Origin of the sequence: Enterobacter cloacae complex sp. I2, from assembly GCF_014896205.1 — a bacterium.
GTDB lineage: Bacteria > Pseudomonadota > Gammaproteobacteria > Enterobacterales > Enterobacteriaceae > Enterobacter > Enterobacter quasihormaechei.
Window position 1 is genome coordinate 1 of the sequence record NZ_JADBRA010000013.1, and the last position, 57,671, is coordinate 57,671.

Sequence of the window (57,671 nt, forward strand, 5' to 3'; positions counted from 1 at the left end):
TTTTTCTTGTTTGCAACACCACGTTAACATTGCGGGTGTGGTTGCACATATCACATTTTGTTATGCTGCAAATCAATTAATTTTTAAGTAAATTCTTAAAATAAAATAGACGTAGTACGGCTCTCATCTCAAATGAAATGGGTATGGGGAACTATTACCTGAATTTATCAAACAGGAGTGGGGGAATATTTGAAAAAATATTTATACCTCTTCATGGGTAATTATTTAGCCATTACCTGGAGTCGGAGGAGATAATGAAGATGAAATGCAATAACAGGTTGCTTAAATTATCTGCTTCACTGACCTTCATTTCGCTGGTGGTGACTGCGGCGCATGCAAATAACGGCCCGGTGGGAATATCGCCCGTTGCGGCAATGACAATGAAAGAAAGTATTCTTTTCGCACTGGACCGCGATCCGTCGGTGAGCCAGCAGGCGGCACAGCTGGGGATCGGCCAGGCGCAAATAGATGAAGCGCGCAGTGCCTGGATGCCACAAATTGCCCTGAACGGGAGCACCGGTCACAGCCAGACCACCGATTCGAGCGGCTCGTTGCGAAATTCCGCTGCCTGGGGCCTGAGCCTGACGCAGCTGGTGTACGATTTTGGCAAGACCAACAACAGCATCAGCCAGTCTTCAGCGCAGCGTGACAGCTATCGCTATCAGCTGATGGGCACGATATCTGCCGTCGCGGAAAAAACGGCCCTCAGCTATGTGGAGGTCAAGCGCTACAGCGATCTGTTGCAGGCGGCAACAGAGAACGTGCAGGCGCTTAAAAACGTTGAGCAACTGGCAAAACTCCGCGCCGATGCTGGCGTAAGCTCCACCTCTGACGAGCTTCAGACCCGTACCCGTATCGCCGGTATGCAGGCCACGGTAGAGCAGTACAATGCGTCCCTGAATAGCGCCCGCGCGCGGCTGGCGGTATTAACCGGCATACAGGCTGAACGCTATTCACCGGTACCTGGAAGTCTGGCCGTGGAGCCGGGTTCTCTCAATCGTATTGATTATTCACTGATTCCTGCGGTGATGGCTGCACAGAACATGGAGCGTTCCGCTCAGTATGGGGTCGAAACCGCGAAGTCTCAGCACTGGCCGACCTTGAGCCTGAAAGGGGGCCGTACCCGGTATGAGTCGGATAATCGCGCCTACTGGGATGACCAGATCCAGCTCAATATTGACGCACCGCTTTATCAGGGCGGCGCGGTCTCGGCGCGCGTGCGTCAGGCTGAAGGGGCAAGGGCGATGGCATCGACTCAGGTCGATCAGGCCCGTTTTGATGTCCTGCAAAAAGCCTCCGTCGCGCAGGCCGACTGGACCGGAGCGCGAGGACGAATGGAGGCCGGGAAACGACAGCTGGAAAATGCGCTGCGCGCCCGCGACGTCTACAAAAATGAATATACCCTGAGCAAGCGCAGCATTAACGATCTGCTCAGCGTGGAACAGGATGTCTGGGCTGCTACCTCAGCAAAAATAATGGCTGAATACGATGGCTGGAGTGCGGCGATTAATTACGCATCCGCAGTGGATAATCTCATGCCGCTTATCGGAATCGAGAAAAACGCTGCCGCGAAGCTACCTGATTTGAGTTAAAAAAAGGCGCGCCTTTCTGCGCGAAATAAGTAAGACAATAATGGGTGATTTTTCCCAGGGATAGCTACATCCATCTGGTGGACATATCCACAGGAATACGCGCACCTGCAAGGAGAAGAATATGAGTAACGCAAAAGTTGTTGATGTCATCATTCGAAAAACGGCAGAAAAAACAAAATTAACCGGTGAAGGAAATCTGTCTGTCTCTATTTCATCGCCGAGCGTAATTGAAATTCAGGGCTCTGCTCAGGACGTGGTGCGGTATGTCCGCCAGGGGAATGACCTCCTCATTTATATGAAAGATGGCAGCGTGATTCGCTGCAATAATTATTTTGTGGAAGATCCTGAGACGCAAAACCACTCAGAGCTGGTCTTCAACGATAATCAGGAACTGACGCACATTTCTTTCGCCGATGCCGGTGAAGCATCGGGCGTTGCCGCCACGGAATTAACCGCGCAGGCGACACCTATCAGCAGCATTGAGCCTTTCCTGGAGCAGGGAGGCATCTTAAGCGATGCGCCGTGGGGCTGGATTGCCGGGGCGGCGTTAGGGGGCGGGGCCATCGGTGCGCTGCTTTCTCACGGCGGTGACGGCGAAACCAAAACAAAAGTTATTGATAATACAAAAGAAGTAGAGAGCGCGACGCCAACATTTTTGCTGACGGATAAAGCGGGTGACAAGCAGGGTGTGCTGAGTGCAAAAGAGGTCACGGACGATAACACCCCAACCTTCAGCGGTACCGGGCAGCCTGGCGCGACCATTCAGATTAAGGACGGTAGCGGCAGCACCATCGCCAGCACCATGGTCGCGAAAGACGGCACCTGGACCGTAAAACTCCCGACCCAGGCGGACGGCGAGCATACCTGGTCTGTCGTGCAGATCGACGGCAGTAAAACGACCTCTGCGGGCAGCATCACCGTTACCGTATCCACGGCAGATGCCACCGTTATGCTTGCCACGACGGCGGGCGATAACGTGATCAACGCCAGCGAACAGTCTGCGGGCTTTACGCTCTCGGGTGCCAGCAAAAATCTGGCGCAGGGCACCGAACTGACCGTCACGCTGAACGGCAAATCCTATACGGCTGAAGTGGGCGCAAACGGCGCTTGGAGCGTGAAGGTGCCTGCCGCAGATGCGCAGGCGCTGGGCGATGGCACCTGGACGGTGAACGTCAGCGGTAAGGATGCGGCGGGGAATACCGTGAGCGGCAGCCAGACCATTGGCGTTGATACCGCTGCGCCAGCGATCACTGTCGACACGATCGCGCAGGATAACGTCATCAATGCGGCTGAACACAATCAGCCCCTGACGCTGACCGGTAAAACGGATGCCGAAGCGGGGCAGATTGTCACCGTGACCCTGAACGGCAAAAATCATACCGCGACGGTGGGCAGCGACGGCTCATGGTCCGTCACGCTGCCGGCCAGCGAGGTACAGGCGCTGGCAAATGGCGAGCATACCCTGACGGTTAACGTCAGCGACAAAGCCGGAAACGGTTCATCCGCGACTGCCGATTTCACCGTGGATACCGCCGCGCCGGTTGTGACTATCAATACCGTTGCGGGCGACGATATTCTGAACACCAGCGAGCAGGGGCAGGCGCAGATTGTTTCCGGCCATGCGAACGGCGCGGCAGCGGGTGATGTCGTCACCGTGACCCTCGGCGGCCAGACCTTTACCGGTGTTGTCCAGGCGGACGGCAGCTGGAGCGTAGGGGTGCCTGCCTCTGTTATCGGTACGTTGGGTGAGGGGAGCCATACTGTTTCTGTCTCCGTCACCGATGCGGCGGGCAATACCGGCAGCGCGACGCACGGTATTACGCTCAGCGGCAACCCGCCAGAATTCACGATTGACGCCATCAGCCAGGATAACGTCCTGAATGCGCAGGAGGCTATGCAGCCCCTGAGCCTCAGCGGAACCAGCAATCTGCCGAACGGCAGCGCCGTCACCGTGACCCTGAATAACGTGAGCTATCAGGCCACCGTTGAGAACGGCACCTGGTCCGTTCAGGTGCCGGTTTCCGACGTGCTGGGCCTGGCGAATACCCTTTACACCGTCAGCGTCAGCGGCACCGACAGCGTGGGTAACAGCGGCTCCGCCGAGGCGAATCTGCTTGTCGATACCGTGCTGCCGAAGGTGATCATCAACACCTTTGCGGGGGATAACCTGGTCAATAACGCCGAAGCGGCGGTGGACCAGACCCTTAGCGGACGCGTGACCGGCGCGGCGGCGGGCGATACCGTCGCAATCAGCGTGGGTGGCAAAAGCTACACCGCGACGGTTGGCGGCGATCTGACCTGGAGCGTGACGATCCCATCCGCAGACATTCAGGCGTTTGGCGACGGCGGGCTAACCTTCAGTGCCTCCGTCACCAATGCGCACGGCAATACCGGCACCGGCGAGCGGGATATCAACATCAACACCGGACTTCCGGGCCTGCGCGTCAATATCATCTCTGGCGATGACGTGATCAACGCCATCGAACAGCAGCAGGATCTGACCGTGACCGGCTCCAGTACCCATCTGGCCGCCGGCACGCCGATCGTCGTCACCATCAATAATATTGAGTACGCCGCCGTGATTACCGCCAGCGGCAGCTGGCAGATTGGCGTGCCCGCGGCTGACCTTAAGGCATGGACCGCGGGCGGCATGACCGTTAGCGTCAGCGCTGAAGATGCCTGGGGCAACAGCGTTGTGGCTGAACACCCGATTGAGCTTGATCTGAACGCCGTGGCCGTCACCATCAATACGGTGACCGCTGACGATATGCTCAACGCTGCGGAAAAAGGAGCGGATTTAACGCTTTCCGGCCAGACGCAGGGCGTAGAGGCGGGCCAGACCGTGGTGGTGAAATTCGCGGATCGGACCTTTACCGCGCAGGTGCAGCAGGACGGCTCATGGAGCCTGACCGTCCCGGCGAACGCCATGGAAACGCTGATCGACGGGCGGGCGCAGGTGAGCGTTAGCGTGACCAACGTCAGCGGCAACAGCGCGGACGCCTCACGCGTGGTGACCGTCGATACGCAGCCGCCGGCCATTACGCTCGATAACCTGACCGACGATAACATCATCAATGCGGCAGAAGCGCAGCAGGATTTGGTGCTCAGCGGCAGTACCACCGCTGAAGCGGGTCAGACGGTCACCGTGACGCTGAACGGCAAAAACTATCAAACCACCGTACAGGCTGACGGCACCTGGACACTGAACGTGCCTGCCGCCGACGTTGGCGCGCTAACCGATGGCCCGATCACCGTTACGGCTACCGTCAGCGACGTGGCGGGTAACAGCAGCAGCGCGGATCGCGTTGGGCTGGTGGGTGCCACCGTGCCGCAGGTGACCATTAATGACTTTGTCACCGACACCAACACCGTTAACCAGCTGGCCCATTCTCAGGCGCAGATCCTGAGCGGCTCCGTCACCGGCGCGGCGGCGGGCGATTTGGTCACCATCACCATCAATAACGTGGACTACACCACTGCGGTGGACGCGGCGGGCAACTGGAGCCTCGGCCTGCCTGCATCCGTCGTTCAGGGGCTGACGGACGGCACCTGGACCATTAACGTCTCCGTGACCGATCGGTCCGGCAACACCGGCAGCAATTCTCTGGATGTGGTGGTGAATACCGTAACGCCTGTTATCGGTATTAACACGCTGGCCGTAGATGACGTGATCAATGCGGCTGAGAAGGGCGAAGATCTGCGGCTTTCCGGTACCAGCAATCAGCCGGAAGGGACCACCATCACCGTAAACCTGAACGGTATTAACTACACCGCCACCACTAACGCCAGCGGCGGCTGGAGCGTCACCGTGCCCGCCTCTGCGGTGAGCGCGCTGGGCGAAGCCAGTTACACCGTGACGGCGAGCGTGACCGACAATGTGGGCAACAGCGCCTCAACCTCGCATGATGTGCTGGTAGACAGCTCGCTGCCGGTAGTCACTATCAACACTTTCGCAACCGACAATATCGTCAACGCGGCGGAAGTGGCCGCAGGGCAAACCCTGACCGGGAAGGTCTCTAACGCCGCATCGGGCGATACCGTCACGATTATCCTTGGCGGGCAGACATACACGGCAACCGTGCAGGACGATCTCACCTGGAGCCTGCCGCTAACCCAGAGCCAGTTAACCGCGCTTGGCAACGGCGATCTGACCGTATCGGCCAGCGTCACCAACGCGCACGGCAATACCGGTTCGTCTTCTCTGAACGTCACCATCGACGCCCAGCTGCCCGGCCTGCGCATTGATATCGTCGCCGGTGACGACGTGATTAACGTCATCGAACACGCGCAGAACCTGGTTATCTCCGGCACCAGCACCGACCTGGCGGCGGGCAGCACCGTAACCGTGACCATTAACGGCAAGGATTATTCTGCTTCGGTACTGGCGGACGGTACCTGGCAGGCAGCGGTTCCGGCGGCAGACGTCTCCCAATGGGCGGACGGTTTGCTCACCATTAGCGCCAGCGCGCAGGATGTCTCCGGTAACCCGGTGAACATCGGCACCGTTGTGGATGTCGATCTCGCCCCGGTAGCAATTAGCATCAACAGCGTGACGGACGACAACGTGCTCAACGCGGCGGAAAAAGGCCAGGATCTGGTGCTTTCCGGCTCTTCCTCAAACGTTGAAGCGGGCCAGACCGTTACCGTCAGCGTCGCGGATAAAACGTATACCACGACGGTCGATGCCAACGGCGACTGGCGCTACACCGTTCCGGCTGCCGATCTGAACGGCCTGAAGGACGGCGATGCCAGCGTGCAGGTCAGCGTGACCAACGTGAACGGCAACGCGGCCTCCTCTTCGCAGGTCTTCAGCGTCGACACCGCCGCGCCAGCGGTGACCATCAATACCATCAGCGGCGACAACATGCTGAATGCGGCTGAGGCAGCGCAGGATCTGACCCTGAGCGGGACGTCCACTGCCGAAGCAGGCCAGACGGTTACCGTAACTTTCAACGGCAACCAGTACACCGCGCAGGTGCAGGCTGACGGCAGCTGGACGCTCGACGTGCCGGCTGCGGATCTGGCGGGCATCACCGACGGTAACGCCACGGTCACGGCTTCCGTATCCGATAAAGCGGGCAACCCGACCAGCGCGGATGCTGCTGTGCTGGTGGATACCACCGTGCCGCAGATTAGCTTCAACCTCGTCGCGGGCGACGACATTGTGAATATTGCCGAGCACGGCCAGGCGCTGATTGTTTCCGGCAAGGTGACGGGCGCGCAGGCGGGCGACGTCATTACCGTAACCCTGAACGGCAAAGACTACACCGCGATGCTGGACGGTGCCGGAAGCTGGAGCGTGGGCGTTCCGGCGGCAGACGTGGGCGCGCTGGCTGGCGGGCATCAGACAATCTCCGCCACCCTCACCGATAAGGCGGGTAACAGCACCACGGCCACCCATGCTCTTGACGTCTCCCTGACGGCACCGACGATTGCCATTGATACCCTGGCGGTTGACGACGTCATCAATGCCACCGAGAAAGGCCAGGATCTGCTGCTTTCCGGAACCAGCAACCAGCCGGAAGGCACAGCGATTACCGTGAACCTCAACGGCATCAGCTACGCCGCGACCACCAACGCCAGCGGCGGCTGGAGCGTGACCGTTCCGGCGGCGAACGTCTCTGCGCTGGGTGAAGCGACCTATACCGTCACGGCAAGCGTGACCGATAGCGCAGGCAACGGCGCGAACGCCAGCCACAGCGTGCTGGTCGACAGCGCGCTGCCGCAGGTCACCATCAACGCAATCGCCACCGATGACGTGATTAACGCGGCGGAAGTCGCTTCCGGACAAACCCTGAGCGGGAAAGTGAGCGGTGCCGCTAGCGGTGACGCTGTCACAATTTCGGTGGGTGGCAATACCTACACGACAACCGTGCAGGACGATTTAAGCTGGTCGGTTAACGTCGCATCTGACGTGTTAACCGCCATCGGCAACGGCGACCTGACCGTATCCGCCAGCGTGACTAACGGCCACGGTAATACCGGATCCGGCGAGCGCGACATCACGATTGATGCCAACCTGCCTGGCCTGCGGGTCGATAAGGTGGCGGGTGACGACGTGATCAACAGCATCGAACACGGTCAAAACCTGATTATCACCGGCTCCAGCGACGGTCTGGCAGCGGGTTCAGCATTGACGGTGAACGTTAACGGTAAAACTTACGCGGCCACCGTACTGGCAGACGGGACCTGGACGGCCGCCGTTCCGGCAGCAGACGTCGGCGCGCTGAGCGCAGGCACCGTCACCGTGACCGTTGAAGGCCAGAGCGCAGCGGGCAACCCGGTTTCTATCAGCCACGACGTGAAGGTCGACCTGGCGACGGTTGCTATCAGCATTGACGCTATCGCTACCGACGACGTGATCAATGCGGCAGAAAAAGGCGCAGATCTGGTGCTGTCGGGTGCCACCAGCAACGTGGAAGAGAACCAGACGGTTTACATCACGTTCGGCGGCAAGTCCTACACGGCGAAAGTGGATGCCAGCGGCAACTGGACGGCGACCGTGCCGTCGGCGGATCTGGCTGGTCTGAAGGATGGCGACGCCAGCGTGCAGGTGAGCGTAACCAACGTGAACGGCAACAGCGCCTCGGCGGGACGCGAGTACGGCGTGGACGCCACCGCGCCGACGGTATCTATCGAGATCGTCAGCGACAACAACATCATCAATGCCGCCGAAGCGCAGCAGGATCTGGTCGTCAACGGTACCTCTAACGCCGAAGCGGGCCAGACCGTGACCGTGAAGCTGAACGACGTGGATTACACCACCACCGTGCAGGCAAACGGCAGCTGGAGCGTGACCGTGCCTTCTGCGGATGTCGGCGCGATTAACGACGGCAACTACACGATCACGGCAGCGGTATCCGATAAGGCCGGCAACCCGGCTTCGGCGGGTCGCGACGTGCTGGTCGATACCACCGTGCCACAGCTGACCATTGACGCCGTTTCCAATGACGACGTGATCAACAGCGCTGAGCACGGGCAGGCTCTGATCGTCACCGGCTCAGTGACCGGCGCGGCGGCGGGCGACGTAGTGACCGTTACCATCAATAACAAAGATTACACGGCGACGCTGGATGCTTCCGGCAACTGGAGCGTGGGCGTGCCTGCGGCGGACGTCGGTGCCCTGACCGCCGGGGATTACACTATCACTGCGGCGCTTACCGACAAAGCCGGAAACAGCAACAGCGCGACGCGCGAGGTGGAAGTCAACCTGAGCGCGCCGGTGCTGACCATCGACACCGTCTCCGATGACGATGTGATTAACAGCAGCGAGAAAACGCAGGATCTGACCATCACCGGTACGGCTTCCGGACTGGCGACGGGCGCGGTGGTGACCGTGATGCTCAACGGCAAAGCCTACAGCGCCACGGTTGAGGCCAACGGCCAATGGTCCACGACCGTTCCGGCGAGCGAGGTAGGTCAACTGGGTGAGGCGCTTTACACCGTCACTGCCTCGGCAACGGACAGCGTTGGCAACAGCACCAGCACCTCGCACACCGTGAACGTGGAGTCCGTACTGCCTGGCGTCACGATCAACACCGTGGCAGGCGACGACGTCATCAACGCGGCAGAAGTGGCCGCAGGCCAGACCATCAGCGGCACCGTGGTGAATGCCGAAGCGGGCAATACCGTGACCGTGAAGATTGGCGGCAACAGCTACACCGCAACGGTGCAGAGCGATCTGACCTGGTCCGTCGCTGTACCGGAATCGGTCCTGACGGCGCTGGGCAACGGCGATCTGACTGTAACCGCCAGCGTCACGAACGGCGTGGGCAACAGCGGCAGCGGCGAGCGTGAGATCACCATCGACGCCAGCCTGCCGGGCCTGCGCGTGGACATCGTGGCCGGCGATGACGTGATCAACAGCATCGAACACGGACAGAATCTGATTATTACCGGTTCCAGCAATGGCCTGAGCGCAGGCACGGCGCTGACCGTTACCGTCAACGGCAAAACTTATCCCGCGACGGTACTGGCGGACGGTACATGGAGCGCGGCTCTCCCTTCTGCGGACGTAAGTGCCCTGGCAGCGGGCACCGTCACCGTGACCGTTGAGGGCCAGAGCAGCGCGGGCAATCCGGTTTCCATCAGCCACAATGTGACGGTGGATCTGGCGAACGTCGCTATCAGCATCGACGCCATTGCCACCGACGACGTGGTTAACGCGGCCGAGAAGGGTGCGGATCTGGTGCTTTCCGGCACCACCTCAAACGTGGAGGAAAATCAGACCGTCACCATCACCTTTGGCGGCAAGCACTACACCGCCACGGTGGACGCGGCGGGTAAGTGGACCGCCACGGTGCCGGCTGCGGATCTGGCGGGCCTCAAGGACGGCGACGCCAGCGTGCAGGTGAGCGTCACCAACGTCAACGGCAACAGCGCTTCGGCTGGCCGCGAGTACAGCGTGGATACCACCGCGCCGTCCGTCACCATCAACACGATTGCGACTGACGACATCCTGAACGCCACGGAAGCGCAGTCTGACCTGGCGATTTCCGGCACCAGCACCGCTGAGGCGGGCCAGACGGTCACCGTGTCGCTGAACGGCAAGGACTACACCACAACCGTCGGTACGAACGGCAGCTGGACGCTGAACGTTCCGGCAGCGGATCTGGCGGCGCTCAGCGACGGCAGCGTCACCGTAACCGCGAGCGTGAGTGACAAGGCGGGCAACCCGGCGTCGGTAAACCATAACCTGACGGTGGATATGACCGTCCCTGCGGTTACCATCCACGCTATTGCAGATGACGACGTGATTAACGTCGCCGAGCACGGTCAGGCGCAGATTATCAGCGGCACCGCCACCGGCGCGGCAGCGGGCGATAAGGTCACCGTGACTATCGGCGGCCAGACGTACACCACCGTGCTGGACGCGGCGGGCAACTGGAGCGTGGGCGTCCCGGCGAGCGTGATTTCAGGCCTGAGCGACGGCACCGTGACCGTCACTGCGTCTGTTACCGACGCGGCGGGCAACACCGGCAGCGGCACCCATAACGTGACCGTCGATACCGGTCTGCCATCGGTCAGCTTCAACGCCATCAGCGGTGACAACGTTCTGAATGCGGCGGAGAAAGGTCAGGCTCTGAGCGTGAGCGGCACCAGCGCCAACCTGGCGGAAGGCACCGTGGTGACCGTGACCCTGAACGGTAAAAACTACACCGCAACGACGGCGGCGGACGGCACCTGGAGCCTGACGGTTCCGGCTGCGGATCTGGCCGGTCTCGGTCAGGCCAGTTACACCCTCAATGCGACCGCCACCAACGGGGTGGGCAACAGCGTGAGCAGTGCTGCGAACCTGCTGGTCGACACCGCGCTGCCGACCGTCACCATCAATACCGTGGCGGGCGATAACGTCATCAACGCGGCGGAAGTGGCGGCAGGCCAGACCCTGAGCGGTACCGTGGCAAATGCTGAAGCGGGCAACACCGTAACCGTGACCATTGGCGGCAACAGCTATACCGCGACGGTGCAGAACGATCTGAGCTGGTCCGTGAACGTGCCGTCTGATGTGCTGACCGCCCTCGGCAACGGCAGCCTGAGCGTGACGGCGACCGTCACCAACGGCCACGGCAACACCGGCACCGGGGAGCGCGACATTACTATCGACGCTAACCTGCCGGGCCTGCGCGTGAATATCGTGGCGGGCGACGACGTGGTTAACAGCATCGAGCATGCGCAGAACCTGATCGTCACCGGCTCCAGCGACGGGCTGGCGCCGGGCACGGCGCTGACCGTTTCCGTGAACGGCAAAGACTATGCGGCGACGGTGCTGGCGGACGGCACCTGGAGCGCGGCGGTTCCGTCTGCGGACGTGAGCGCGTGGCCGGAAGGCACCGTGAAAATCAGCGTTACCGGCGACAGCGCGGCGGGTAACCCGATTACCATCAGCCACGACGTGACCGTCGATCTCGCCTCTGTTGCCATCAGCATCAACGCCATTGCCACCGACGACGTGATCAACGCGGCGGAGAAAGGGGCGGATCTGGTGCTGTCCGGCGCGACCACCAACGTGGAAGCCGGGCAGACCGTCACCCTGAGCCTGAACGGTAAAATCTACACCACTACCGTAGAAGCAGACGGCAACTGGACCTATACCGTGCCGGCTGCGGATCTTGCGGGCCTCAAGGACGGCGACGCCAGCGTGCAGGTGAGCGTCACCAACGTCAACGGCAACAGCGCTTCGGCTGGCCGCGAGTACAGCGTGGATGCCACCGCGCCGTCCGTCACCATCAACACGATTGCGACTGACGACATCCTGAACGCCACGGAAGCGCAGTCTGACCTGGCAGTTTCCGGCACCAGCACCGCCGAGGCGGGCCAGACGGTCACCGTGTCGCTGAACGGCAAGGACTACACCACAACCGTCGGTACGAACGGCAGCTGGACGCTGAACGTTCCGGCGGCGGATCTGGCGGCGCTCAGCGACGGCAGCGTGACCGTAACCGCGAGCGTGAGCGACAAGGCGGGCAACCCGGCGTCGGTAAACCACAACCTGACGGTGGATATGACCGTTCCGGCGGTCACCATCCACGCTATTGCAGATGACGACGTGATTAACGTCGCCGAGCACGGTCAGGCGCAGATTATCAGCGGCACCGCCACCGGCGCGGCAGCGGGCGATAAGGTCACCGTGACTATCGGCGGCCAGACGTACACCACCGTGCTGGACGCGGCGGGCAACTGGAGCGTGGGCGTCCCGGCGAGCGTGATTTCAGGCCTGAGCGACGGCACCGTGACCGTCACTGCGTCTGTTACCGACGCGGCGGGCAACACCGGCAGCGGCACCCATAACGTGACCGTCGATACCGGTCTGCCATCGGTCAGTTTCAACGCCATCAGCGGTGACAACGTCCTGAACGCGGCGGAGAAAGGTCAGGCTCTGAGCGTGAGCGGCACCAGCGCCAACCTGGCGGAAGGCACTGTGGTGACCGTGACCCTGAACGGTAAAAACTACACCGCAACGACGGCGGCGGACGGCACCTGGAGCCTGACGGTTCCGGCTGCTGATCTTGCAGGCCTGGGCGAAGCGAATTACATCCTTAACGCGACCGCCACCAACGGCGTGGGCAACAGCGTGAGCAGCGCAGCGAACCTGCTGGTCGACACCGCGCTGCCGACCGTCACCATCAACACCGTGGCGGGCGATAACGTCATCAACGCGGCGGAAGTGGCCGCGGGCCAGACCATCACCGGTAAGGTGGCGAACGCGGAAGCCGGTAACACGGTGACCGTGAACATCGGCGGCAACAGCTACACCGCGACGGTGCAGAGCGACCTCACGTGGTCCGTCAGCGTGCCGGAGTCCGTCCTGACGGCGCTGGGCAACGGCGATTTGACCGTGTCAGCAACCGTCACCAACGGCCACGGTAATACCGGCACCGGGGAGCGCGATATCACTATCGACGCCAGCCTGCCGGGCCTGCGCGTGAACATCGTGGCGGGCGACGACGTGATCAACAGCATTGAGCATGGTCAAAATCTGATCGTCACCGGCACCAGCGACGGGCTGGCGGCGGGCACGGCGCTGACCGTTTCCGTAAACGGCAAGACCTATGCCGCGTCGGTACTGGCAGACGGCTCATGGAGCGCGGCGATCCCGGCGGCGGACGTGGGCGCTCTGGCCGCAGGCACGGTGACAATCACCGTAGCCGGTCAGAGTAGCGCAGGTAACCCGGTCTCCATCAGTCACGACGTCAATGTCGATCTGGCGGCCGTGGCTATCAGCATCGATGCTATCGCCACCGACGACGTGATTAACGCGGCGGAGAAAGGGGCGGATCTGGTGCTGTCCGGCAGCACCTCCAACGTGGAAGAAAACCAGACCGTGACCATCACCTTTGGCGGCAAGTCTTACACCGCGAAAGTCGATGCCAACGGCAACTGGACGGCGACCGTGCCTTCCTCGGATCTTGCGGGCCTGAAGGACGGCGACGCCAGCGTGCAGGTGAGCGTAAGCAACGTACACGGTAACAGCGCGTCTGCGGGCCGCGAGTACAGCGTGGACACGACGGCACCAACCGTGACGATTGATACGGTAGCCGATGACAACGTGATCAACGGCAGCGAAGCGGCTGCGGGCGTGACCGTTTCCGGCACTACGACGGCTGAAGCCGGTCAGACGGTGACCGTATCCCTTGGCGGGAACAGCTACACCGCACAGGTTCAGCAGGGCGGCGTATGGAGCGTTAACGTACCGGCGTCCGATCTGTCCGCACTGGCGGACAACGGTTACACCGTGCAGGTCAGCGTGAGCGACGCCGCGGGTAATCCGGGCAGCACGGCGAAAGCGATTACGCTCGATACCACACCGCCGACCGTCAGCTTTAACGTCGTGGCGAACGATAACGTTATCAACAGCGTGGAGCATGGTCAGGCGCAGATCGTCAGCGGCACCGCAACCGGCGCCAGCGTGGGCGATAAGCTGGTCATCACCATCGGCTCGAACCAGTACACCACCACCGTTGACGCCAGCGGCAAATGGAGCGTGGGCGTGCCTGCCAGCGACATTTCTGCGCTCGCTGACGGCACCGTCACCCTCAGCGCGACCATCACCGACAGCGCGGGTAACAGCAGCACCCAGACCCACGACGTGGTGGTAAACACGGCCTCCGTGGCGCTGACCGTCAACACTATCAGCGGTGATGACGTGATCAATGCGGCAGAAGCGGGCGCTTCGCTGGTCATCAACGGATCCAGCGCGCAGTTCGCCAGCGGCACGCAGGTCACCGTAACCCTGAACGACAAAAGCTACACGGCCACCATTCAGAGCGACGGCTCATGGCAGGCCACCGTACCGGCCGCCGACGTGGGCGCGCTGGCGGATGGCGTGAGCTATCAGGTTTCCGTGTCGGCGCATGACAGCGCGGGCAACAGCGCCTCGGCGACGCACACCCTCAGCGTGGACACCACCGCGCCGGTGATTAGCGTGAACGCGCTGTCAGGCGACGACGTTCTGAACGCGGCGGAAGCTCAGCAGCCGCTGACCGTACACGGCTCCTCCAGCGCTGAGGCGGGTCAGACCGTGACCGTCACGCTGGGCGGCAAAACTTACACCACAACCGTGGCAAACGACGGGACCTGGACGCTGGACGTTCCGGCAGCAGACCTGGGCACGCTGAGCCAGGGCGCGCTGACGGTCACCGCTTCCGTTACCGACAAAGCCGGTAACGGCGGTCAGACGACGCATACCTTAACGGTGGATACCGTCGCGCCGACCGTGACCATCAGCGTCGTGGCGGATGACGATATCGTCAACAACGCCGAGCAGCTGACGGGCCAGACCATCCGCGGCACTACCACGGCGGAGCAGGGTCAGACGGTAACCGTGACCTTCAACGGTCACAGCTATCAGGCGACCGTGGCGGCGGACGGTTCGTGGTCGGTCTTCGTGCCGGGGCGTGATTTCCTCGGCCTGAGCGACGGGCAGTACACCCTCACCGCCACGGTGAGCGATAAGGCGGGCAACCCGGGCAGCGTCACGCACGACGTGACGCTGAACGGTGATGTCCCGACGATCGCCATTAACACCTTTGCGCAGGATGACATTGTTAACGCTGCCGAGCACGGCACGCCGCTGGTCGTCAGCGGCACCACCGACGCGCCTGCGGGCCAGACGGTGACCATTACGCTGAACGGTAAAACCTATGCGGCGACCGTGCAGAATGACGGCACCTGGAGCTACACGGTGGGCAGCGCAGACGTTACCGCGCTGGCAGACGGCGGTTCGTACGTGATTAACGCGCAGGTCAGCAACGCCATCGGCAACAGCGCCAGCGACAATCACACCGTCACCGTCGATCTGACCGCGCCATCGATGGGGATCAGCATTGACTCGCTGCAAAACGATACCGGCCTGAGCGCGAGTGATTTCATCACCAACGACAGCAATATCGTGATCAACGGCTCCCTGACCGCGCAGCTCGGCAACAACGAGAAGGCGCAGATCAGCCTCGACGGCGGCACCACCTGGATTGACCTGACGGTGACCGGCACCACGTGGCGCTACGCCGATGGCCGCACTTTGACCGACGGTACGTATCTGTACCAGGTCCGCGTGATTGATAACGCGGGCAACGTGGGGGCAACGGACAGCCAGAACGTGGCGATCGATCTGACGAAGCCAGCGGCAGCGACCATTACCGTGGATTCCGTCACGCAGGATACCGGCCTGTCCGACAGCGACTTCATCACCAGCGACACGCAGATCAGCCTGAAGGGCACGCTCGGCGCGGCGCTGGGCAGCGGCGACCATGCGCAGATTAGCCTTGACGGCGGCGCGACCTGGACCGACGTGAGCGTCAGCGGCCTGACCTGGACCTATGTCGATGGACGTACGCTGGTCGACGGCGACTACAACTACCAGCTGCGGGTAATTGACGACGCGGGGAATATCAGCGCCACCGCCAGCCAGGTGGTGACCATTGATACCGTCGCGCCGGACGCCAGCAAAACGATCGCTATCGACAGCATCAGCGACGATACCGGCCTGAGTAGCAGCGACTTTATCACTAACGATACGTCCCTGACGCTGCACGGCTCGCTCGGCGCGACGCTGGCCGACGGTGAATATGTCCAGATCAGTATCGACGGCGGGGTCACCTGGCAGAACGTGATTGTCACCGGCAGCAGCTGGTATTACGTGGACGGACGTACGCTGGGTAACCAGACCTATGACTATTACGTTCGCGTAGTGGACGCGGCGGGCAACGTCGGTGCCAGCGCGCATCAGCAGGTGACCGTCGACACGGTTGCACCGGATGCCGCGATTAAGGTGACCGTGGATAACATCACTGTCGATACCGGTTTTGATAGCAACGATTTCCTGACCAGTTCGACCTCGTACACGCTCAACGGGACGCTCGGCGCCGAGCTCGGCGCGGGCGAATATGTGCAGGTAAGCATGGACGGCGGCAGCACCTGGGTCTACGCCACGGTAAGCGGTACCCAGTGGCGCTATAACGACACGCGCACCCTGACCGACGGCGATTACAGCTATCAGGTGCGGGTAGTCGATCAGGCTGGCAACATCGGTGCCACCACTACGCAGACCGTGACGGTGGATACCCAGGCGCCGCAGTACGGCATCACCATCGACAGCATCAGCGATGATACCGGGCAGTCCGGGAGTGATTTCATCACCATGGACACCACTCTGACCCTCAACGGCTCGCTGGGCAGCGCGCTGGCCAGCGACGAGCGGGTGCAGATCAGCCTCGACGGCGGAAACACCTGGGTTGACGCCACGGTGACTAATCAGCGCTGGACCTACACCGATACCCGCGATCTGCCTGACGGGGATTACACCTACCAGGTGCGGATCATCGACCAGGCCGGTAACGTCGGCTCTACCTCATCGCAGGTGGTGACCGTCGATACCACGCCGCCGACCACGGTAGGTACGGTCATGAGCTATACCGACGGGGAAGGCGAGCGTCAGGGCACCTTTGGCAGCGCGGTGGCAACGGACGATAACTCGCCGCTCATCAACGGGACGCTTAACCGTGCGCCAGAAAATGGCGAGATTGTGCAGCTGTATCGTGACGGTGTGCTGCTGGGACAGGTGACGATGAACGGCGCCGCCAGCTGGTATTTCCAGGACAGCGGTCTGAACGACGGTAATCACACCTATACGCTGCGTGTGACCGATCTGGCAGGGAACTTCACCGATTCAAATGATTTCGTGCTGAAAGTGGATACGAGCATCCCGACCACGACGGTGAGCATTAACACTCAGACTACGACGGATACCACCCCGATCCTGAGTGGTCTGGTATCGGCGGGACTGACCAACGGCGAGTACGTGGTTATCACCGTGAACAATAAGACCTATACCTCAGAGTCCGGGGGTGCGGTCGTGGTCGATCCGGATAATAACACATGGTATTTGCAGCTTCCGGACGGCGATGCCCTGAGCGCAGCGAGCTACAGCGTCACGGCGCAGGTGAAGAGCAGTGCGGGGAACGGTAACACCGCCGGGTTGACCACCGGTAGCCTGGTCGTGGGCAGTGAAGAGTCGTTGACACCGGCCTGGTCATTTACCGCCGCGAACTACTCCTATTCATCCAGCTACATGCTGGATTCGGACGGGATGTGGACGATTATGGCTAACCAGCAGTTCGCATCGGCAAACGCCGATAGCCGTAATTCTTACACCGTGTCAGGTAATTTCTCTATGACGGGAAATTATACAACCGGTACCTATGCGGATATCAACCGCGACGGGCTGGCTGACGTGCTGGCGGAAGGAACAAGCTACTCGTACATGGTGCAGCTGACTAACAATGGAGATGGGACTTACACCTCCAAAACGCTGACCAATATGGGTGCTGCGGTGTGGTATGGCGCGGTGGTCGCCATTGACATTGAGGGCGATGGTTACACCGACTTTGTAATTGGCGATGCGGGCGGGCCGGATTCCAGCACCGTTATGCTCAATAACAACGGCACGCTGACGGGCAGTTCGAAGTCCGGGACGTACTCCAATTTTGTATCGGGCTCAACGGTAGGTAACTACAACAGCCTGATTGAAACGTCCGGCGTGGATTTGAACAACGACGGTAAAGTGGATATTGCCCAACATACGACCAACGGGAGCAACAACTACGCCCTGTCGACCATGTTTAACCAGGGCAATGGCACATTTACCTGGGGGCAAAACTTTACCAACACCATGTACAGCGGCTATGGCTCAGCCGCAGCGTCTAACGCCGTGAGTATGACCTGGGCCGACTTTAATGGTGATGGTTACATGGACCTGTATATGAGCATGTCACGCACCTCCAGCGGCACCAGCCAGGGCGGGGTGTTAATGCTGAACGACGGTAGCGGTAACCTGCTTACCGGCACCGCGGTTGGAACCGCGACCACGGATAAGTTTGCGGGTAACGTCAGCGTGGCGGTGGACTGGAACCTCGACGGCAAGATGGACATCATCAAGCTGGCGAACAGCGGGCAGTCTTATCTTTATACCAATGATGGACTGGCGGGTACCGCAAGCTTTACCGCCTCAAAATTCAGCACCGCTACGTCAAACCAGGTATCCGGCGCGGCCCTGGTGGATTACGACTGGGATGGCGCACAGGATCTGCTGATTTTCCGTCAAAACGGTACGGTGCAGCTGGAGCGTAATACCAATACGGTCGCGCCAGGAACGGCACTGCATTTGAAGATTGTCGACAGCGAGGGGATCAACGCCTTCTTTGGCAACACGGTCCAGCTTTACAACTCGGCAGGTCAGCTGGTCGCCAGCGAAATCATCAATGCCCAGTCCGGGATCGGCATTAACGATTCTTCGTCGCTCATCAGTTTTTACGGCCTGGATCCCAGCGAAACTTACCATGCGGTGCTGGTACGTGCCGTTAACGGTGTGTCGAGCAATGAAACCTGGGAGGGACTGACGGCAGGAGACGGTAAAGAAAGTTATGCCCTGACGGCTGAAGCGGCTACGGGCGGTCACCAGGGAACCCTGACGGGTACCGGCTACAACGATACCTTTATCGCTGAGGCAGGGACCTATACCTACAACGGTGCTGGTGGCTGGACGACAACCTCTGAACACGATACCTGGAGCAGTACAGGCGGTATGGATGTTGTGGATTACCGTAACGCCACTTCCGGCGTCACCGTGGATCTGGGGCGCTCAACGGCCCAGAGTACCGGGTTCGATACCGCGACGCTGGTGAATATAGAAGGCATTAACGGCTCGGACTTCGACGACGTGATCACCGGCAACAGCGGTGATAACCAGTTCGAAGGCCGCGGCGGAAACGACACCTTCAACATCGGCAGCGGCGGTCACGATACGCTGCTCTACAAGCTGATCAACGCCTCGGATGCCACGGGTGGCAACGGTCACGACGAGGTGAACGGCTTTACGGTCGGCACCTGGGAAGGGACGGCGGACACGGATCGTATTGACCTGCGCGATCTGCTTTCCGGCAGCGGCTATACCGGCACGGGCTCGGCGAGCTACGTGGACGGCGTGGCCACGCTGGACAGCGGCGCGGGCAACATCACCGACTACATCCGCGTGGTGCAGAACGGCAGCAATACTGAGATCCATGTTGACCTGGACGGGGCGGGCGGACAGTTCTCCTCAACCCCGCTGCTGACGCTGAACGGCGTGCAGACGGATCTGGCAACGCTGCTGGCTAATCATCAGCTGTTAATTGCGTAAAACACTGCCGCGGGGAGCGATCCTCGCGGCTTTTTGCGTTTCTTTACATCACTAGCCATAACCCTATATTTCACAAGATTATTTTGCGGGTTCGTTTAGAAAGCGTTCCGTTTTAAATCATTCCGTAAAGGTATCATTTCAGGACGAAATTACCGCCCTGAACAGGACGTAGCATTATGAAGACACATCCACAGTACGAACCCTGGTTGCAGGGCATGCTTATCATCGCGAAGTATTATCGGCTGGATTTTTCAGCAGAGCATGTTCGGGTCACGATTAACCATGAAAGTCAGTCTCCGCGCCAGCTGGTGCTGGAAGAGATGGCGCGCCAGCTTGGGCTGGGGATGCGTTGGGTGGCGGCTGAAGCCGTATCGCTCGATCCGTGGCGCTTACCGCTGCTGGCCGAGTTCACCGGCGGGCAAATCGCGGTCATCAACCGTATGGACAACGAAGGAAACGTCAGCGTGCAGTTCAGCGGCGACGGCGGCCTGGAGACGACGCTGACGCGCGACGAGCTCAGTTCGCGCTTAAATGGGCTGATGGTATTGCGTCCGCTGGAGTCCACGCCGGACGCGCGGGTAGATGATTACATCAAACCCTATGAGAAAAACTGGTTCTGGCAGCTGGCGCTGAAAGACTGGCGACGTTACGGCGACATCATGCTGGTGGCGCTGGTCGCCAACGTGCTGGCGCTTTCCGGCATGGTCTTTTCCATGCAGGTGTATGACAGGGTGGTGCCGTCCCAGTCGGAAGCCACGCTGTGGGTGCTGTTTGGCGGCGTGATGATCGCCATCGTGTTTGAATTCATCATGCGGATGCTGCGCGTGCATATTTCGGACGTGGTGGGGAAGCGCGCCGACCTGCGTATTTCCGAGCGCGTGTTTGCCCACGCGCTGCGGATCAAAAACGGCGCGCGGTCGAAATCGACCGGATCGTTTATCGCCCAGATCCGCGAGCTGGAGTCGGTGCGTGAGCTGATTACCTCCACCACCATTGCGGCCATCTCCGATCTGCCGTTCTTCCTGCTGTTTGTTTTCATTCTGTGGATGATTGGCGGCCCGCTGGTTCTGGTCGTTCTGCTGGCCGTGCCGCTGCTGCTTATTCCCGGCCTGCTGGTGCAGCGCCCGCTGGGAAAACTTTCCAGCGAAGGGATGCGAGAATCTGCCATTCGTAACGCCACGCTGGTGGAAGCGGTGCAGGGCCTTGAAGACATCAAGCTGATGCGCGCCGAGCAGCGGTTCCAGAACCAGTGGAATAACACCAATGATGTGGCCGCGAGCGTCGGCATGAAACAGCGCTGGCTGACGGGGCTGCTGCTGACCTGGACCCAGGAGGTGCAGTCTATCGTCTACGCCGTGGTGCTGCTGGTGGGCTGTTACCTGGTCATCAGCGGCGACATGACCACCGGTGCGCTGGTGGGAACCTCGATTCTGGCGTCCCGCACCATCGCGCCCCTGTCGCAGATTTCTGGTGTGCTGTCGCGCTGGCAGTCGGCAAAGGTGGCCCGAAAGGGGCTGGACGACCTGATGCAGCGCCCGATTGACGATCCCCAGCACGGGAAGAAGGTGCACAAAGCCCACCTGCGCGGGGATTACCGGCTGGAAGACGTCGGCTTCTACTATGACGAAGAAGAGAAACTCACCGTGCTGAACATCAGCAAACTGCACATTCGCGCCGGTGAGCGCGTGGCGGTGCTCGGGCGTAATGGTTCGGGGAAAAGCACCTTGCTGCATTTGCTGGCCGGCATGCAGGAGCCGCAGCAGGGCAGCATATTGCTGGACGATATTGCCCTGAATCACCTTGACCCGGCTGACGTGCGCCGCGACATGCAACTGCTCAGCCAGCAGGCGCGGCTGTTCTTCGGCTCCGTGCGTGACAATATCCTGATGGGCAATCCGCTGGCGACAGACGAGGAAATCCATCAGGCGCTGGTCAACAGCGGCGCGCTGGAGTTTGTGCGTAAGCAGAAAATGGGGCTGAACTATATCATCAACGAAGGGGGCGCTGGGCTTTCAGGCGGACAGCGTCAGGCGCTGCTGCTGGCCCGCGCGCTGATCACCTCGCCGAACATTCTGCTGCTGGATGAACCCACCGCCTGGCTGGATGAGGTCAGCGAGAAGCAGTTTATTCAGCACCTGCACCAGTGGCTGGGCAAGCGTCGGACGCTGGTGGTGGCGACGCATCGTCTGCCGATCCTGGACCTGGTTGACCGCATCATCGTCCTGGAAAACGGCAGCGTGGTGATGGACGGACCACGTGATGCCATTTTGCGCCAGCACGGAATGGCCCCGCAGCGGGCGCCGCAGCGCACCGTCAAACTGAAAACGGAGGGCGTGGCATGAATGATTTCTCCCGCTTTAACAGCCGGCTGAAGGAACCCCGCCTGCCGCGTTCGTCGCTGGTGGCATGGACGCTGTTCGCGTTGCTTGCGGTATTTATCATCTGGGCCAGCCTGTTCGAGCTGGATGAGGTCACCACGGGCAGTGGCAAGGTGATCCCGTCCTCCCACGAGCAGGTGATTCAGTCCCTGGAAGGCGGCATTATCCACAGACTGCTGGTTCGCGAAGGCGATATCGTCGAGCGCGGTCAGCAGCTTGCACAGCTCGACCGCACCAAAACCGAATCCAGCGTGCTGGAAAGTGAATCCCGGTTAAACGCCGCGCTGGCCACCGCCGCGCGCCTGAAGGCCGAAGTTAACGACACGGAGCTGACCTTCCCGGCGGAGCTGGATGATGACGTCGAACTGGTTAAGCAGGAAACGGCGCTTTATCAGTCACGCCGCGAGAGCCTGGAGAAAGGTCTGGCCGGTTTGCGTCAGGGAGCGGAGCTTGTGCAGCGCGAGCTGGCGTTGACCCGTCCGCTGGTGGTTCAGGGCGCAGCCAGCAAAGTGGAGGTGTTACGTCTTGAGCGCCAGAAGAACGAGCTTGAGAATAAAATTACCGAGATGAAAAACCAGTATTACGTCCGCGCGCGCGAAGAGCTGGCGAAGGCGAATGCGGAGATCGAAGCCCAGCGTTCCGTCATGAAAGGGCGCGAAGACTCGCTGACCCGCTTAACGTTCAATGCCCCGGTGCGCGGCATCGTAAAGGACATTGACGTCACGACGGTGGGCGGGGTGATCCCGCCGAACGGCAAGCTGATGAGCCTGGTGCCGCTTGACGATCGGATGGTCATCGAAGCGAAAATCTCTCCGCGCGACGTGGCGTTTATCCATCCTGGACAAAAAGCGCTGGTGAAAATTACCGCTTACGACTACTCGATCTACGGCGGGCTGGAAGGTCAGGTGACGATGATCTCCCCGGATACCCTTCAGGATGAGGTGAAACGGGATGTTTATTATTATCGCGTCTATATCCGTACAGACAGTAACCATCTGACGAACAAGCAGGGAAAAGCCTTTCCGGTTTTCCCGGGCATGATAGCCACGGTCGATATCAAAACCGGCAGTAAATCGGTCCTCGATTATCTGTTGAAACCGTTGAATAAGGCAAAAGAGGCGCTGCGCGAGAGATAAAAAAGGCGTTCAGTAAACCGAACGCCGGTCATATTAGAGTGAAGGCGTCATGTTAAGAGCATGGCGCCGTTCTTTCGGTACCACGTTGATGTAATGCGTGACGTACGCAAAATAGAGTCCGGTATAATTTTCGACAAGCTCGATAAAGGCCGGATAAACCGACATCCGGCCATCGCCGCGATCTTTAAGATAACCTGCCTCCTGCGCCGATTTGATAATCCGGTTAACATGAATACGCGAAACGAAAAATTCTTTTGCCAGCGTGCTGGCTGAATACGCTATCGTGGCGCCGTGTGCGGTTTTATTTTTAATGGCCTGCAAATAGAGATAAAGCATAATCATTCGGCCACCATCTTTATCGATGAATAAGCCTACCTCCGGAAGCACTTTTTTGAATGTTAATCCGCGGAAAAGATATTCTGCGGCGCGCCGGAAAAAGTTGTGCCTCAGAATGTCATTGTCTAAAAGATTAACATCAATATTAAATGCCGGATAAAGAATGCTTACAGGGGTAAACGCTCCAGACATATAGCGCTTAAGCTCATCCAGCCCTTTTTCTGTCGGGGCGATTTTTGTTTTTCGCCGATCTTCGGTACAACGCCAGGTCTTAATTCGCCCGGTGGTTTTAAGTATGGTGATGATCGCAATAACGCTGTTAGGGCTGGCAATATTATAACGAGAGCATAGCGACTTAATCTCGGAAACCGATTCAGCCTGATTACCAAAAACAAAACAACACATTGACAGTATTATGTTGAACCGTGATTCCTGAAGCATCGTTTTGTAGAATAAGGGCTGCTTTTTATAAATGGCGTCATTGATTCTGTAGTGTTCTCTTATAGCTTCACTAAATCGCGGGTTGTTTTTAATGACATCCCGTCGATGTAGCAAAGCTCTGGATGAGATGTGATTATCCATAGCATTTTCTCTTTTATGTCTTAGCCGATGAGATGAAGTATCCGGACTTCTTTTTCGGAATTTTCATTATACCTTGAGAAAGCCCTGGTTACTGTCGTTATATGCAAAGAAAGTAATATTTATGATGCATATGGATGAGCCGGTTGATTAACGCAAAGATGTTCCTGCGTATAACATTGATAACGGTTTATTAACCAAAGGGGGTGCGGTAACATTATTCAATGCGAAAAAAAGATGAGCTTTCATCACATGCGGGAATGGTGTTTACATTCTCAGGAGCAGGTTATGTCTCAAACTTTACCTTTTATGCAGGGTGCTTGCTACAAGCAACGATTTGTTATTTCAGCCTGCGGTTTCACCTTCGAGGGGTATAGCTTGCTCCTTAAGTCTTGTGGCGTAAACGTCACGCGACTTCATTTCGAAGAGGATGAAATATGTTCTGCGGACGTTGAAAAAATGATGGAAAATCAATCGCCTGAGGTTTCCGTTTTTCTGGGTCGTGACGTTGCTGCCTTTCTGGAAAGCCTGAAGCGGCTGGTGTCCGTTCTGAATGCACTGCCGGTTATTTGCAGCGTCACCCTGTATGGTGCAATACCTGAGCGATGGCTTTATGCAACGTTGAGAAGTCTCGTTAATAATACAAAAAAGCTTTCTACGATCCGGATAGCGAATATTACAGAAATAATGGGCTGTGTAAAAAATAATGCAGACGAGCGTGCCGACTCATTACGCTTGCTGCGTAACGTACCGGATAAAGAGGGTAAAGAAAATCTGCATGGTTTAACACATCGCGAGTTAACCGTATTGCTGAATTTTTATCGGGGCGTGTCGATAAAAGAGCAGTGTGAAAGGTTAGGGCTGTCAGATAAAACGATTTATACCCATCGGAAGGTGGGTTTAGGTAAACTGTATCTTATTCGGGTATGGTTTAGCGACGCGCGCGTATTCAGGAATGAAGTCTGTGCAGTAAAGAATAAATCACAGGCGTTTTCGGAAACGGAAATAGATGTATTGCAGGCGTTACATAAGCGGGAAATCTTTGCTGCTTATCAGATTATTACGGATGGTAATAAAAAAGGGGTTGGATTTGAAATCCTCTTGCGCTGGAATAAAAACGGTCAGATCCTGAAGCCCGCCCAATTTCTGGGAGGGATAAAAAACAGTGAAATATGGCTCAAGCTGACGGCGCTTGTTATCCATGCGGCTGTGTCGGGTATCAATAAATACAATGGGAAATATTATTTTTCAGTTAATATTCCTCCCCAGCTTGCTCCGGGAAATGCGCTGCCGGGGATGGCAAAAAAGGCCGTCGAAATGTTACTCAAACCGCAGTGGGCCGGGCAGCTGGTCTTTGAACTCGCTGAAACGATAGACGTAACAAAGGATAGACATATTCCCGAAACCCTCCAGCGCTTACGCGCCGAGGGTTGTCGGCTTTTTCTGGATGACTGTTTTTCAAAATATCATGCTATGTTGCCCATCAGACAGATTAATGTCGATGGACTGAAGCTTGACCGCGATATTGTTGAGCACTTTATGGCAAACGATAAAGACTATAGCATTATAAAAGCGATACAGGTTTATAGCGACATGACGGGAACCGAATGCATTGCGGAAGGCGTCGATAGCGAGGAAAAATTTCAAAAACTTGTCGCGTTAGGCGTTAAGCGATTTCAGGGATATTACCTTTCACGGGCAGTGAAAGAAGAGGAGCTGGATCGTATGGTACGGTTATTCAGTTAATCGCCTTACTATGCGGGTAGTACGACATACTTAAGTATTCGACCACCCGCAAAAAACAGGCACTCACCGTCGCAATATTGACTTCTCAGATATCATCGCGAGTAAAACCAACAACAATTTCAAGCGTGTTACGAATGACATCGCAGGCTTCAGGCTCTTCGGTAATTTCCAGGGCGTGAATCAGTTGCAGAATAATCTCTTTATTCGAGAGATTGTCACCGGTAAGCAGAATACAGCGTATTGCTGAGCCCAACACTTCAGCCTCACCATTGAGATGCCTTCCGGCGTTAAGGAAATGTTCTGCCAGTCCTTTATCGTGCAGTGCTTCAAAATTATACGTCTGCTGCGTCATCGCTTTACTCATGGTGGTCACCGTGTCGGTTAAAATTAGTGTTTCTTGTCTGGTGTCAGAAGCGTAGTGTGGCTGAAGAGAGAGCGCATGCGACCAATTTCATAGTCGCCCATCACTCTTCCACGATCGTGCGATACGCCGGTTACCCGCTGGCGCACTTCATCTTCAGCAGCAATCAATGCATTTTTACGTTCATCATTTGATTCAACGTTAGCCATTGCCCGCAGGCGATTAGCAAGAGACGCAAAGGTAATGGGTCCGTTCTCTTTTATGATGGATAAAACGGCCTCACCGATAAGGTCATCCTTAAGTCGTTCAAATTTAGTTCTATGCATAGCTTCAATCTCACTCTGCTACACGCGCCAGGCTGTAGCATGGGGTTAGTCATCGCATCCAGAGTCTCTATTCTCACTCAGCATGACTAACTTAGTAAGTTAAAAAACAGTGTTCAGGTTAACGCTCGAAGAAGAGGGCAATCAGACCGTTATAGTGCGCTTTTTCAACGTCAGACGTTGATTCTTCGATTCTGCGCAGCAGCTTTGTACAAATTGTCATTCTGCTCAATTGTACATTTTCTTTGATGATCTCACTGACGATGGCGCCAAGGGTTTCCTGCTGTGTTGGCACGTTATCCTTGTTAAAATACAGAGTAATAGCGCTTTCTGCTGTTGAAGGAGCATGGTTGCGACGCATAATTTTCCACCGTTGACAAACAATTTTGTAACATCACTGGCATCGAATTTATACCATTCAGTTAAATCTGTACACATAAATTGTACAAGTTTTTCGTAAGGATCGGGCTTTCGCCATGAGAACTATCAAAATTAGGGGGGGTAAGCGGTAAGAGAGGGGAAAAAAGAAGGCCCCGGAGGGCCTGAAATTATTTACGTCCCAGCAGAAGTCCCAGAACGATACCTACCGCACCCGCAGCGATTAAGCCCGTTAGCGGGTTGTTTCTGACGGCTTCAGTCACGTCCGAGACGGCGTCACTGGCCTGGGCAGCATATTTTTTCGCAGCACCCTTCACCTGGTGTTTAGGCGAATCAACGAATTCACCAAACTGCTGCTGTGCAGAGCCGGACAATTCATCAAGTTTGTTTTTGGCTTTATCGCCAGCGTATTGTGCATTTTTATCAGTGTCGAAATCAGACATTCTTACCTCCTTTTGTTGACAATCTAAGGATAGCCGCTGTTTGCGACAGTGAGAGGGAATTCACTAAAATCGGTATCCGATGACTCATTTTTAGGATATGTCTTTCTTACTTGACCACCATTACATACGAAGGGGGAAGTTGATGGATATTTCCCTCGCCGTCTTTTTATACGCAGCGGGACGAGGGATTATTTCTGGCGTTCGTTAGCGCGAAAGGTAACGTAATAGCCAAGGGATGCAGCCAGGCACAGCATATAGCCGAACGATTCCGAACCTTCCTCTACGGCGTTTTTCACGACACGAATATAGCCATGCTCCAGGATGGTGTGCCACAGCGCCTGCATGCCAAAGAGTCGCGAGAAGACCAGCACGGCCAGCAGGCCGCTCAACAAAATGCCATACCAGGGGGACTGGGTGTATTTTGCCAGCTGTTCCAGGGTAGCGCGAATATGCATAACGGGACGAATTAAGGCCAGCAGAGCGGTAATGAGGGCGAACCATACCCAGCTCCCGTGAGCAAGAAGATCAAAAAGCGCATCCAGTTCCCGAATTAACATCGTCAGGAAAAATCCGCCCACCAGAATATTGCAGTAACGCATGGATTCGTCCATTTTTGCCAGACGAAAATGGAGAAAGACGATGGTCGCTAATACGGTTTCCTGCATAATTTCCGTCAGTGATAATTCCGGAATATCATGACCAACAAACCGCATATCAACCCAAAGACACAGTATAATAAGTGCGCAAGCTGCCGCCGCGCCAACGAAGAATAAAAAGCTTTTTAGTACAATCATTAACACCACCATTTTGTTTGTAGCAGGTATGTTAGGTGACGAGAATGTTATTTCTGTTCACATCGTGCCATATAAGTGTGGATTTTTAACATTACGAGCTAAATAGGTTTCGCAGCGGCAAAAGTAAACCGTAAATATCATTTGCACCGTTTAGGCTGTTTGCTTATTTCAACGTTTTTTTCTTGTGGTTTACAGAGCAATAGCATACGAGGTACCATACCCCCCTATAGTATCAGGAGGGCGTATGCCGCATTCACCCGAAGATAAAAAACGTATTCTGACCCGCGTCCGCCGCATTCGAGGCCAGGTTGATGCCCTTGAGCGCGCGCTGGAGTCGGGCGATCCCTGTCTCGCCATTTTGCAGCAAATCGCCGCCGTGCGCGGTGCTGCCAATGGCCTGATGGGGGAAATGGTCGAAATTCACCTCAAAGATGAGCTGGTGACGGGGGAGACCACCCCGGATCAGCGGGCAGTACGGATGGCGGAAGTCGGCCATTTGCTGCGCTCTTATCTAAAATAAACCCACATACCTCACTACAAGGGAAAGACATTATGAAATCTCGCGCAGCCGTCGCGTTCGGCCCAGGCCAGCCGCTGAAAATCGTTGAAATTGATGTTGCTCCGCCGAAGAAAGGCGAAGTGCTGATCAAAATTACCCACACCGGCGTCTGCCATACCGACGCGTTTACCCTGTCCGGTGACGATCCGGAAGGCGTATTCCCGGCGGTGCTTGGCCACGAAGGGGGCGGTGTGGTGGTGGAAGTGGGTGAAGGCGTCACCAGCCTGAAGCCCGGCGACCACGTGATCCCGCTGTACACCGCAGAGTGCGGCGAGTGTAAGTTCTGCAAGTCCGGCAAAACCAACCTCTGTCAGGCCGTACGCGCCACGCAGGGCAAGGGACTTATGCCGGACGGCACCACCCGTTTCTCCTACAACGGTGAGCCTGTTTATCACTACATGGGTACCAGCACATTCAGCGAATACACGGTGTGCGCCGAGATCTCGCTGGCGAAAGTTAACCCGCAGGCCCCGCTGGATAAAGTCTGTCTGCTCGGCTGCGGCGTAACGACCGGTATCGGTGCGGTGCATAACACGGCGAAAGTGAAAGAGGGCGACACCGTGGCGGTGTTCGGCCTGGGCGGGATCGGCCTGGCGGTCATCCAGGGCGCGGTACAGGCAAAAGCCGGTCGTATTATTGCTGTGGATACCAACCCGGAGAAATTCACGCTCGCAGGTGAAATGGGGGCGACCGATTTCATCAATCCGAAAGACTACGATAAGCCGGTTCAGGACGTGATCGTTGAGCTGACCGACGGCGGCGTGGACTTCAGTTTCGAATGTATCGGCAACGTCAACGTGATGCGCTCAGCGCTGGAGTGCTGCCATAAGGGCTGGGGCGAAAGCATTATTATCGGTGTGGCCGGCGCGGGTCAGGAGATCAAAACCCGTCCGTTCCAGCTGGTGACGGGGCGAGTATGGCGTGGTTCGGCATTTGGCGGCGTGAAGGGCCGTACTCAGCTGCCTGGCATGGTAGAAGATGCGATGGTCGGCAAAATTCAACTCGACCCGTTCATTACGCACCGACTGCCGCTGGATCAGATCAACGAAGCCTTTGATCTGATGCACGAAGGAAAATCCATTCGTACCGTTATCCATTTCGGCGACAACTGATTATTCTGCCAGCGGTTTTTGCCGCTGGCATTTCTTCCCCAATCTTTTCTAAAGTGTGACCTGTCTGGCGCTTTTAGGCGTAATTTTATCCCCGTCCGTGCCGATGACTCTTTTACAGGCGTGTTTTTACGCATCTTACCTATAAGAGAGTCGACGGTCATGGACAACACAACATCGATGCAGACGCAGCATAAGCTTGGTTTCTTGCATCACATCCGGCTGGTTCCGCTGTTTTCCTCCATTCTCGGTGGCATTATTCTCCTGTTTGCATTGAGCTCGGGTCTGGCAGGGTATTTCCTGCTCCAGGCCGATAACGATCAGCAGGATGTCACGGCAGAAATCCAGGTGCGCACCGGGCTGTCAAACAGTTCGAACCATCTACGCACGGCCCGTATCAACATGATCCACGCGGGGGCCGCGAGCCGTATTGCCGAAATGGAGGCGATGAAGCAAAACATCGCTGAAGCCGAAACCCGCCTCAAACAGTCGCAGGATGGATTTGCTTCCTATATGAAGCGCTCCGTTCGCACCCCGGCTGATGAAGCGTTGGATGGCGATCTGAAAGCCCGCTACGACGCCTACATTGCCGGCATGCAGCCGATGCTGAAATATGCCAAAAACGGCATGTTTGAAGCCATAATCAACCACGAAAATGAGACCGCGCGTCCGCTGGACGATGCCTATAACGCGGTGCTGCTGAAGGCGATTAAAATCCGCACCGAACGCGCGAACGCGCTAACGGCACAGGCTCACACCCGCACCCGGCTGGGGCTGATATTTATGTTCGGCGCTTTCGGCCTGGCGCTGGCACTGGCCGTCATCACCTTCGTGGTGCTGCGCCGCACGGTGATTAGCCCGCTCCAGCGCGCCGCTGCGCGTATCGAAAATATCGCAAAAGGTGATTTGACCTTGCCGGACGAACCGACCGGGCGCAGCGAAATTGGCCGCCTGACGCGCGATCTGCAAACAATGCAGCACGCGCTGGTTACCACCGTGGGCACCGTGCGGCAGGGGGCGGAGGAGATCTACCGGGGAACCAGCGAGATTTCTGCGGGCAATACCGATCTCTCATCCCGTACCGAGCAGCAGGCGGCGGCCATTGAACAGACGGCGGCCAGCATGGAGCAGCTCACCGCAACGGTGAAACAGAACGCCGATAACGCGCATCATGCCAGTAAGCTGGCGGAAGATGCCTCCGGTAAGGCCAGCCGCGGGGGACAAATGGTCTCCGGCGTGGTGAAAACCATGGGTAATATTTCCACCAGCTCGAAGAAGATCTCCGAAATTACCGCCGTGATTAACAGCATCGCGTTCCAGACCAATATTCTGGCGCTCAACGCGGCGGTCGAGGCGGCGCGTGCGGGTGAACAGGGGCGGGGCTTTGCGGTAGTGGCGAGCGAAGTCCGCACGCTGGCAAGCCGCAGCGCGAACGCGGCAAAAGAGATTGAAAGCCTGATTAATGAATCGGTGTCGCTTATCGATCAGGGCTCCGGGGAAGTGGTTGCGGCGGGCAATACCATGAACGAGATCGTCGAGGCGGTGAAACGCGTCACCGATATCATGCTCGAGATTGCGGCGGCGTCAGATGAGCAGAGCCGCGGTATTGTTCAGGTGAGCCAGGCGATTTCCGAGATGGATAAAGTGACGCAGCAGAATGCCTCGCTGGTGGAAGAAGCCTCGGCGGCGGCGGCCTCGCTGGAAGAGCAGGGCGCACGCCTGACGGAAGCCGTCGGTGCGTTTCGTCTCAACGGGGCGCGCGCAGGACGGTCCACCGCGGCTGCATCCGCAGTCAAGCCCGCGCCCTTGACCCCGGCGGCGGCCGTTTCAGGTGATCACTGGGAAACGTTCTGAATAAAACAGACCCGCCCTCGCGGCGGGTCCTGCGTTTACGGTCAGAGAGGCATTGATTTACGAATGGCGCTCAGCAGCGCCTGGGCGCCTTCAGAGAGCGGGGCATCTACCCGCGTCAGGATCCCAATCGGTTCACCCGCCCCGGGCGATGTGACCGGCAGCGCCGTGAGCACGCCGCGTCGCAGATCGTCCTTCACCGCGCCGGACGGCACAAACCACACGTAGTCATAATCCACCGTCAGCTGGCGCGAAAGCGACGCAGAAAGCGTTTCAATACATCCTGACGGCAGCGTGCAGCCCTGCATTTGCAGCAATGCTTCCGCATTCTGACGCGGAACGGTTCCTTTCGGTGAGACCACCACCGGCCACTCCATTACGCGGCTCAGGGTGACGGTATCCTGCAACAGAGGATGATTCGGACGCACCACCAGCTTCAGTGATTCCAGGAACAACAGTTCGTAATTAAGACCGCTCATCAGTTCCGGATCGGACATTCGACCAATGCCCAGATCCAGCTCCCCTGACTTCAGGCCCGCCAGCAGCATGGTGTTGTTCATGGTCGCGACCTGAAGCGTGGCGTGCTTTTGCTGGCGGTGGAACTGGCCGATCGCCGCAGGCAGTATACCCAGCGCCGCCGTCGGCAGCGCGCCCACGCGCACGATATCGCTGGCCGGCTCCTCTTTACGATTTAACGCCTGACCAGCGGTATTGAGCGCATCAAGAACTTTAACGGCGTGCGTCAGGAACTGTTCACCCACCAGGGTAAGCTGAGCGCCCAGACGGCCGCGATCGAACAGGCGCGTTCCGGTAAGCTGTTCCAGTTCGTTCAGCGTTTTGGAGAGTGCAGGCTGACTGAGGTTAAGGGTTTCAGCCGCTCGCCCCAGCGTTCCCTGTTGAGCGACGGCCACAAAAGTATGCAAATGGCGCAAGCGTATGCGCTGACTGAACAGACCATTTTTTTCCATAGGCGATGTTAAAAACAGAGCGACGCGGGTGACAAGTTAAGATGTTTGAATTTGATAACCTGATAGCAAAATATTTTTAACATTTGATCTGTTTGAGTTACAACTGTTTTTCGAAAACGCCCACGCCTTGACCACTCGTCTGCCTGGATCACAATTTCTAAATTCTTCCCAACGAAAGGAACGGGCTTCTCTACACTCCACGTAGTATTCACTGGAGGCATGACATCATGGCGAACACCATCACGGCTGATGATATTCGGGAACACTTTTCGCAGGCTATGTCGGCGATGTACCAGCAGGAAGTTCCGCAGTACGGCACCTTGCTGGAACTGGTGGCGGACGTTAACCTGGCGGTTCTGGAAAATAACCCCCTTTTACACGAACAACTGGCAAACGCAGACGAACTGGCGCGCCTGAATGTTGAACGTCACGGTGCGATCCGCGTTGGCACCGCGCAGGAACTTTCCACCCTGCGCCGGATCTTCGCCATTATGGGCATGCACCCGGTCAGCTATTACGATCTCTCCCAGGCGGGCGTGCCTGTCCACTCGACGGCGTTTCGTCCCACGGACGATGCGGCGCTCTGCCGTAATCCGTTTCGCATTTTTACCTCGCTGCTGCGCCTGGAGCTGATTGAAAACGTTGCGCTGCGCGAAAAGGCGGCGGAGATCCTCTCACGACGCAATATCTTTACGCCGCGCTGCCTTGAACTGATTGACCTGCATGATGCGCAGGGACACTTTACCGGGGCGCAGGCGCGTGAATTTGTGCAGGAAGCCTTAGAAACCTTCCGCTGGCATCGCCATGCGACGGTGGATCGGGAAACCTATCTGGCGCTGAGCAACGAACATCGCCTGATCGCCGACGTGGTCTGTTTCCCGGGGTGCCATATTAACCATCTTACGCCGCGCACGCTGGATATCGACCGGGTGCAGGAGCTGATGCCGAAGTACGGCATTGAGCCTAAAATTCTGATAGAAGGCCCACCGCGTCGCGAGGTGCCGATCCTCCTGCGCCAGACCAGCTTCAAGGCGCTGGAAGAGCCGGTGCTTTTCGCGGGAGAAGACCAGGGCACCCATACCGCGCGTTTCGGTGAAATTGAGCAGCGCGGCGTGGCGCTTACGCCAAAAGGACGCGAGCTGTACGACAGCCTGCTAAACCAGGCCGGGACCGGCAAAGACAACCTGACCCACCAGCTTCATCTGCGCGAGATCTTCAGCGCCTTCCCGGATAGCGAAATGTTTCTCCGTCGTCAGGAGCTGGCCTATTTCCGCTACCGTCTGACCCCGACGGGAGAGGCGCATCGCCACGCGTTTCGTCCGGGCGACGATCCGCAGCCGCTGATCGAGCGCGGCTGGGTTGTGGCGCAGCCGATCACCTATGAAGATTTTCTGCCCGTCAGCGCGGCGGGGATATTCCAGTCAAATCTCGGCAATGAAACGCAGGCGCGCAGCCACGGCAATGCCAGCCGCCAGGCATTTGAAGCCGCGCTCGGCTGTGCGGTACACGACGAGTTTTCCCTTTACCACGAGGCGGAAGTGCGCAGCAAACAGCGTTGCGGTTTGCTCTGAAACCGTTACTCTGCTGGGGTGTGATGGAAAAAGAAGGTTGTTATGGAAAATCCCTCCGCCCCTGTGGTTGAAACGCGCCAGGGCGCACTGATTGGTTTTACTGAAGACGATACGCACGTGTGGTGCGGCATTCCCTATGCGGCCCCGCCGGTTGGCTCCCTGCGCTGGCGCTCCCCGCGTCCTCCCGCGCGCTGGGACGGCGTGCGCCCGGCGACGGCGTTCTCTGCCTCCAGCTGGCAGAGCGGCGAAAGCTGCCAGGAGCTGGGCGGCGGCGATCCCGGTCAGTTCTCTGAAGATTGCCTGTACCTTAACGTCTGGTCGCCGATCGCGCGCGCCGCGCCGCTTCCGGTGATGGTCTGGCTGCACGGCGGGGGATTTACCCTCGGTGCTGGCGGTCTGCCTCCGTATAACGGCAGGGCGCTGGCGAAGCGCGGCGCGGTGGTGGTGACGATAAATTACCGTCTTGGGCACCTCGGTTTTTTTGCCCATCCGGCGCTGGAGGGTGAAGAAGAGCGCGTAGTGCATAACTTTGCGTTGCTCGATCAAATCCAGGCCCTGGAATGGGTGCGCGATAATATTGCCGCGTTCGGCGGCGATCCCGATAACGTCACGGTATTTGGCGAGTCGGCCGGCGCGCGCAGCGTACTCTCGCTGATGGCGTCCCCGCTTGCGGGAGGGCTGTTCCATAAAGCCATTGTGCAAAGCGGGTACACGCTGCCGGACACCCCGCGCGAGCAGGCCATGCGTAAAGGCGAAGCGATTGCCGCGCATTTCGGCCTGGAAAACGCCACCGCAGAACAGCTTCGCGCGATCCCGCCGGAGGCGTTCTGGCCGCTGACCTCGCCGCTGAATATCGCGCCTGCGCCCATTGTGGGCGACTGCGTTTTGCCTGAAGCCATGCTCGACGTCTTCTTCGCGGCCCGTCAACATCCTGTGCCGGTGATGATTGGGTCGAACAGCGACGAAGCCAGCGTGATGTCGGTGTTCGGCGTCGATCTGGCCGGGCAGATCCAGAAGCTCCGCCGCGAGCGGCGCTTTGGTCTGGGGCTGATCAAGCTGCTTTATCCGGGCGTGAAGGGCGATGAGGAGCTCGGCAGGCAGGTGTGCCGCGACATGGCGTTTACCACCATGGGCTACGTGGTGATGCAGGCGCAGCAGCGAGCGGGCGGCCTGTGCTGGCGATACTGGTTTGATTATGTGGCCGAAGCCGAGCACGCGACGTACATCAACGGCGCATGGCACGGCAACGAAGTGCCTTACGTGTTCGATACCCTCGGACAGGTTGAGCCCTCGCGACAGTACGTGAACGAACGTGATCTGTCCTTCGCGGCTCGGGTGGCGGACTACTGGGTGAGCTTCGCTCGGGACGCGGGGAAACGTGACAGCCTGCCGGGGCCGACGCGCTGGCCCGCCTGCCGGAAAGGGCGGGACGTGCTGTTACGCATTGGTGTGAATAAACATGCAGGCTTTCGGCTTGAAAACCGCTTCATGCGTGCCCGTATGAGCCTCTTCAAACGGGTGATGAAACACCACGTCAGCCTCGACTGAGCATACAGGCGCGAAACGCATCCAGCCCGTTCCCCGGGCCGGGTGCGTCGCGGAATACCAGCCGGTAGCTCGCCCCGGTTCTTATGCTCGTATCGTAAGGCCGCATCAGCCGTCCGGCGCGCACGTCCTCCTCCACCAGCGTTTCATCCGCTATGGCGATGCCCAGCCCCTGAATAGCGGCGGTAATGGCCAAATCCATCGTTTCGAAGTGTTGATTTTTGAGCATAGCTGGCGCCGGGCGCGGCTGTTTCGCCAGCCACAGCGTCCAGTCCGTTTTGTCCCGCGTCGGGTGCAGAAAAGTGAGTGTTTCCAGCGCAGAACCGGCCCGCAGCGGGCTCATTACCGGCGTTAAGGCCTCTTCGAACAGCAGATCGCCGGCGCTCATGTGCGTCCCGAACACAATCGCCGCATCATAGGATTCGGTTTTGAAATTGACGTTATGATCGGTGGTGGTGGTCAGCGCAATTTGCAGATCCGGCTGTTCACGCTCCACCTGTAGCAGCCTCGGCACCAGCCAGCGCATCGCGCAGGTTGGCGCTTTCAGGCGGATCACGGTCTGGTGCGTCCGCGCCTGCTCGGCAACGTTCAGCAGATGCTCAAACGCAGATGGCAGCTCCGGCAGCAGGGCGCTTCCCTGTGATGAGAGACGCAGGCCACGCGCGTGGCGTTCGAACAGCGGGAAGCCGAACCAGCTTTCCAGCGCGGCGATTTTACGGCTTACCGCCCCCTGCGTCAGACAAAGCTCCTTCGCGGCATGGGTCAGATTCAGGTGACGCGCGGTCACTAAAAAAGTCTCTACGGCATTAAGCGGAAATGAACGACGCGACATATCTCACCTTAGCTATGCGTTTTTGTCATGGCTATTATGACAACAATTCGATTGTCCCGACAGCGAAGTTGTTGTTTGAATAGTTATGCATTCACCATGAGAAGGGACAGAGGATGACTTTGAAAACGCCGGTGCAGACACGCTCCAAATTGCCGGATGTGGGAACCACCATTTTTACCGTTATCGGCCAGCTTTCTGCCCAGCATAACGCGATCAACCTTTCTCAGGGTGCGCCGAATTTTTCCTGCGACCCAAAACTGATCTCCGGCGTGACCCGCGCCATGGAGGCAGGCCATAACCAGTACGCGTCCATGACCGGGCTACAGCCGCTTAAGGCGCGCATCGCGTACAAAATTGCCACACTCTACGGCACGCACTATGACCCGGCCAGTGAGGTGCTGGTGACCGCCAGCGCCAGCGAAGGGCTTTACTCGGCCATCAGCGGGCTGGTTCATCCTGGCGATGAGGTGATCTATTTCGAACCCTCCTTTGACAGCTATGCGCCGATTGTCCGTCTGCAAGGGGCGAAGCCGATCGCCATTAAGCTGACGGTACCCGATTTTGCCGTGAACTGGGACGATGTGCGGGCGGCCATCACCCCGCGCACGCGGATGATCATCGTTAATACGCCGCACAACCCGAGCGGACAGGTATTTTCGGCCGCCGATCTGCACCAGCTGGCGGCGCTGACGCGCCACACCGACATCATCATTTTGTCTGACGAAGTGTATGAGCACGTCGTTTTTGACGGCGAGCCACACCACGGGATGGCGACGCACCCGCAGCTGGCGGAGCGCAGCGTGATAATTTCTTCCTTCGGAAAAACCTATCACGTGACCGGCTGGCGCGTGGGTTATTGTGTGGCGCCCGCGGAGCTGATGGATGAGATATGTAAGGTCCATCAATTTTTAATGTTCTCTGCCGATACGCCAATGCAGTATGCGTTTGCAGAACATATGGCCGATCCGCAAACCTGGCTGTCGCTGGCGGCGTTTTATCAGCGCAAGCGCGATCTGCTGCAAAGCCTGCTGGCCGACTCGCCGTTTACGCTGCTGCCGAGCAAAGGATCGTTTTTCCTGCTGGCTGATTACAGCGGCTTCAGCGACGAGCGCGACAGCGAGATGGTGAAAAGGCTGATTGTCGAGTGCGGGGTTGCCACTATTCCGCTGTCGGCGTTTTATGCTGATGGCACGGACAATAAACTGATTCGTCTCTCTTTTGCGAAAGATGAGGCGACGTTACGGGCAGGTGCCCAGGCCCTGTGTCGGATCACACCACGTTCAGGAGTTTAAGATGAAATTACGCGCGTTAGTTGTCGGCATGGGGCTGCTGTGTTCATTTTCGTCAATCGCCGCCACCGAGTTGCGGTACGGTCTGGAGGCGGAATATCCGCCGTTTGAAAGCCGCAATGCGTCAGGGGAGCTGGAGGGCTTTGACGTAGAGCTGGGAAATGCCATCTGCAAAGCCGCCGCGCTGAAGTGCAGCTGGGTGGAAACCTCGTTTGATGCGCTGATCCCCGGTCTGGTGGCGAAAAAGTTCGACGCGATTAACTCGGCGATGAACATCACCGAGCAGCGTCGCAAGAGCATTGACTTTACTCAGCCCATCTATCGCATTCCCTCCCAGCTGGTGGGCAAAGCCGGCTCTGCGGTAGAGGCCACGCCGGAAGGGCTGAAGGGCAAAACCATCGGCGTTCTCCAGGGTTCGATTCAGGAAACCTACGCCAAAGAGCACTGGGAAAAGCACGGTGTCACCGTGGTGTCTTATAAAGATCAGAATATGGCGTGGGGAGATTTGCTGAATGGCCGCATCGACGCCTCGCTGGTGATGTCAGCGGCCGGGCAGGCGGGTTTCCTCAGCAAGCCGCAGGGTAAAGGGTTTGGCTTTATCGGCAAACCAGTGTCAGACGACACGATCCTCGGCAGTGGTATCGGCTTTGGGCTGCGTAAGGGGGATGAGGCCACCAAAAAGCAGCTTGATGCCGCCATTGATAAAGTACGTGCCGATGGCACGATCGCTAAACTGGCTGATAAGTACTTCGCGGGTATCGATGTCAGCGTAAAATAACCGCCTCGTTGGTCCCGGCTGTTGATGTCCAGCCGGGACACTTTTAAATACACTTCATCCTTCAGGCTGCCTCTGCGTTGGCTACGTCTGTTCACCCCAGTCACTTACTTGAGTAAGCTCCTGGGGACTCTCAGACTTGCCGCCTTGATCCAGCATGAATGATTTCGTGTATTTACTGTTTTTTACACCACTTTCAGGCCGTTCTGGTCGACAGAAAATATTTCCTGGTTTGTTCAGATAATCACCCGCCAACAATTGGATTCTTAACCGTTTTTGTTTAGGCTGTGCGTTCTTTCTTGCCGTCATTTCGCCGCGTGCGAAACACATTCACACGACCATAAGGACGTTTTCTCAGGCATGAATCGCAGACGTTTTCTCAAAGGTTCCCTGGCAATGGCTGCCCTGAGCGGCACTTCTGGCCTTGCTTCTCTGTTTTCCCAGGCGGCGTATGCTGCTGATTCCGATATTGCCGACGGTCAGAGCCGCCGCTTCGACTTCTCCGTTCTGCAATCCATGGCGCACGATCTGGCGAAAACCCCGTGGGGCGGCGCGCCGCGTCCGCTGCCGGAAACGCTGGCCACCATGACGCCGCAGGCGTACAACGCCATTCGTTACGATGAGAAGCAGTCGCTGTGGAATAACATTGAAGGTCGTCAGCTGGACGCCCAGTTCTTCCATATGGGGATGGGGTTCCGCCGCCGTGTGCGCATGTTCTCGCTGGATCAAACCACCTCTCAGGCGCGCGAGATCCACTTCCGACCTGAGCTGTTCAGCTATGGCGATACGGGCGTGGATACCCGCCAGCTGGAAGGGCAGAGCGACCTCGGGTTTGCTGGATTCCGCGTATTTAAAGCGCCGGAGCTGGCGCGACGCGATATCGTTTCGTTCCTGGGCGCGAGCTACTTCCGCGCGGTGGATGATACCTACCAGTACGGCCTTTCCGCGCGTGGCCTGGCGGTGGATACCTTTACCGACACCCCGGAAGAGTTCCCGGACTTCACCTCCTTCTGGTTTGAAACCGTTAAGCCGGGTGATACCACCTTTACCGTGTACGCGCTGCTGGACAGCCCGAGCATTACCGGTGCCTATAAGTTCGTGATCCATTGCGAGAAGAGCCAGGTGATCATGGACGTCGAAAACCACCTCTACGCGCGCAAAGCGATCAAGCAGCTCGGCATCGCGCCGATGACCAGCATGTTTAGCTGCGGCAACAACGAGCGCCGCATGTGCGACACCATTCATCCGCAGATCCACGACTCAGACCGTCTGGCGATGTGGCGCGGCAACGGGGAGTGGATCTGCCGACCGCTGAACAACCCGCAAAAGCTGCAATTTAACGCGTTTCAGGATAAGAACCCGAAAGGCTTTGGTTTGTTGCAGCTTGACCGTGACTTCTCCCATTATCAGGACGTCATGGGCTGGTATAACAAGCGACCAAGCCTGTGGGTCGAGCCGCGCAATAACTGGGGCAAAGGCTCCATTGCCCTGATGGAGATTCCGACAACCGGCGAGACGCTCGATAACGTGGTCTGCTTCTGGCAGCCGGAGAAGCCGGTGCAGGCGGGCGACGAACTGGACTTCAAATACCGTCTTTACTGGAGCGCGCAGCCACCGGTGCGTTCGCCGCTGGCAAACGTCTACGCGACCCGTACCGGTATGGGCGGCTTCCCGGAGGGCTGGGCGCCGGGTGAAAATTACCCGAAAGTGTGGGCCCGTCGCTTTGCCATTGACTTCGTCGGGGGCGATTTGAAGGCCGCCGCACCGAAGGGCATTGAGCCGGTGATCACGCTGTCCAGCGGTGAAGCGAAGCAGGTGGAGATCCTCTACGTCGAGCCGTTCGACGGCTATCGCATCTTGTTTGACTGGTATCCAACCTCTGACTCTACCGAGCCGGTCGATATGCGCCTGTTCCTGCGCTGTCAGGGCGACGCCATCAGCGAGACCTGGCTGTATCAATACTTCCCGCCAGCGCCGGACAAACGTAACTACGTTGACGACCGGATTATGCGCTAGTCATTTTGGGATTGTGCCGGGTAAGCGTTAGCGCCACCCGGCAATTAATAAGAGGCACTATGTCTTCAGAAATTATCCCCGTTAACCAGGATATTGAGCTTCGCGCCGTTGAAGAACGTTATACCGCCGATCTGCATAACCTCGTGATTAAAAACAAAACCTGGCTGCAAACCGCCTTTGACTGGGCGCAGCATGTCGGCAGCGAAGAGGACACGCGACGCAACGTGCAGAGCAACCAGATGCTGCACGAGCGCGGTTACGCCAAAATGTTCCTGATTTTCATGAACGACGCGCTGGTGGGCGTGCTTTCCTTTAACGCCATCGAGCCTGCGAACAAGGCCGGGTACATTGGCTACTGGCTCGACGAAGCGCATCAGGGGCAAGGCATTCTCTCTCAGGCGCTCCAGGCGTTTATGCGCTATTACGTTGAGCGCGGCGAGATCCGCCGCTTTGTCATTAAATGTCGCGTAGATAACCAGAACAGTAACCGTGTGGCTCAGCGCAACGGTTTTGCGCTGGAAGGATGCCTGCGGGAAGCGGAAATGCTCAATGGCCGCTACGATGACGTTAATCTTTACGCCAGGCTTTTCCCGCTATAGTGCCCCCAGCAGCGGCGTTCGGGTGATCCGCGTGTCGCCGTTGATCACTTTAGATCCCCGGACGTGAATGCTTTCACCCTCAAGCGCCTCAATAACCGCATCGTCTGAAATTTCCACCTGATGCTCAATCAGTACATCGCCACTGATACGCGCCCGGCCCTGAATCACGACGTGGTCGTCAATCAGGATCGGCCCGCCGCGCAACCACGCCTCGCCGCCTATCAGCACGTGATGTTTAATAACGCAGTTGCCTTCGACGAGGGCGTTTTCCGCAACCTGTGAACTGTACCGCAACGTCGGGATTGCATCGTCCTCTGAGCCGGCCAGCAGGCGGGCGTTGCCGTACACTTTGGCGCAGTCGCACACCCAGACGTTATTAAGCGCGTTGCCCTCAAGAATGGCGCGATCGAACACCTCCGCGCGATGCTCTACAAAGGCCCAGGTCACCATGGCATCGCCGTAAATTTGCGCCTGATGCACAATACGCGACTGGCTGACCGTGGCGCTGTCGTAGATTTGCAGGATCTGTTCGCGGTCGGGCGTAAGCCCTTTGGCTGCGATCACCATGCTGTTATGCAGCACCCGCGCATCACCTGCGATGCGGCATTCCCCGCGCACCGTAGAGTGCTGGATGGTGACGTTGTCACTTATTATCGCGCCGTGACTCACCTCGGCGGCGTCCAGCCAGCTGTTGCCGCTAACGTGTGCGCGGTGGCTTACGATGCAGGGCTGGGTAAGACGGGCATTACCGGATACCCGGGCATCGGCAAACACCACGCTGTTTTCATCGTAAATCCAGCAATCCCCGTCCTGTGCGAGGGCGTTCTCATCTTCAACCCAACCGCCTTTTGTCCCGCGGGCAACATCGTTAAAATCGTCCACGGCAACAATCTGTCTGAGGGGCGTTGTGCACGGCGTGGTCCCGTCCTGCCAGCGCCACAGACGCGTTTCATTGCTAAGCCGATATTTTGTCATCGTCTGATCCCTGAAAAGCCTTTCACTAAACGTAGCAAACTTTTGGCTTGTCGAAGTGCTGGCGTCGGTACGGGAAACCCCTTAAAATGGCATTTCAAATACATTTTAAAGTTTAAAAAAAATGCATAATGAAAACCAACGCGTTCTTAACTTGCCCGCCGGGTACTTTGGCATGGTATTGGGTACCATTGGCATGGGGTTCGCCTGGCGTTATGCCAGCTCTGTCTGGCCGGTTACGCGCTGGCCGGGAGAGATCCTGGTGGCGCTGGCGGTGACGATCTGGTTCTTTTTGAGCGTAGCGTTTCTCACCCGTGCGGTACGGTTTCCACGCAGCGTGCTGGCAGAGATGCGACATCCGGTGATGAGCAGTTTTGTCAGCCTGTTTCCCGCCACAACGATGCTGGTGGCCATCGGCTTCGTGCCGTGGTACCGCCCGATGTCGCTGGTATTATTTAGTGTGGGCGTGGTGATCCAGCTTGCGTATGCCGCCTGGCAAAGCGCCGGGCTGTGGCGCGGTAAGCACCCGGGAGAGGCGACAACGCCGGGCCTCTATCTGCCGACGGTGGCGAACAATTTTATTAGCGCGATGGCCTGCGGCGCGCTGGGTTTCCACGATGCCGGACTGGTGTTCCTTGGCGCCGGCGTCTTTTCCTGGCTGAGCCTGGAGCCGGTCATTTTGCAGCGCCTGCGCAGCGCTGGCGAACTGCCCGCAGCGCTTCGTACCTCGCTCGGGATACAGCTTGCGCCAGCCCTGGTGGCCTGTAGCGCCTGGCTTAGCGTCAACGGCGGCGAAGCGGACACCTTCGCCAAAATGCTGTTTGGCTATGGCCTGTTGCAGCTGCTGTTTATGCTGCGTCTGATGCCGTGGTATCTGTCGCAGCCGTTCAACGCGTCGTTCTGGAGCTTCTCGTTCGGGGTCTCGGCGCTGGCGACTACCGGTTTGCATCTTGGGCAAAGCAGCCCGTCAGGGTTCTTTCACGCCCTTGCTGTTCCACTGTTTATTTTCACCAACGTCATCATCGCGATGCTGCTGGTCCGTACTTTTATCTTGCTGATGCAGGGCAAACTTCTGGTGCGCGCTGATAAGGCACTGCTTATGCAATCTGAGGAAAAACAATGACTGTCGATGAAAACTACTTTACCGAGAAATATGGTCTGACCCGTACGCACTCAGAGGTGCTACATAGCGCGAATATTGTTAAGCCGGGTAAAACGCTCGATCTCGGTTGCGGAAATGGCCGTAACAGCCTTTACCTGGCGGCCAACGGCTATGACGTGACGGCGTGGGATAAAAACCCGATGAGCATCGATAACATCGAGCGCATTAAGGCGGCGGAAGGGATTACGAATCTGCAAACGGCGATTCAGGATCTGAACAGCCTGACCTTTGACGGCGAATATGACTTTATTCTTTCTACCGTCGTATTGATGTTCCTTGAGGCGAAAACCATCCCTGGTCTTATCGCCAATATGCAGCGCTGCACCAGGCCGGGCGGCTATAACCTGATCGTTGCGGCGATGGATACCGAGGATTATCCGTGTACCGTTGGTTTCCCGTTTGCGTTCAAAACCGGTGAACTGAGCAACTATTACCAAGGCTGGGAGCTGCTCAAGTACAACGAAGAGGTGGGTGAACTCCACCGTACCGATGCCAACGGGAACCGTATCAAGCTGCGCTTCGCCACCCTGCTTGCACGCAAGCCCGCTTAACGCGCGGCCAGCAGACAGAGTTGCAGGGCGGTGCGGTAGGACGCCTCGAACGACGACAGCGGTAAAAACTCAAACTTTGAATGGAAGTTATGGGCGCCGGTGAAGAAGTTCGGGGTGAGCAAGCCTTTGGCTGACAGCGCTGCGCCGTCCGTGCCGCCGCGCATCGGCGTTGGCTTGGGCGCGATACCGAGCGATTTCATTGCCTCGAACATCAGGTCGATGGCGCGGCGATCTTCACCAATCGCGTTGCTGATATTGCTGTAGGTGTCCTCAATGCGGACTTCCACATTTGCCGTAGGGTGCTGCGCGGCTATTTGCGCCGCCACATCGGCAATTTGCTGCTTGCGGGCGGCAAAACCCTCTTTGTCGAAATCACGGATGTTGGCTTTCAGCACCGCTTCGTTTTGCCCGGCCTGGATGCCGTTAAACCAGATGTAGCCCTCGCGCCCTTCGGTGCATTCCGGAGTTTGCTGGCGATCGAACTGGTTGATGAAGTCCGTGGCCATCAGGAGCGGGTTGACCAGCACCCCTTTGGCGGAGATCGGGTGAGCGGTTACGCCGGTAAAGCGAATGTCTGCCGCTGCCGCGTTGAAGTTCTCATAAACAATTTCCCCCAGTTCGCAGCAGTCGATGGTCCAGGCAAAATCGACGTCGAAGCGCTTCAAATCCAGCGCTTTCGCACCGCACAGGCCAATCTCCTCGTCAGGCACAAACGCCACCACAATATCGCCATGCTTATGCTCTGGCGTCAGGTTTTCCAGTACCGTCATAACCACGGTGACGGCCGCTTTATTATCTGCGCCTAATACGCTGGTTCCGTCGCTGAAAATAATCTCTTCATTAGGGTAAGCCAGAATTTCCGGATGCTCTTTGACGCGCAGCCAGATCCCTTTCTCTTTATTCAGGCAGAGATCTTCACCCCTAAACGTTAATATTTGCGGATGAATATCCGGAGATAAACCGACGTCTACCGTGTCGATATGGGTAATAAAACCAATGCGCGGCGCACCCGCGACATTGCCTTTTTTCACGGCGGTAACGGTAGCGAATTCATCAATCACAATGTCGTCCAACCCCAGCTTTTCCAGCTCGTTCGCCAGTTCCCGCGCCATGTCGTGCTGGCCCGGCGTGGAGGGCAACGTTTTCACTTTTGGATCGCTCTGGCTGGTAATGGCGAGATAACGAAAAAAGCGACGGGTTAATTGTCTGGAGAGTTCAGAGCCCATAGTGTTTCCTTCTGTATTTATTTTTCATGTGTTTGCGCCTTCACTTTAATGTTATTTATGGAACGGCAAAAGAAGTAATTAGCCGTCGAATTAAAAAGACAGGAAATAATGATGAAAAGCACATTCACAACGATAACGCTGGCGCTCGCTGCGCTGACGGTCAGTTCCACCGTCGCGGCAAAAACGCTGGTGTACTGCTCTGAAGGATCGCCGGAAAACTTCAATCCTCAGCTATACACCTCGGGAACCAGCGTGGATGCCAGCGCCGTACCGGTTTATAACCGTCTGGTCGATTTCACACCCGGCACCACCGAACTGGTGCCGAGCCTGGCCGAAAGCTGGGAGGTGAGCGAGGATGGCAAGATCTACACCTTCCACCTGCGCAAAGGGGTGAAATTCCACAGTAATAAGCTGTTTACGCCGACGCGCGACTTCAACGCGGATGACGTGATTTTCTCGTTTATGCGCCAGAAGGATGTGAATCATCCTTACCATAACGTCTCGAACGGCAGCTATTCCAACTTTGAAAGCCTGGAGTTTGGCAGCCTGATAACGGCCATCGACAAGGTTGACGAGCACACCGTGCGCTTCACCCTGGCGCACCCGGAAGCGCCGTTTGTCGCTGACCTGGCGTGGTATTTTGCCTCCATTCTGTCGGCGGAATATGCCGATGCCATGCTGAAAGCGGGCACGCCAGAAAAGGTCGATATGCAGCCGATTGGCACCGGTCCGTTTAAGCTGGCGCAGTACCAGAAGGATTCCCGCATCCTCTTTACCGCCTTCCCGCAATACTGGCAGGGGAAATCGAAGCTGGATCGTCTGGTGTTCACCATCACGCCGGACGCCTCGGTGCGTTTTGCCAAAGTTGAGAAGAACGAGTGCCAGGTGATGCCGTTCCCGAACCCGGCGGATCTGCCGCGTATGAAGGCCAACAAAGACATCAATCTGATGAGCAAGGCCGGCCTGAATACCGGTTTCCTGGCGTTTAACACGCAAAAGCCGCCGCTGGATAATCTGAAGGTGCGCCAGGCGCTGGCGATGGCGATTAATAAACCCGCCATCATTGACGCGGTGTTCCACGGAACCGGCACGGCGGCGAAAAACCTGCTGCCGCCTGGCGTCTGGAGTGCCGACAGCACGCTGAAAGACTACGATTACGATCCTGAAAAAGCGAAAGCGCTGCTAAAGGCGGCGGGATTTGCCAACGGCGTCAGCATCGAACTGTGGGCCATGCCGGTGCAGCGGCCCTATAACCCGAACGCGAAACGGATGGCTGAAATGATCCAGGCGGACTGGGCGAAAGTAGGCGTACAGACCAAGATCGTGACCTATGAATGGGGCGAATACCTGAAGCGCGTGAAAGGAGGGGAACATCAGGCCGCGCTGATGGGCTGGACAACGGCGACAGGCGATCCGGATAACTTCTTCGGGCCGCTGTTTACCTGTACGTCCGCCAACGGTGGGTCGAACTCGGCAAAATGGTGTTATAAGCCCTTTGATAACCTGATTGCCGAAGCCAAATCGATAACAGATCGCGAAAAACGCGTGGCGCTGTACAAGCAGGCGCAGCAGATGATGCACGATCAAATGCCGGCGGTGATGATTGCCCACTCGACCATTTTTGAGCCGGTCCGTAAAGAGGTCACGGGTTATGAAATCGATCCCTTCGGCAAGCACCTGTTCTGGCAAGTGGATCTGAAAGAGTAATAGTTATACTGCCCGGTTTCGTCCGGGCACTATTTTCGCTATTTGTGCTGTCTTCGTCATTTTTTGCCACACCACATCTCCCCATTTTTTGTTATAACTTCAAGTGCATACTTGCAGATAACATGGAATACCATCATGCGTACTCAGACTTTTTTTAAAGTTGCAGTGCTTTCTGGCCTGTTGGCCCTTTCAGGCTGCGCGTCAAAAGTCGCAGCCCCCGAGCAGTATTCAGGCTTTTTAAAAGATTACTCAGGCTTGCAGGAGATGACATCTGCAACCGGGAAGCCAACCCTGCGTTGGGTTGATCCTTCCTACAATGAGGCGAATTACGACAGCATTATCTGGACGCCGATTACCTATTACCCGGCGCCAAAACCGACCACTCAGCTTGGGCAAAAAACGCTTGATGAGGTGTTGAGTTATACCAATACCAAACTGAAAACCGCGATTGGCCAGCGTAAGCCGATTGTGACGACGCCAGGCAAACATAGCCTGATCTTCCGTGGCGCCATCACCGGTGTGAGCTCGGACAAAGAAGGTTTGCAGTTCTATGAAGTGATTCCTGTCGCGCTGCTGGTTGCGGGAACGCAGATGGCAACTGGCCATCGCACCATGGATACGCATCTGTTCTTTGAAGGCGAGCTGATCGATGCGGCCACGAACAAGCCGGTAATTAAAGTTGTTCGTAAAGGTGAAGGTGAAGAGCTGGCAAATGAAAATACGCCGATAGGCTTCGCCACGCTGAAACAGGTTGTGGATGACATGGCGACGGATGCCACCATGTTTGATGTTCATCAGACTGCAAAATAATCAACACGGCCTGCACCTTCGCAGGCCGTTTTTCTATGCCGTCCGCAGGCGTCGGAACCAGGTTTCCGGCTTGGTAAACATCACCATATTTCCCCCCAGTATCAGCAGTAAGCCTGCGATTCCGTTGAGATGCCACACGTAGCCCTCGTAGATTGTTGAAATTGACAGGGCCACCAGCGGGAACAGCAGGGTGCTGTACGCGGCTTTACCGGGACCAATGCGGCCCACCAGCGTAAAGTAAGCCCCGAAGGCAATCACCGAGCCAAACAGCGCAAGATACAGCAGCGCCCCCATATAGCTCACCGTCCATTCCGGCATAAAGCTATCGCCCCTGAAGAGGGCGATAAGGCCCATCACAACGGTGCCATACAGCATCGCCCAGGCATTGGTGGTCATCGTTTCCAGCCCGTTGCGCTGATGGCGCATGCTGATCATATTCCCCAGCGAGAAGCCGTAGGTGCCGAGGGCAGAAAGCCCAATGCCGGTAAGCAACGACGCGCTCCAGCCGCTGGCGAGCAGATCGTTCCAGAACAGGGTAATGATCCCGATAAGCCCCAGCGCTGCCGCCGTCCAGAAGCGTGCGGGCGGGCGCTGGCCGAAGAAGATAAAGCTGTTGATGGCGTTATACAGCACGGCCATCGAGAAGATCACCGACTCAAGGCCGGTATTGATATGGGCGGCGGCGGTGTAAAAGCACCAGAAGTTAAAGCAGAATACGCAGCAGCCCTGAAGCAGGCAGTAGAGGTGATCCCGCAGTGCCAGCCTGCGCAGGCGGCGAAGGGCGAGGAGGACAATCATCATCGTGGCGCTGGCCACGGCAAAGCGCCAGAAAATGGAAACCGGGGCGGGAACCGGCCCCTGTTGCAGAAAAATGGCGATCCAGGTGGTGCCCCAGATAACAACGACCAGCCCATAGAGTAATGCGTTCATGGTTTCTCTCTTCTCATACCGCGAAAAACACCAGTGTGACGAAAGCGCGGGCGGGCGGCTTTCATCGGCTTGCGCCGGACTTGCACATTCTTGCGCTTTTTTCTCACGCGAACGCTGGTAACAGGCTGCAACACTTCATAGACTGACAGTCTGATTAATCACCTGTTTACGGCCATGTCTCTCGTTTACGACACCTTTGAAACGTTACGCCAACAAAATGCGGTGCTGCGGGAAACCGTCGCGCTCAATTCTGGCATTCAACTGGCGGCGTGGTACAACAAGCACGATACGATCACCGTAAAAAGCAACCACCATACGCTCAGCCTGTACGTGGCGGATGGCTATGAAAGCTATCAAAAAACCCCCGGAGGCTGGAAAAATGGCGGCGGGCCGGATCGTTTTTGCCTGATGCCTGAAGAGAGCGAATCGACGTGGGATATTCGTGACGACCTGTCGTTCGTCCACCTTTACTGCACCGATGAACATCTGCGGGACGTGGGGGAGAAAATCTGGGATAAACGACCGCTATCGCTGACGCTGGATGAAAAAATCTTTGGCAGCGATCCGAAAATCACCGCCCTCTATCGTCAGTTTTTGCTGGGCTGCGACTGGCAGCAAAACGCCAATCAGCTCACCCTGAGCACCGCGTCGACCTTACTGCTGACGCATTTAGTCCAGCATTATTCCAGCGTACAGTGGAAGTTACCGGTGGTCACCGGCGGGTTATCGCCGTTTGTGCTGCGTAACGTAGTGGCCTTTATCGAGGAAAATCTGGCGCAACCCTTAACGCTGGCGGAGCTGGCGGGTCAGGCCGCACTCAGCGAGTATCACTTCGCCAGAATGTTCCGCCAGTCGATGGGGCTGGCGCCGCATCAGTACGTCATGCAGCGCCGCATGGAGAAGGCCAAAGCGCTGGTGCAGCACACCACCACGCCGCTCACCGACATCGCGCTGGCCTGCGGATTCAACTCCGCCAGCCACTTCAGTAACCGTTTTCGCAGCATGACGGGGATGACGCCGTCCCAGTTACGCGCGACGAAGGCGTGAAAAGACCGCGTAACATAACCCACCCAGTACCAGCCCCCAGAAGGCGGAGCCAATCCCCAGGATCGTGACGCCGCTGGCGGCCATCAGGAAGGTGACGATCGCCGCGTCGCGCTCCGCTTCATGATTCAGCGCCTGATACAGACTGCCGCTAATCGTACCGAGCAGGGCCAGCCCGGCCAGCGTCTGGATCCCGCTCAGCGGCAGGGCGGCCATCAGCCCGGAAATCGAGCCGCCAAAAACCCCCGCCAGCAGATAAAACCCGCCTGCCGCCGCCGCGGCCAGCCAGCGCTTACCGGCATCCGGGTGGGCGTCCGGGCTCTGACAAATGGCGGCGGTGATGGCGGCGATGCAGATGGAATAGACGCCGAAGGGGGATAACACCAGCGCCAGCCCGCCGGTCGCAACGATAAGCGGTGAGACCGCCAGCGCATAGCCCGAAGCCTGCATGGTGGCGAAGCCGGGCGCATTCTGCGACGCCATGGTCACCAGAAAGAAGGGCAAGCCGATGCTTAGCAGGCTGGTAAACGTGAACGCAGGGGCAACAAATTCAGGCATGATAACCGATAACGTCATTTTATTCGTGACAACGTCACCTCCAGCCCAGGCCGCGAGAATGCCCACCAGCAGCGTGACGACAATGGCGTAACGGGGAGCCACGGCTTTGGCCACCAGCCAGGCGGCCAGCATACTGCCGCAAAGAAAAAGGTGCCCCTCAAGGTTGCTGAATGCCTTCAGGCCGAACTGTAACAGCACGCCCGCGAGCATAGCGGCGGCAAGCGAGTGCGGGATCAGCTTCATCAGCCGGGCAAACAGGCTGGTCACGCCGCACAGCAGGATCAGCGCATTTGCAAACATAAATACCCCGATGGTTTCCGCCAGCGTGACGCCATGCAGGCTGGTGGCGAGCAGCGCCGCGCCGGGCGTTGACCAGGCGGTCAGCACCGGCGCCTTGTACCACCACGATAATGCTAGCGTGCTGATCCCCATCCCGAGGCCCAGCGCGGTCATCCATCCGCCGATTTGCTGTGGGGTTGCGCCTGCCGCCGCGGCGGCCTGCCAGATAATAGCGGCAGAGCTGGCATAGCCCACCAGGACGGCAACAAAACCGGCCAGTACGGCAGGAAAGAGAGGGGCAGTCGATCGCATGGGAACTCCGTTGTGCGTTATAACGTCCGGCGTAAGGTATCACTGTGCGCTATAGCGTACAAGTGGTATGCTTCGCACAACGGGAGGAACCATGGATATTACGCAACACCTTGCCACTACACTGAAAGCGCTGCGTCAGGCGCGGGGCTGGAGCCTGTCGAAGCTGGCCGAAGAGACGGGCGTGTCGAAAGCGATGCTTGGGCAAATCGAACGCAACGAGTCCAGCCCGACGGTCTCCACCCTGTGGAAAATCGCCACCGGGCTGAACGTGCCTTTTTCGGCGTTTATTACCCCAGAGAGCGACCCGCAGGCGGTATTTGATCCGCAGCAGCAGGCGATGGTGGTGAAGCCGCTTTTCCCCTGGGACGACCAGCTCAGGTTTGACCATTTCTCCATCACGCTGTCGCCCGGCGCGCTGAGCGAGTCCACCCCGCACGAAGCCGGGGTGATTGAACACGTGGTGGTGATAAGCGGTGAACTGGAGATGCAGATCGACGGCATCTGGCGGACGATTTATGCTGATTCTGGGGTGCGTTTTGCCGGCGACAAACCGCACGCGTACCGCAACAGCAGCGCCCGGACGGTCCATTTTCACTCTCTGATCCATTATCCCCGCTAAAGCGTCGCAAAACGGTTTCACTGACACAGACTTCTGACTACAATAGCCGCCATTTTGACCATAACGGATAACGACGAAGTATGCGCCTGCACTCCCATCATCTTGAACTGCTCAGCCCGGCCCGCGACGCCGCCATTGCCCGTGAAGCCATTCTTCACGGTGCGGATGCCGTCTACATTGGCGGCCCTGGCTTCGGTGCCCGTCATAACGCCAGCAATAGCCTGCGCGATATTGCCGAACTGGTGCCGTTCGCCCACCGTTTCGGGGCGAAGGTGTTCGTGACCCTGAACACCATTCTTCATGATGATGAGCTTGAGCCTGCGCAGCGTCTGATCACCGATCTCTACCAGACCGGCGTTGACGCGCTGATCGTTCAGGATATGGGCGTGCTGGAACTGGATATCCCGCCGATTGAGCTGCACGCCAGCACCCAGTGCGATATCCGCACCGTTGAGAAGGCAAAGTTCCTTTCGGACGTTGGGTTCACACAGATTGTTCTGGCGCGCGAGCTGAACCTGAACCAGATCCGCGATATTCACCAGGCGACCGACGCCACTATTGAATTCTTTATCCACGGTGCGCTGTGCGTGGCGTATTCCGGGCAGTGTAATATCTCTCACGCCCAGACGGGGCGCAGCGCTAACCGGGGCGACTGCTCTCAGGCCTGCCGTTTGCCGTATACCCTGAAAGACGATCAGGGCCGTGTGGTGGCGTTCGAAAAACACCTGCTGTCGATGAAAGACAACGATCAGACGGCGAACCTCGGCGCGCTGATCGACGCCGGGGTGCGCTCCTTCAAAATTGAAGGGCGCTACAAGGACATGAGCTACGTGAAAAATATCACCGCCCATTATCGTCAGATGCTGGATGCCATCATCGACGATCGCGGTGATCTGGCCCGCGCCTCCGCCGGACGTACGGAGCATTTCTTTATTCCGTCCACGGACAAAACCTTCCACCGCGGCAGCACGGATTACTTTGTGAATGCGCGCAAAGGGGACATCGGCGCGTTTGACTCACCGAAATTTATCGGCCTGCCGGTGGGTGAAGTGCTGAAGGTGGCGAAGGACCATCTCGACGTTCAGGTTACAGAGCCGCTGGCGAACGGCGACGGTCTCAACGTGATGATCAAACGTGAAGTGGTCGGTTTTCGCGCCAACACCGTGGAGAAAACCGGCGAAAACCGCTATCGGGTCTGGCCAAACGAAATGCCTGCCGATCTCTACAAAGCCCGTCCCAACGCGGCGCTGAACCGTAACCTGGACCACAACTGGCAGCAGGCGTTGCTCAAGACCTCCAGCGAGCGCCGCATTGCGGTGGATATCGCGCTGGGGGGCTGGGAAGAGCAGCTGATCCTGACCATGACCTGTGAAGACGGTATCAGCGTGACGCATACCCTCGACGGCATGTTCGAGGTAGCGAACAACGCGGAGAAAGCGCTGAACAACCTGAAGGACGGCGTGGCGAAGCTGGGTCAGACCATTTATTACGCGCGCAATATTGAGGTGAATCTGCCGGATGCGCTCTTCGTGCCGAACAGCCTGCTGAATCAGTTCCGTCGTGAAACGGCTGAGATGCTGGATGACGCCCGCCTGGCAAACTATCCGCGCGGCAGCCGTAAGGCCGAAGCGGTGCCTGCGCCGGTTTACCCGGACACGCATCTCTCCTTCCTGGCGAACGTTTATAACCATAAAGCGCGTGCGTTTTATCATCGACACGGCGTGCAGCTGATTGACGCCGCGTATGAAGCCCATGAAGAGAAGGGCGACGTGCCGGTGATGATCACCAAACACTGCCTGCGGTTTGCCTTTAACCTCTGCCCGAAGCAGGCGAAAGGCAATATCAAAAGCTGGAAAGCAACGCCGATGCAGCTGGTGAATGGCGACGAAGTGCTGACGCTGAAATTCGACTGCCGTCCGTGTGAAATGCACGTTATCGGTAAGATGAAGAATCACATCTTCAAAATGCCGTCGCCTGGCAGCATTGTGGCCTCCGTCAGCCCTGACGACTTGATGAAAACCCTGCCGAAGCGTAAAGGCAGCTAACCCGGAAAGTGGGTATCGGGTTTGCGCGATTTCTGCCAGGCATGGCGCTCGCGCAACCCCTCCGCAGATTCCTCTGCCTCGCTGCGTAACGCGTCGCTGTCAGCTTCATGACGAAGCTGATGGTCGGCGTTTTTCACATACAAAAATACATGTCCTTTGTGCTCCGCCATAATCTGCCCTGAGAACAGGGCGCTTATCAGCAGCAGTAGCGACAACCCTTTTCTGACCATCCTTCATCCCCCAAATATACGCCAGGGTTATCGTAGGGATAATTTCATAGAGTAATTATTTGACTGTTCAAATTTGAGAAAAAAGACTGTCAAAATTTGTGATCGCAATACAGCGCATCTGAGACTATTCTTAAAAGCATTCTTGTCTTTGTAAACTCCCATTTCTGGTATGAAAAGAGCAGCTAGATTTATGGGGAAATCATTTACAATAAGATTTTTCTGGCTAAGGATTGGATCTAATAAATGAAAAAAATAATCGTGCTATCACTTCTGGGCGTAGTGGTTGCTGTGGGTGCTGCTGCCAGCATCTATTCAAACGAAGAACCAGAATATATTCAGTCAGCGAAAAGCCGCGTCGGATCGTATTTAACCAGTGATTACGGCCGCGTCGAATGTAATAGCACCCAGGTAAGTGAAGATCGCTGGGAGCTGGGCTGCACCAACAAGGCGAGGGGGAAAACCTTTCAGTTTGCCGTTTACCCATCCGAGCAGGCACCGTACGGAGTCTCTCGCGCGTTCTATCTCGAAGCGATTAATGATGATGCCCGCCAGAGCGCCGAGCAGGGGCTGATGCGTTATCTGCAAATTAATACCAAAGCGGGTTAATCGATTCGTTTATGCTTCGTTGAGGCTCACGGTGGTAGATTGCAGGTGATCCACATCCCGGTATGGAATACCGGAGCGTAGATACCAAAATACAAATCTATCCATGCAAGCATTTACCGCCAGAATATGGCGGTTTTTTTTTGCCTTTTTATCGGGTCGGCTGCAAAAACTGCTTTCGATATTGCGTCGGGGAAAGGGCATATTGCTGGCGGAAATGGTGGCGCAGCGTGGCGCTGAGTCCAAAACCGGTTTGTTCGGCAATATTGTCGATGCTGAGTCGGCTATTTTCGAGATAATCCTTCGCCCGCTGCAATCTCGCCGTCAATAACCAGCGCGCGGGCGTGGTTCCGGTCGCGTCCTGGAAACGGCGCAGAAAGGTACGCTGACTCATGCCAACCCGCAGGGCCAGCGACCCGACGGTATGTGGCACGGCAAGATGCTGATGAAGATAATCAAACAGCTGACCCAGGCGCTGACTTTCCCGTAGCTGAGCCACCGGCCGGCTTAGCTGCTGGGTTTGCGAGCCGTCTCTGTGGGGCGGGATCACCAGCCGATGCGCCACGCGGTTTGCCGCCTCCATACCGTAATCCCGGCGCACCACGTGCAGGCACAGATCGATCCCCGCCGCGCTGCCGGCGGAGGTAAAAATATCCCCCTCGTCCTGATACAGCACATCCTCAACCACGGTGACGGCGGGAAAACGTGATTTCAGCGCGTGCGTGTAACGCCAGTGGGTGGTCGCCTTGCGCCCGTTGAGCAGGCCCGTGGCTGCCAGCACAAAAACGCCAGAACAGATTGAGAGCAGCTGACAGCCGCGGGCGTGCGCCGCGCGTAACGCCTGACAAAGCGCCTCGGGTACGGGGGCGTCCAGCCCTCGCCAGCCGGGTACAACAATCAGATCCGCCGTCTCCAGCAGGTGCAGATCGCCATCGGCCAGAATGCGTATCCCGCCCGTTGCCCGGAGTTCGCCTTCATCCACGCTCGCCACGGCGAACCGATACCAGTCGTCGCCCATCTCCGGGCGCGGCAAGCCAAAGATTTCTACCGCCACGCCAAACTCAAAGGTGCACAAACCGTCATACGCCAGCACGACCGCGCGCGGAGGAGTGTGTCGTAAATTTGTCATCTTTTTGCTGTTTTCTGGCATAGGCGGAGGCATTCATGGGCTGTATTAAGGGATAGAGTAGTGTTAACACAAACACCATAAATGAGGAAGATTCATGAGCTATGTTACTGAATTTCCGGCTGCCGAGCCGCAGGAAGCCGTGGGGCATTTTCTGCGACGCTTAAGCGTAGAGACGGACTGCGCCGATGTGCAACACGCTATATCCAGCGGTGAGCAGGACTTCGCTCTGCTGCACGTGGTCGGGAAGCCCGAGCATTTTGCCCGGCGTCATCTGCCCGGCGCGCAGCATTTACCCTGGAGCCAGATTACCGCAGAGCGGATGAACGCGTGGCCGGCGGGCACGCTATTTGTCGTCTATTGTGCAGGCCCGCACTGCAACGGCGCGGACAGGGCGGCGCTGAAGCTGGCGCGTCTCGGTCTGCCGGTCAAGATTATGCTCGGGGGCATGACCGGCTGGGAGGATGAGCAGTTCGCGTTTGCAGGATCGTCATCATCCGGCTCTGGAACATGAATTTTTTTCAACACCGATGAAATTTTCTCGTTTGTCGGGAGGCAGGGGGTGTGACATTTTCTTAAGACGTTTAGACATCCAGAAGTCTAAAGGTTCAAGAGATGAATTATCACTGTGGGCAATTAACGCCGACAGACAAAGGAGATTTCCATGCAGCGACACCACGCCCCGTTCCGCGCCGATGTAGTCGGCAGCTTTTTACGCCCGGATTCCATTAAACAGGCGCGCCTGCAATTTGCCAGCGGTGAGATCGATGCCGGGCAGCTTCGCGCGGTCGAGGACGAGGCCATTCGCCACGTCGTTGAGCAGCAGTGCGCCTGCGGCCTGCACGTGGTGACGGACGGTGAGTTCCGCCGCGCCTGGTGGCACTTCGACTTCTTTGACGGGCTTCAGGGCGTGGAGCGTTATGACGCTCAGCAGGGCATTCAGTTCAACGGGGTGCAGACCAAAGCCCACGGCGTGCGCGTCACGGGCAAGCTGGGCTTTGGCGATCATCCTATGCTGGAAGACTTCCGCTACCTTAAAAGCATCAGCGGTAACGCGCAGCCGAAAATGACCATTCCGAGCCCGAGCGTGCTGCACTTCCGCGGTGGCCGCAAGGATATTGATGCCACCGTCTATCCGGACCTGAACGACTACTTTGACGATCTGGCGACCACCTGGCGCGACGCCATTCGGGCATTCTACGACGCGGGCTGCCGCTATCTGCAACTGGACGACACCGTATGGGCCTATCTCTGCTCGGAAGATCAGCGCCGCCAGATCCGGGAGCGGGGGGATGACGCCGACGAACTGGCCCGCATCTATGCCAACGTGCTGAACAAAGCGCTGGAAGGCAAGCCGGACGACCTGACCGTCGGGCTGCACGTCTGCCGCGGCAATTTCCGCTCAACGTGGATTTCAGAGGGCGGCTATGAGCCGGTGGCAGAGGTGCTGTTCGGCACGGTTAACGTCGACGCGTTCTTCCTGGAGTACGACAACGATCGTAGCGGCGACTTCGCGCCACTGCGTTTTGTGCGCCCGGGCAAACAGCAGGTGGTTCTGGGGCTCATTACCACTAAGCACGGCGAACTGGAGAACCCTGAAGGGGTGAAAGCGCGTCTGGAAGAGGCCGCGCAATACGTCGCGAAAGAGCAGATTTGCCTCAGTCCGCAGTGCGGATTTGCCTCCACGGAAGAGGGTAACAGCCTGAGCGAAGCCCAGCAGTGGGACAAAGTTCGCCTGGTGACGCAAATCGCCAGCGACGTCTGGTAACACCCTCCACAGCGCTGCATTAATACAGTGCAGCGCTGTACCATTCTGAGTCGTTTCCCGTCATCCTTCTCTCGCATCCCTTTAAAATCTAGCCTCTGCAACCTGGCACTCTTTTTGCTCTCCTGAAACTGACGTTACTTTTTCTGCGTCCAGGCGGTAACGGACGTCTTCGCACAGCTTTCTTTTTCAGGAGTGAAAATATGCACCGTCGTACCCTTATTAAAGCGTTCGCCCTGTCCGCATCCGTCGTCGCCATGGGCATGAGCTTTGGCGTCCAGGCCGCAGACACCATCAAAGTTGGGATTATGCACTCTCTGTCCGGCACGATGGCCATCTCAGAAACACCCCTGAAAGATGTCGCCCTGATGACCATC

39 protein-coding genes (1 of these 39 running past the window's edge) are annotated in these 57,671 nt (G+C 57.5%); 25 read left to right on the forward strand and 14 right to left on the reverse strand.

Annotated features, from left to right (window positions below):
* The first annotated feature begins 254 nt into the window (after window positions 1-254).
* From IM300_RS12655 to IM300_RS12670, 4 genes are all read left to right on the forward strand, one after another.
* Window positions 255-1,592: a TolC family outer membrane protein gene (locus tag IM300_RS12655; RefSeq protein ID WP_112792287.1), complete on the forward strand. Its 1,338-nt coding sequence runs from the start codon at window positions 255-257 to the stop codon at window positions 1,590-1,592.
* Between the two features lie 121 nt (window positions 1,593-1,713).
* Window positions 1,714-19,767, forward strand: a complete 18,054-nt coding sequence (locus IM300_RS12660) for an Ig-like domain-containing protein (RefSeq protein ID WP_193036763.1) — start codon at window positions 1,714-1,716, stop codon at window positions 19,765-19,767.
* Window positions 19,768-19,943: 176 nt separating this feature from the next.
* Entirely contained in the window at window positions 19,944-22,109 is a 2,166-nt protein-coding gene (locus IM300_RS12665; protein WP_063866759.1) for a type I secretion system permease/ATPase, read from the forward strand.
* Window positions 22,106-23,281 (forward strand): HlyD family type I secretion periplasmic adaptor subunit, encoded by a 1,176-nt coding sequence (locus IM300_RS12670; RefSeq protein ID WP_063866758.1) that lies wholly within the window; start codon window positions 22,106-22,108, stop codon window positions 23,279-23,281. The genes IM300_RS12665 and IM300_RS12670 overlap by 4 nt, the downstream gene beginning before the upstream one ends.
* A gap of 33 nt (window positions 23,282-23,314) precedes the next feature.
* Here IM300_RS12670 and IM300_RS12675 read toward each other — a convergent pair whose 3' ends face one another.
* On the reverse strand, window positions 23,315-24,199 hold the full coding sequence (locus IM300_RS12675) for a MarR family transcriptional regulator (RefSeq protein WP_193036765.1): 885 nt from the start codon (window positions 24,197-24,199) through the stop codon (window positions 23,315-23,317).
* A gap of 285 nt (window positions 24,200-24,484) precedes the next feature.
* On the opposite strand from IM300_RS12675, the gene IM300_RS12680 reads away from it, so the two are divergent.
* Window positions 24,485-25,942: an EAL domain-containing protein gene (locus tag IM300_RS12680; RefSeq protein WP_193036767.1), complete on the forward strand. Its 1,458-nt coding sequence runs from the start codon at window positions 24,485-24,487 to the stop codon at window positions 25,940-25,942.
* A gap of 85 nt (window positions 25,943-26,027) precedes the next feature.
* Here the strand turns inward: IM300_RS12680 and IM300_RS12685 are convergent, their stop codons facing one another.
* From IM300_RS12685 to IM300_RS12705, 5 genes are all read right to left on the reverse strand, one after another.
* Entirely contained in the window at window positions 26,028-26,306 is a 279-nt protein-coding gene (locus tag IM300_RS12685) for a biofilm development regulator YmgB/AriR family protein (RefSeq protein WP_074177737.1), read from the reverse strand.
* Window positions 26,307-26,329: 23 nt separating this feature from the next.
* Entirely contained in the window at window positions 26,330-26,629 is a 300-nt protein-coding gene (locus IM300_RS12690; RefSeq protein ID WP_063866755.1) for a hypothetical protein, read from the reverse strand.
* A 118-nt stretch (window positions 26,630-26,747) separates the two neighbouring features.
* Window positions 26,748-26,987 carry a regulatory protein YcgZ gene (gene ycgZ, locus IM300_RS12695; protein ID WP_003857265.1) on the reverse strand — a complete coding sequence of 80 codons (240 nt, stop codon included), beginning with the start codon at window positions 26,985-26,987 and terminating at the stop codon, window positions 26,748-26,750.
* A 187-nt stretch (window positions 26,988-27,174) separates the two neighbouring features.
* Window positions 27,175-27,447, reverse strand: a complete 273-nt coding sequence (locus tag IM300_RS12700; protein WP_003857263.1) for a YqjD family protein — start codon at window positions 27,445-27,447, stop codon at window positions 27,175-27,177.
* Window positions 27,448-27,635: 188 nt separating this feature from the next.
* The gene (locus IM300_RS12705; protein ID WP_131637075.1) at window positions 27,636-28,241 is read right to left on the reverse strand and encodes a transporter; all 606 of its coding nucleotides are present in this window, start codon (window positions 28,239-28,241) and stop codon (window positions 27,636-27,638) included.
* Between the two features lie 244 nt (window positions 28,242-28,485).
* On the opposite strand from IM300_RS12705, the gene IM300_RS12710 reads away from it, so the two are divergent.
* From IM300_RS12710 to IM300_RS12720, 3 genes are all read left to right on the forward strand, one after another.
* A complete protein-coding gene (locus IM300_RS12710) occupies window positions 28,486-28,761 on the forward strand; it encodes a metal/formaldehyde-sensitive transcriptional repressor (RefSeq protein WP_003857256.1) in 276 nt (91 codons plus the stop codon).
* 32 nt (window positions 28,762-28,793) lie between these two features.
* Window positions 28,794-29,912, forward strand: a complete 1,119-nt coding sequence (locus tag IM300_RS12715; protein ID WP_063866753.1) for an S-(hydroxymethyl)glutathione dehydrogenase/class III alcohol dehydrogenase — start codon at window positions 28,794-28,796, stop codon at window positions 29,910-29,912.
* Window positions 29,913-30,071: 159 nt separating this feature from the next.
* A complete protein-coding gene (locus IM300_RS12720) occupies window positions 30,072-31,763 on the forward strand; it encodes a methyl-accepting chemotaxis protein (protein ID WP_193036769.1) in 1,692 nt (563 codons plus the stop codon).
* A gap of 41 nt (window positions 31,764-31,804) precedes the next feature.
* On the opposite strand, the gene IM300_RS12725 is transcribed toward IM300_RS12720, so the two are convergent.
* Window positions 31,805-32,728 (reverse strand): LysR substrate-binding domain-containing protein, encoded by a 924-nt coding sequence (locus IM300_RS12725; RefSeq protein ID WP_063451367.1) that lies wholly within the window; start codon window positions 32,726-32,728, stop codon window positions 31,805-31,807.
* A 227-nt stretch (window positions 32,729-32,955) separates the two neighbouring features.
* Between IM300_RS12725 and IM300_RS12730 the strand changes: the two genes are divergently transcribed.
* On the forward strand, window positions 32,956-34,299 hold the full coding sequence (locus IM300_RS12730) for a VOC family protein (protein WP_193033751.1): 1,344 nt from the start codon (window positions 32,956-32,958) through the stop codon (window positions 34,297-34,299).
* Between the two features lie 42 nt (window positions 34,300-34,341).
* Complete coding sequence (locus tag IM300_RS12735) at window positions 34,342-35,847, forward strand: carboxylesterase/lipase family protein (RefSeq protein WP_193036771.1); 1,506 nt, start codon at window positions 34,342-34,344, stop codon at window positions 35,845-35,847.
* Here IM300_RS12735 and IM300_RS12740 read toward each other — a convergent pair.
* Complete coding sequence (locus IM300_RS12740; RefSeq protein WP_193036773.1) at window positions 35,834-36,676, reverse strand: LysR family transcriptional regulator; 843 nt, start codon at window positions 36,674-36,676, stop codon at window positions 35,834-35,836. The genes IM300_RS12735 and IM300_RS12740 overlap by 14 nt on opposite strands.
* 113 nt (window positions 36,677-36,789) lie before the next feature.
* On the opposite strand from IM300_RS12740, the gene IM300_RS12745 reads away from it, so the two are divergent.
* From IM300_RS12745 to rimL, 4 genes are all read left to right on the forward strand, one after another.
* Complete coding sequence (locus IM300_RS12745; RefSeq protein WP_193036775.1) at window positions 36,790-37,968, forward strand: pyridoxal phosphate-dependent aminotransferase; 1,179 nt, start codon at window positions 36,790-36,792, stop codon at window positions 37,966-37,968.
* A gap of 1 nt (window position 37,969) precedes the next feature.
* Window positions 37,970-38,743, forward strand: coding sequence for an ABC transporter substrate-binding protein (locus IM300_RS12750; protein ID WP_193036777.1), 774 nt, complete (start codon window positions 37,970-37,972; stop codon window positions 38,741-38,743).
* Window positions 38,744-39,100: 357 nt separating this feature from the next.
* Window positions 39,101-40,756, forward strand: a complete 1,656-nt coding sequence (locus IM300_RS12755; protein ID WP_063866746.1) for a glucan biosynthesis protein D — start codon at window positions 39,101-39,103, stop codon at window positions 40,754-40,756.
* Between the two features lie 59 nt (window positions 40,757-40,815).
* On the forward strand, window positions 40,816-41,355 hold the full coding sequence (gene rimL, locus IM300_RS12760) for a 50S ribosomal protein L7/L12-serine acetyltransferase (protein ID WP_112792297.1): 540 nt from the start codon (window positions 40,816-40,818) through the stop codon (window positions 41,353-41,355).
* Here the strand turns inward: rimL and ydcK are convergent.
* Window positions 41,350-42,330: a YdcK family protein gene (gene ydcK / locus IM300_RS12765; protein WP_193036779.1), complete on the reverse strand. Its 981-nt coding sequence runs from the start codon at window positions 42,328-42,330 to the stop codon at window positions 41,350-41,352. The genes rimL and ydcK overlap by 6 nt on opposite strands.
* A 121-nt stretch (window positions 42,331-42,451) precedes the next feature.
* On the opposite strand from ydcK, the gene tehA reads away from it, so the two are divergent.
* Both tehA and tehB read left to right on the forward strand, forming a co-directional pair.
* Window positions 42,452-43,450 carry a dicarboxylate transporter/tellurite-resistance protein TehA gene (gene tehA, locus IM300_RS12770; protein WP_193036781.1) on the forward strand — a complete coding sequence of 333 codons (999 nt, stop codon included), beginning with the start codon at window positions 42,452-42,454 and terminating at the stop codon, window positions 43,448-43,450.
* Entirely contained in the window at window positions 43,447-44,040 is a 594-nt protein-coding gene (gene tehB / locus IM300_RS12775) for a tellurite resistance methyltransferase TehB (RefSeq protein WP_193036783.1), read from the forward strand. The genes tehA and tehB overlap by 4 nt, the downstream gene beginning before the upstream one ends.
* Here the strand turns inward: tehB and pepT are convergent.
* The gene (gene pepT / locus IM300_RS12780) at window positions 44,037-45,266 is read right to left on the reverse strand and encodes a peptidase T (protein ID WP_193036785.1); all 1,230 of its coding nucleotides are present in this window, start codon (window positions 45,264-45,266) and stop codon (window positions 44,037-44,039) included. The two genes, tehB and pepT, sit on opposite strands and share 4 nt — an antisense overlap.
* A 111-nt stretch (window positions 45,267-45,377) precedes the next feature.
* On the opposite strand from pepT, the gene IM300_RS12785 reads away from it, so the two are divergent.
* Together IM300_RS12785 and IM300_RS12790 are read left to right on the forward strand one after the other, a co-directional pair.
* A complete protein-coding gene (locus tag IM300_RS12785) occupies window positions 45,378-46,973 on the forward strand; it encodes an ABC transporter substrate-binding protein (protein WP_193036887.1) in 1,596 nt (531 codons plus the stop codon).
* Between the two features lie 135 nt (window positions 46,974-47,108).
* Entirely contained in the window at window positions 47,109-47,783 is a 675-nt protein-coding gene (locus IM300_RS12790) for a DUF3313 domain-containing protein (protein WP_193036787.1), read from the forward strand.
* Window positions 47,784-47,816: 33 nt separating this feature from the next.
* On the opposite strand, the gene IM300_RS12795 is transcribed toward IM300_RS12790, so the two are convergent.
* Window positions 47,817-48,713, reverse strand: coding sequence for a DMT family transporter (locus IM300_RS12795; protein ID WP_112792302.1), 897 nt, complete (start codon window positions 48,711-48,713; stop codon window positions 47,817-47,819).
* A 174-nt stretch (window positions 48,714-48,887) separates the two neighbouring features.
* Here IM300_RS12795 and IM300_RS12800 point away from each other — a divergent pair, with 174 nt between their 5' ends.
* Window positions 48,888-49,760, forward strand: a complete 873-nt coding sequence (locus tag IM300_RS12800; RefSeq protein WP_107535337.1) for a helix-turn-helix domain-containing protein — start codon at window positions 48,888-48,890, stop codon at window positions 49,758-49,760.
* Here IM300_RS12800 and IM300_RS12805 read toward each other — a convergent pair.
* A complete protein-coding gene (locus tag IM300_RS12805; protein ID WP_193036789.1) occupies window positions 49,740-50,906 on the reverse strand; it encodes a benzoate/H(+) symporter BenE family transporter in 1,167 nt (388 codons plus the stop codon). The two genes, IM300_RS12800 and IM300_RS12805, sit on opposite strands and share 21 nt — an antisense overlap.
* Window positions 50,907-50,997: 91 nt before the next feature.
* Here IM300_RS12805 and IM300_RS12810 point away from each other — a divergent pair, with 91 nt between their 5' ends.
* Together IM300_RS12810 and IM300_RS12815 are read left to right on the forward strand one after the other, a co-directional pair.
* Window positions 50,998-51,525 (forward strand): helix-turn-helix domain-containing protein, encoded by a 528-nt coding sequence (locus IM300_RS12810; protein ID WP_063866735.1) that lies wholly within the window; start codon window positions 50,998-51,000, stop codon window positions 51,523-51,525.
* A gap of 80 nt (window positions 51,526-51,605) precedes the next feature.
* Window positions 51,606-53,570 (forward strand): U32 family peptidase, encoded by a 1,965-nt coding sequence (locus tag IM300_RS12815; RefSeq protein WP_107535340.1) that lies wholly within the window; start codon window positions 51,606-51,608, stop codon window positions 53,568-53,570.
* Here the strand turns inward: IM300_RS12815 and IM300_RS12820 are convergent.
* Window positions 53,567-53,800 carry a DUF2554 family protein gene (locus IM300_RS12820; RefSeq protein WP_193036791.1) on the reverse strand — a complete coding sequence of 78 codons (234 nt, stop codon included), beginning with the start codon at window positions 53,798-53,800 and terminating at the stop codon, window positions 53,567-53,569. The genes IM300_RS12815 and IM300_RS12820 overlap by 4 nt on opposite strands.
* A 243-nt stretch (window positions 53,801-54,043) precedes the next feature.
* Here IM300_RS12820 and IM300_RS12825 point away from each other — a divergent pair, with 243 nt between their 5' ends.
* On the forward strand, window positions 54,044-54,406 hold the full coding sequence (locus IM300_RS12825) for a hypothetical protein (RefSeq protein WP_015570547.1): 363 nt from the start codon (window positions 54,044-54,046) through the stop codon (window positions 54,404-54,406).
* A 148-nt stretch (window positions 54,407-54,554) separates the two neighbouring features.
* On the opposite strand, the gene ftrA is transcribed toward IM300_RS12825, so the two are convergent.
* A complete protein-coding gene (gene ftrA / locus IM300_RS12830) occupies window positions 54,555-55,553 on the reverse strand; it encodes a transcriptional regulator FtrA (protein WP_193036793.1) in 999 nt (332 codons plus the stop codon).
* 73 nt (window positions 55,554-55,626) lie between these two features.
* On the opposite strand from ftrA, the gene IM300_RS12835 reads away from it, so the two are divergent.
* From IM300_RS12835 to urtA, 3 genes are all read left to right on the forward strand, one after another.
* A complete protein-coding gene (locus tag IM300_RS12835) occupies window positions 55,627-56,043 on the forward strand; it encodes a rhodanese-like domain-containing protein (protein WP_063866732.1) in 417 nt (138 codons plus the stop codon).
* Between the two features lie 150 nt (window positions 56,044-56,193).
* A complete protein-coding gene (locus IM300_RS12840) occupies window positions 56,194-57,297 on the forward strand; it encodes a cobalamin-independent methionine synthase II family protein (protein ID WP_193033744.1) in 1,104 nt (367 codons plus the stop codon).
* A 200-nt stretch (window positions 57,298-57,497) separates the two neighbouring features.
* Window positions 57,498-57,671: the 5' end (the start) of an urea ABC transporter substrate-binding protein gene (gene urtA / locus IM300_RS12845; protein ID WP_063451344.1), read on the forward strand. Its footprint extends 1,098 nt past the window's final position; only the first 174 of its 1,272 coding nucleotides appear in the window; its start codon is at window positions 57,498-57,500; its stop codon lies beyond the right edge, outside the window.

Bases quoted from the DNA above. Each gene is read 5' to 3' on its own strand.
- IM300_RS12655 (WP_112792287.1), top strand. From the start codon at position 255: ATGAAGATGAAATGCAATAACAGGTTGCTTAAATTATCTGCTTCACTG.
- IM300_RS12660 (WP_193036763.1), top strand. From the start codon at position 1,714: ATGAGTAACGCAAAAGTTGTTGATGTCATCATTCGAAAAACGGCAGAA.
- IM300_RS12665 (WP_063866759.1), top strand. From the start codon at position 19,944: ATGAAGACACATCCACAGTACGAACCCTGGTTGCAGGGCATGCTTATC.
- IM300_RS12670 (WP_063866758.1), top strand. From the start codon at position 22,106: ATGAATGATTTCTCCCGCTTTAACAGCCGGCTGAAGGAACCCCGCCTG.
- IM300_RS12675 (WP_193036765.1), bottom strand. From the start codon at position 24,199: ATGGATAATCACATCTCATCCAGAGCTTTGCTACATCGACGGGATGTC.
- IM300_RS12680 (WP_193036767.1), top strand. From the start codon at position 24,485: ATGTCTCAAACTTTACCTTTTATGCAGGGTGCTTGCTACAAGCAACGA.
- IM300_RS12685 (WP_074177737.1), bottom strand. From the start codon at position 26,306: ATGAGTAAAGCGATGACGCAGCAGACGTATAATTTTGAAGCACTGCAC.
- IM300_RS12690 (WP_063866755.1), bottom strand. From the start codon at position 26,629: ATGCATAGAACTAAATTTGAACGACTTAAGGATGACCTTATCGGTGAG.
- ycgZ (WP_003857265.1), bottom strand. From the start codon at position 26,987: ATGCGTCGCAACCATGCTCCTTCAACAGCAGAAAGCGCTATTACTCTG.
- IM300_RS12700 (WP_003857263.1), bottom strand. From the start codon at position 27,447: ATGTCTGATTTCGACACTGATAAAAATGCACAATACGCTGGCGATAAA.
- IM300_RS12705 (WP_131637075.1), bottom strand. From the start codon at position 28,241: ATGATTGTACTAAAAAGCTTTTTATTCTTCGTTGGCGCGGCGGCAGCT.
- IM300_RS12710 (WP_003857256.1), top strand. From the start codon at position 28,486: ATGCCGCATTCACCCGAAGATAAAAAACGTATTCTGACCCGCGTCCGC.
- IM300_RS12715 (WP_063866753.1), top strand. From the start codon at position 28,794: ATGAAATCTCGCGCAGCCGTCGCGTTCGGCCCAGGCCAGCCGCTGAAA.
- IM300_RS12720 (WP_193036769.1), top strand. From the start codon at position 30,072: ATGGACAACACAACATCGATGCAGACGCAGCATAAGCTTGGTTTCTTG.
- IM300_RS12725 (WP_063451367.1), bottom strand. From the start codon at position 32,728: ATGGAAAAAAATGGTCTGTTCAGTCAGCGCATACGCTTGCGCCATTTG.
- IM300_RS12730 (WP_193033751.1), top strand. From the start codon at position 32,956: ATGGCGAACACCATCACGGCTGATGATATTCGGGAACACTTTTCGCAG.
- IM300_RS12735 (WP_193036771.1), top strand. From the start codon at position 34,342: ATGGAAAATCCCTCCGCCCCTGTGGTTGAAACGCGCCAGGGCGCACTG.
- IM300_RS12740 (WP_193036773.1), bottom strand. From the start codon at position 36,676: ATGTCGCGTCGTTCATTTCCGCTTAATGCCGTAGAGACTTTTTTAGTG.
- IM300_RS12745 (WP_193036775.1), top strand. From the start codon at position 36,790: ATGACTTTGAAAACGCCGGTGCAGACACGCTCCAAATTGCCGGATGTG.
- IM300_RS12750 (WP_193036777.1), top strand. From the start codon at position 37,970: ATGAAATTACGCGCGTTAGTTGTCGGCATGGGGCTGCTGTGTTCATTT.
- IM300_RS12755 (WP_063866746.1), top strand. From the start codon at position 39,101: ATGAATCGCAGACGTTTTCTCAAAGGTTCCCTGGCAATGGCTGCCCTG.
- rimL (WP_112792297.1), top strand. From the start codon at position 40,816: ATGTCTTCAGAAATTATCCCCGTTAACCAGGATATTGAGCTTCGCGCC.
- ydcK (WP_193036779.1), bottom strand. From the start codon at position 42,330: ATGACAAAATATCGGCTTAGCAATGAAACGCGTCTGTGGCGCTGGCAG.
- tehA (WP_193036781.1), top strand. From the start codon at position 42,452: ATGCATAATGAAAACCAACGCGTTCTTAACTTGCCCGCCGGGTACTTT.
- tehB (WP_193036783.1), top strand. From the start codon at position 43,447: ATGACTGTCGATGAAAACTACTTTACCGAGAAATATGGTCTGACCCGT.
- pepT (WP_193036785.1), bottom strand. From the start codon at position 45,266: ATGGGCTCTGAACTCTCCAGACAATTAACCCGTCGCTTTTTTCGTTAT.
- IM300_RS12785 (WP_193036887.1), top strand. From the start codon at position 45,378: ATGAAAAGCACATTCACAACGATAACGCTGGCGCTCGCTGCGCTGACG.
- IM300_RS12790 (WP_193036787.1), top strand. From the start codon at position 47,109: ATGCGTACTCAGACTTTTTTTAAAGTTGCAGTGCTTTCTGGCCTGTTG.
- IM300_RS12795 (WP_112792302.1), bottom strand. From the start codon at position 48,713: ATGAACGCATTACTCTATGGGCTGGTCGTTGTTATCTGGGGCACCACC.
- IM300_RS12800 (WP_107535337.1), top strand. From the start codon at position 48,888: ATGTCTCTCGTTTACGACACCTTTGAAACGTTACGCCAACAAAATGCG.
- IM300_RS12805 (WP_193036789.1), bottom strand. From the start codon at position 50,906: ATGCGATCGACTGCCCCTCTCTTTCCTGCCGTACTGGCCGGTTTTGTT.
- IM300_RS12810 (WP_063866735.1), top strand. From the start codon at position 50,998: ATGGATATTACGCAACACCTTGCCACTACACTGAAAGCGCTGCGTCAG.
- IM300_RS12815 (WP_107535340.1), top strand. From the start codon at position 51,606: ATGCGCCTGCACTCCCATCATCTTGAACTGCTCAGCCCGGCCCGCGAC.
- IM300_RS12820 (WP_193036791.1), bottom strand. From the start codon at position 53,800: ATGGTCAGAAAAGGGTTGTCGCTACTGCTGCTGATAAGCGCCCTGTTC.
- IM300_RS12825 (WP_015570547.1), top strand. From the start codon at position 54,044: ATGAAAAAAATAATCGTGCTATCACTTCTGGGCGTAGTGGTTGCTGTG.
- ftrA (WP_193036793.1), bottom strand. From the start codon at position 55,553: ATGCCAGAAAACAGCAAAAAGATGACAAATTTACGACACACTCCTCCG.
- IM300_RS12835 (WP_063866732.1), top strand. From the start codon at position 55,627: ATGAGCTATGTTACTGAATTTCCGGCTGCCGAGCCGCAGGAAGCCGTG.
- IM300_RS12840 (WP_193033744.1), top strand. From the start codon at position 56,194: ATGCAGCGACACCACGCCCCGTTCCGCGCCGATGTAGTCGGCAGCTTT.